This is a genomic window from Streptosporangium vulgare (assembly GCF_042428775.1).
GTDB classification, from domain to species: domain Bacteria; phylum Actinomycetota; class Actinomycetes; order Streptosporangiales; family Streptosporangiaceae; genus Streptosporangium; species Streptosporangium vulgare.
This window is the reverse complement of the sequence record NZ_JBHMBS010000005.1, coordinates 1-57147: the sequence shown is the minus strand read 5'-3', so window position 1 is coordinate 57147 and position 57147 is coordinate 1. Positions and strand designations below refer to the sequence as shown.

At 71.1% G+C, this 57147-nt stretch carries 50 protein-coding genes and 1 pseudogene (1 of these 51 only partly in view); 27 read left to right on the top strand and 24 right to left on the bottom strand.

Going from position 1 to position 57147, the window contains the following annotated elements:
- A protein-coding gene (locus ACFFRH_RS12330; RefSeq protein WP_386156275.1) for a DUF885 domain-containing protein crosses the window boundary here: on the top strand, positions 1-1009 show its 3' portion. The gene continues 632 nt to the left of window position 1, outside the view; only the last 1009 of its 1641 coding nucleotides appear in the window; the start codon falls outside the window, past its left edge; its stop codon occupies positions 1007-1009.
- A gap of 338 nt (positions 1010-1347) precedes the next feature.
- Here ACFFRH_RS12330 and ACFFRH_RS12325 read toward each other — a convergent pair whose 3' ends face one another.
- Both ACFFRH_RS12325 and ACFFRH_RS12320 read right to left on the bottom strand, forming a co-directional pair.
- Complete coding sequence (locus tag ACFFRH_RS12325; RefSeq protein ID WP_386156273.1) at positions 1348-4488, bottom strand: AfsR/SARP family transcriptional regulator; 3141 nt, start codon at positions 4486-4488, stop codon at positions 1348-1350.
- 360 nt (positions 4489-4848) lie between these two features.
- The gene (locus ACFFRH_RS12320) at positions 4849-4998 is read right to left on the bottom strand and encodes a hypothetical protein (RefSeq protein ID WP_344748400.1); all 150 of its coding nucleotides are present in this window, start codon (positions 4996-4998) and stop codon (positions 4849-4851) included.
- A 250-nt stretch (positions 4999-5248) separates the two neighbouring features.
- On the opposite strand from ACFFRH_RS12320, the gene ACFFRH_RS12315 reads away from it, so the two are divergent.
- The 3 genes from ACFFRH_RS12315 to ACFFRH_RS12305 are packed head-to-tail and all read left to right on the top strand — an operon-like array spanning position 5249 to position 7250.
- Positions 5249-5587, top strand: coding sequence for a hydroxyisourate hydrolase (locus ACFFRH_RS12315; protein ID WP_344748401.1), 339 nt, complete (start codon positions 5249-5251; stop codon positions 5585-5587).
- Between the two features lie 41 nt (positions 5588-5628).
- Complete coding sequence (locus ACFFRH_RS12310) at positions 5629-6468, top strand: AfsR/SARP family transcriptional regulator (protein ID WP_344748402.1); 840 nt, start codon at positions 5629-5631, stop codon at positions 6466-6468.
- Positions 6465-7250 carry a hypothetical protein gene (locus ACFFRH_RS12305; protein WP_344748403.1) on the top strand — a complete coding sequence of 262 codons (786 nt, stop codon included), beginning with the start codon at positions 6465-6467 and terminating at the stop codon, positions 7248-7250. Before ACFFRH_RS12310 ends, ACFFRH_RS12305 begins: the two co-directional genes overlap by 4 nt.
- Positions 7251-7573: 323 nt before the next feature.
- Here the strand turns inward: ACFFRH_RS12305 and ACFFRH_RS12300 are convergent, their stop codons facing one another.
- The 13 genes from ACFFRH_RS12300 to ACFFRH_RS12240 all read right to left on the bottom strand — a co-directional run bounded on the left by ACFFRH_RS12300 (position 7574) and on the right by ACFFRH_RS12240 (position 20780).
- On the bottom strand, positions 7574-8620 hold the full coding sequence (locus tag ACFFRH_RS12300; protein WP_386156270.1) for an FAD-dependent oxidoreductase: 1047 nt from the start codon (positions 8618-8620) through the stop codon (positions 7574-7576).
- Positions 8621-8633: 13 nt separating this feature from the next.
- Complete coding sequence (locus tag ACFFRH_RS12295; protein ID WP_344748404.1) at positions 8634-9926, bottom strand: MFS transporter; 1293 nt, start codon at positions 9924-9926, stop codon at positions 8634-8636.
- A complete protein-coding gene (locus tag ACFFRH_RS12290; protein WP_386156268.1) occupies positions 9923-11161 on the bottom strand; it encodes an ATP-grasp domain-containing protein in 1239 nt (412 codons plus the stop codon). The genes ACFFRH_RS12295 and ACFFRH_RS12290 overlap by 4 nt, the downstream gene beginning before the upstream one ends.
- A gap of 1 nt (position 11162) precedes the next feature.
- On the bottom strand, positions 11163-12533 hold the full coding sequence (locus ACFFRH_RS12285; protein WP_344748409.1) for a cation:proton antiporter: 1371 nt from the start codon (positions 12531-12533) through the stop codon (positions 11163-11165).
- Positions 12534-12539: 6 nt separating this feature from the next.
- Positions 12540-14345, bottom strand: coding sequence for an ABC transporter substrate-binding protein (locus tag ACFFRH_RS12280; protein WP_386156266.1), 1806 nt, complete (start codon positions 14343-14345; stop codon positions 12540-12542).
- Between the two features lie 2 nt (positions 14346-14347).
- Positions 14348-14719 (bottom strand): avidin-fold protein, encoded by a 372-nt coding sequence (locus ACFFRH_RS12275; protein WP_344748410.1) that lies wholly within the window; start codon positions 14717-14719, stop codon positions 14348-14350.
- Entirely contained in the window at positions 14716-15564 is an 849-nt protein-coding gene (gene ddaH / locus ACFFRH_RS12270; RefSeq protein ID WP_344748411.1) for a dimethylargininase, read from the bottom strand. The genes ACFFRH_RS12275 and ddaH overlap by 4 nt, the downstream gene beginning before the upstream one ends.
- The gene (locus tag ACFFRH_RS12265) at positions 15561-16805 is read right to left on the bottom strand and encodes an ATP-grasp domain-containing protein (RefSeq protein WP_386156263.1); all 1245 of its coding nucleotides are present in this window, start codon (positions 16803-16805) and stop codon (positions 15561-15563) included. The genes ddaH and ACFFRH_RS12265 overlap by 4 nt, the downstream gene beginning before the upstream one ends.
- An 11-nt stretch (positions 16806-16816) precedes the next feature.
- Positions 16817-18352 (bottom strand): class I tRNA ligase family protein, encoded by a 1536-nt coding sequence (locus tag ACFFRH_RS12260; RefSeq protein WP_344748413.1) that lies wholly within the window; start codon positions 18350-18352, stop codon positions 16817-16819.
- Positions 18349-18714 (bottom strand): cupin domain-containing protein, encoded by a 366-nt coding sequence (locus ACFFRH_RS12255; RefSeq protein WP_344748414.1) that lies wholly within the window; start codon positions 18712-18714, stop codon positions 18349-18351. The genes ACFFRH_RS12260 and ACFFRH_RS12255 overlap by 4 nt, the downstream gene beginning before the upstream one ends.
- Before the next feature lie 40 nt (positions 18715-18754).
- The gene (locus tag ACFFRH_RS12250) at positions 18755-20053 is read right to left on the bottom strand and encodes a SidA/IucD/PvdA family monooxygenase (protein ID WP_344748415.1); all 1299 of its coding nucleotides are present in this window, start codon (positions 20051-20053) and stop codon (positions 18755-18757) included.
- A gap of 73 nt (positions 20054-20126) precedes the next feature.
- Positions 20127-20261, bottom strand: coding sequence for a hypothetical protein (locus ACFFRH_RS12245; RefSeq protein WP_344748416.1), 135 nt, complete (start codon positions 20259-20261; stop codon positions 20127-20129).
- 150 nt (positions 20262-20411) lie between these two features.
- The gene (locus ACFFRH_RS12240; protein WP_344743193.1) at positions 20412-20780 is read right to left on the bottom strand and encodes a hypothetical protein; all 369 of its coding nucleotides are present in this window, start codon (positions 20778-20780) and stop codon (positions 20412-20414) included.
- Positions 20781-21145: 365 nt separating this feature from the next.
- Here ACFFRH_RS12240 and ACFFRH_RS12235 point away from each other — a divergent pair, with 365 nt between their 5' ends.
- Positions 21146-22135 (top strand): LuxR C-terminal-related transcriptional regulator, encoded by a 990-nt coding sequence (locus ACFFRH_RS12235; protein WP_344748420.1) that lies wholly within the window; start codon positions 21146-21148, stop codon positions 22133-22135.
- A 217-nt stretch (positions 22136-22352) separates the two neighbouring features.
- Here ACFFRH_RS12235 and ACFFRH_RS12230 read toward each other — a convergent pair whose 3' ends face one another.
- Complete coding sequence (locus ACFFRH_RS12230) at positions 22353-22865, bottom strand: hypothetical protein (RefSeq protein WP_344743192.1); 513 nt, start codon at positions 22863-22865, stop codon at positions 22353-22355.
- A gap of 296 nt (positions 22866-23161) precedes the next feature.
- On the opposite strand from ACFFRH_RS12230, the gene ACFFRH_RS12225 reads away from it, so the two are divergent.
- The 3 genes from ACFFRH_RS12225 to ACFFRH_RS12215 all read left to right on the top strand — a co-directional run bounded on the left by ACFFRH_RS12225 (position 23162) and on the right by ACFFRH_RS12215 (position 26483).
- Complete coding sequence (locus ACFFRH_RS12225) at positions 23162-24835, top strand: purple acid phosphatase family protein (RefSeq protein ID WP_344743191.1); 1674 nt, start codon at positions 23162-23164, stop codon at positions 24833-24835.
- A gap of 197 nt (positions 24836-25032) precedes the next feature.
- On the top strand, positions 25033-25698 hold the full coding sequence (locus tag ACFFRH_RS12220; RefSeq protein WP_344743190.1) for a hypothetical protein: 666 nt from the start codon (positions 25033-25035) through the stop codon (positions 25696-25698).
- On the top strand, positions 25695-26483 hold the full coding sequence (locus tag ACFFRH_RS12215) for a nickel/cobalt transporter (protein ID WP_386156258.1): 789 nt from the start codon (positions 25695-25697) through the stop codon (positions 26481-26483). Before ACFFRH_RS12220 ends, ACFFRH_RS12215 begins: the two co-directional genes overlap by 4 nt.
- Positions 26484-26735: 252 nt before the next feature.
- On the opposite strand, the gene ACFFRH_RS12210 is transcribed toward ACFFRH_RS12215, so the two are convergent.
- Positions 26736-27251, bottom strand: a complete 516-nt coding sequence (locus ACFFRH_RS12210; RefSeq protein WP_344743188.1) for a methyltransferase family protein — start codon at positions 27249-27251, stop codon at positions 26736-26738.
- A 349-nt stretch (positions 27252-27600) separates the two neighbouring features.
- Here ACFFRH_RS12210 and ACFFRH_RS12205 point away from each other — a divergent pair.
- The 4 genes and pseudogenes from ACFFRH_RS12205 to ACFFRH_RS12190 all read left to right on the top strand — a co-directional run.
- A pseudogene (locus tag ACFFRH_RS12205) lies at positions 27601-28801 on the top strand (RNA-guided endonuclease InsQ/TnpB family protein); the annotation flags it as partial.
- Positions 28775-33073 (top strand): Pls/PosA family non-ribosomal peptide synthetase, encoded by a 4299-nt coding sequence (locus ACFFRH_RS12200; protein ID WP_344743186.1) that lies wholly within the window; start codon positions 28775-28777, stop codon positions 33071-33073. The pseudogene ACFFRH_RS12205 and the gene ACFFRH_RS12200, both read left to right, overlap by 27 nt.
- Before the next feature lie 69 nt (positions 33074-33142).
- The gene (locus tag ACFFRH_RS12195) at positions 33143-34435 is read left to right on the top strand and encodes a M1 family metallopeptidase (RefSeq protein ID WP_344743185.1); all 1293 of its coding nucleotides are present in this window, start codon (positions 33143-33145) and stop codon (positions 34433-34435) included.
- A gap of 54 nt (positions 34436-34489) precedes the next feature.
- Complete coding sequence (locus ACFFRH_RS12190) at positions 34490-34804, top strand: L-rhamnose mutarotase (protein ID WP_344743184.1); 315 nt, start codon at positions 34490-34492, stop codon at positions 34802-34804.
- A gap of 173 nt (positions 34805-34977) precedes the next feature.
- Here ACFFRH_RS12190 and ACFFRH_RS12185 read toward each other — a convergent pair whose 3' ends face one another.
- Positions 34978-35409 carry an ester cyclase gene (locus tag ACFFRH_RS12185; protein WP_344743183.1) on the bottom strand — a complete coding sequence of 144 codons (432 nt, stop codon included), beginning with the start codon at positions 35407-35409 and terminating at the stop codon, positions 34978-34980.
- Between the two features lie 829 nt (positions 35410-36238).
- On the opposite strand from ACFFRH_RS12185, the gene ACFFRH_RS12180 reads away from it, so the two are divergent.
- From ACFFRH_RS12180 to ACFFRH_RS12165, 4 genes are all read left to right on the top strand, one after another.
- The gene (locus ACFFRH_RS12180; RefSeq protein WP_344743182.1) at positions 36239-37150 is read left to right on the top strand and encodes an SRPBCC family protein; all 912 of its coding nucleotides are present in this window, start codon (positions 36239-36241) and stop codon (positions 37148-37150) included.
- Between the two features lie 23 nt (positions 37151-37173).
- The gene (locus ACFFRH_RS12175; RefSeq protein WP_344743181.1) at positions 37174-38343 is read left to right on the top strand and encodes a zinc-dependent alcohol dehydrogenase; all 1170 of its coding nucleotides are present in this window, start codon (positions 37174-37176) and stop codon (positions 38341-38343) included.
- Between the two features lie 195 nt (positions 38344-38538).
- Positions 38539-38976 (top strand): ribosomal maturation YjgA family protein, encoded by a 438-nt coding sequence (locus tag ACFFRH_RS12170; RefSeq protein WP_344743180.1) that lies wholly within the window; start codon positions 38539-38541, stop codon positions 38974-38976.
- A gap of 33 nt (positions 38977-39009) precedes the next feature.
- The gene (locus tag ACFFRH_RS12165; RefSeq protein WP_344743179.1) at positions 39010-39819 is read left to right on the top strand and encodes an Fpg/Nei family DNA glycosylase; all 810 of its coding nucleotides are present in this window, start codon (positions 39010-39012) and stop codon (positions 39817-39819) included.
- Between the two features lie 76 nt (positions 39820-39895).
- Here the strand turns inward: ACFFRH_RS12165 and ACFFRH_RS12160 are convergent, their stop codons facing one another.
- A complete protein-coding gene (locus ACFFRH_RS12160) occupies positions 39896-40750 on the bottom strand; it encodes a tryptophan 2,3-dioxygenase (protein WP_344743178.1) in 855 nt (284 codons plus the stop codon).
- Between the two features lie 150 nt (positions 40751-40900).
- Between ACFFRH_RS12160 and ACFFRH_RS12155 the strand changes: the two genes are divergently transcribed.
- Positions 40901-41326 (top strand): Lrp/AsnC family transcriptional regulator, encoded by a 426-nt coding sequence (locus ACFFRH_RS12155; protein ID WP_344743195.1) that lies wholly within the window; start codon positions 40901-40903, stop codon positions 41324-41326.
- Positions 41327-41580: 254 nt separating this feature from the next.
- On the opposite strand, the gene ACFFRH_RS12150 is transcribed toward ACFFRH_RS12155, so the two are convergent.
- Positions 41581-43026 (bottom strand): alpha/beta hydrolase, encoded by a 1446-nt coding sequence (locus tag ACFFRH_RS12150; protein WP_344743177.1) that lies wholly within the window; start codon positions 43024-43026, stop codon positions 41581-41583.
- A gap of 28 nt (positions 43027-43054) precedes the next feature.
- Positions 43055-43741 carry a GntR family transcriptional regulator gene (locus tag ACFFRH_RS12145; RefSeq protein WP_344743176.1) on the bottom strand — a complete coding sequence of 229 codons (687 nt, stop codon included), beginning with the start codon at positions 43739-43741 and terminating at the stop codon, positions 43055-43057.
- A gap of 176 nt (positions 43742-43917) precedes the next feature.
- On the opposite strand from ACFFRH_RS12145, the gene ACFFRH_RS12140 reads away from it, so the two are divergent.
- From ACFFRH_RS12140 to ACFFRH_RS12120, 5 genes are all read left to right on the top strand, one after another.
- Positions 43918-45357 carry an MFS transporter gene (locus tag ACFFRH_RS12140; protein ID WP_386156250.1) on the top strand — a complete coding sequence of 480 codons (1440 nt, stop codon included), beginning with the start codon at positions 43918-43920 and terminating at the stop codon, positions 45355-45357.
- A 234-nt stretch (positions 45358-45591) separates the two neighbouring features.
- Positions 45592-46611, top strand: a complete 1020-nt coding sequence (locus ACFFRH_RS12135; protein ID WP_344743174.1) for an SPFH domain-containing protein — start codon at positions 45592-45594, stop codon at positions 46609-46611.
- Positions 46612-46848: 237 nt separating this feature from the next.
- A complete protein-coding gene (locus ACFFRH_RS12130; protein WP_344743173.1) occupies positions 46849-47406 on the top strand; it encodes a GNAT family N-acetyltransferase in 558 nt (185 codons plus the stop codon).
- Positions 47407-47762: 356 nt separating this feature from the next.
- A complete protein-coding gene (locus ACFFRH_RS12125) occupies positions 47763-48578 on the top strand; it encodes a sirohydrochlorin chelatase (RefSeq protein ID WP_386156247.1) in 816 nt (271 codons plus the stop codon).
- A gap of 66 nt (positions 48579-48644) precedes the next feature.
- Entirely contained in the window at positions 48645-49052 is a 408-nt protein-coding gene (locus ACFFRH_RS12120; RefSeq protein WP_344743171.1) for a nitroreductase family deazaflavin-dependent oxidoreductase, read from the top strand.
- Between the two features lie 90 nt (positions 49053-49142).
- Here ACFFRH_RS12120 and pgeF read toward each other — a convergent pair whose 3' ends face one another.
- Positions 49143-49829, bottom strand: a complete 687-nt coding sequence (gene pgeF / locus ACFFRH_RS12115) for a peptidoglycan editing factor PgeF (RefSeq protein ID WP_344743194.1) — start codon at positions 49827-49829, stop codon at positions 49143-49145.
- A 96-nt stretch (positions 49830-49925) separates the two neighbouring features.
- Here pgeF and ACFFRH_RS12110 point away from each other — a divergent pair, with 96 nt between their 5' ends.
- Complete coding sequence (locus ACFFRH_RS12110) at positions 49926-50291, top strand: PH domain-containing protein (protein ID WP_344743170.1); 366 nt, start codon at positions 49926-49928, stop codon at positions 50289-50291.
- Between the two features lie 38 nt (positions 50292-50329).
- Here the strand turns inward: ACFFRH_RS12110 and glgA are convergent, their stop codons facing one another.
- Positions 50330-51520: a glycogen synthase gene (gene glgA / locus ACFFRH_RS12105; RefSeq protein ID WP_386156245.1), complete on the bottom strand. Its 1191-nt coding sequence runs from the start codon at positions 51518-51520 to the stop codon at positions 50330-50332.
- Positions 51521-51568: 48 nt separating this feature from the next.
- Here glgA and glgC point away from each other — a divergent pair, with 48 nt between their 5' ends.
- From glgC to ACFFRH_RS12085, 4 genes are all read left to right on the top strand, one after another.
- Complete coding sequence (glgC, locus tag ACFFRH_RS12100) at positions 51569-52795, top strand: glucose-1-phosphate adenylyltransferase (protein ID WP_344743168.1); 1227 nt, start codon at positions 51569-51571, stop codon at positions 52793-52795.
- A gap of 324 nt (positions 52796-53119) precedes the next feature.
- Positions 53120-53767, top strand: a complete 648-nt coding sequence (locus tag ACFFRH_RS12095) for a TetR/AcrR family transcriptional regulator (protein ID WP_344743167.1) — start codon at positions 53120-53122, stop codon at positions 53765-53767.
- Positions 53764-54135 (top strand): VOC family protein, encoded by a 372-nt coding sequence (locus ACFFRH_RS12090; RefSeq protein ID WP_344743166.1) that lies wholly within the window; start codon positions 53764-53766, stop codon positions 54133-54135. The genes ACFFRH_RS12095 and ACFFRH_RS12090 overlap by 4 nt, the downstream gene beginning before the upstream one ends.
- Before the next feature lie 134 nt (positions 54136-54269).
- Positions 54270-55529, top strand: a complete 1260-nt coding sequence (locus tag ACFFRH_RS12085) for a DUF5685 family protein (RefSeq protein ID WP_386156242.1) — start codon at positions 54270-54272, stop codon at positions 55527-55529.
- A 233-nt stretch (positions 55530-55762) separates the two neighbouring features.
- On the opposite strand, the gene ACFFRH_RS12080 is transcribed toward ACFFRH_RS12085, so the two are convergent.
- Positions 55763-56914, bottom strand: coding sequence for a mechanosensitive ion channel family protein (locus ACFFRH_RS12080; protein ID WP_386156240.1), 1152 nt, complete (start codon positions 56912-56914; stop codon positions 55763-55765).
- Positions 56915-57147: the final 233 nt, after the last annotated feature.

The window sequence follows — 57147 nt, the reverse complement described above, 5'->3', positions numbered from 1 at the left end:
CGAGGAGTACGCGCCCCGGGCGAGCGAGATCGACGCGGTGGGCCCCGAGCGCTACGCGGTCGTCGCCAGGATCAGCCTGGGCGCCGACATCGACCTGCGCGAGGCGTACGAGTGGGGCTGGGCGGAGCTGGAGCGCATCGGGGCCGAGACGGCCGCCGAGGTCGAGCGGATCAAGCCGGGCGCGACCATCGAGGAGGCGACCGCGATCCTCAACGAGACCCAGGCGGTCGACTCCCTGGAGGAGTACCAGGCGTGGCTGCAGGAGCGTCACGACCGGGCGGTCGAACAGCTGAACGGCACGCACTTCGACATCCCCGAGCCGCTGCGGCGCATCGTGGCCGAGGTCGACGTGAGCTCCACTTCCGGCGCCGCCTCCTACAACGCGCCCAGTGAGGACCTGTCGCGGCCGGGCCGCACCCTGTGGCCGGTCGGGGGGCGGACCCGCTTCGCCACCTGGAGCGAGCTGACCACGATCTTCCACGAGGGCGTTCCCGGCCACCACCTGCAGTTCGGCGCGATGCGCATGGCCGGGGACACCCTGTCCAGGTTCTCCAAGGTCTCCTGGGTGGACGGCCACGGCGAGGGGTGGGGCCTGTACGCCGAGCGGCTCGCCGACGAGCTGGGCTGGTTCACCGACCCGGGCACCCGGCTGGGCATGCTCAACTGGTCGGCCCTGCGTGCCGCCCGGGTGGTCATCGACCTGGGCGTCCACCTCGACCTGCCGCTGCCCGACGGCTCGAAGTGGACCTTCGAGAAGGCCTGCGAGGTGCTGCGCGAGCAGGGCCGCTGCGAGCCGCACCGGGTCGAGGCCGAGGTGGTGCGCTACTTCGGCTGGCCCTCCCAGGCCATCTCCTACAAGCTGGGCGAGCGGGCGTGGGTGCAGGCCCGTGAGGAGGCCAGGCTGCGCCTGGGTGACGCCTTCGACCTCCGCGCCTGGCACACCGCCGCGCTGGAGCTGGGGCCGGTCGGCCTGTCCAGTCTCGCGGAGGCCCTGCGCCGCATCTGCTGAGCACCGGCGGCCTGCCTCTCCGCGGGGCGGTCACGTGCTCGTACCACCCGCCCACCCGCGCCGCGTCGCGTCGCTGAGCGCCGCCGGTCCCGCGACCGGCGGCGGACGCCCGGGGGGGGGCCGGCTCACGGACCTCTCCGGGCGGCTCACGGGCCTCCCTGGGCCGCTGACGGATCTCTCCGGGTGGCTCACAGACCTCTCCGGGCCGCTCGCCGCTCGGGACGCCGGAGCCACCTGACACTCCCGGGGACTCGGGGCACCGGAGCCCGTCTGTCCCGCCCCGGGACCGCCCGGCCCTCAGGACACTCCGGACCGTTCGACGCTCGAAGGCCCGGTGTTCAGGACGCCGGGACCCGCCCCACCTGTCCTCGTGGTTGTTCCGAGGCGGGCGCCGGAGGGCTCTCCAGCTGGGCGCGTATCCGGGCGGCGATCGCGGGGGGCATCGTGGCGGCGAGTTCGAGGGCCTCCTCCGAGACGCTCAGCGCCGCCTCCGCCTCGCCGACGGCGATGTACGCCGCGCTGAGCATGACCAGGACCCGCACCTGGTGGAGCGGTGCGTTGATCTTGTGGAACAGTCCGAGGGCCTGGTGGAAGCGGCCGATGGCCTGTTCGGTCTGGTCGACGGCGAGCGCCAGCTCGCCGAGCCCGAGCACGACCCTCGCCTCGGCGAGCCTCTCCCCCGCGGTGGTCGCCACCTCCAGGGCGTTCTGGAGGGTGGTCTCGGCCCCCTGGAGGTCACCCTGGCGCAGCCGCGTGATGCCCAGGCCGTGCAGGGCGTACGCCTCGCCGGTCGGGTCGCCGATGTTGCGCACGGTCGTGAGCGTCTGCTCGAAGACGTCGGCCGCCGACGCGAACTCCTCGGACCTGAGGTAGGTCTCGCCCAGCCGGTGCAGGACCTGCGCCTCCACCCGGCGGCTGCCACCGACCCTGCTGAGTTCCAGTGCCTCGCCCAGCAGGCGCTTGGCCTCGTCGAGCTCGTCGCAGTCGAGCCTGATCTGGGCCATGCTGTGGAGCACGTAGGCGGAGGCGACCTGGTCGCCGGTGCCGCGGAAGATGCCCAGCGCGCGGTCATAACGTTCCACCGCGTCGTCGAGCCGGCCGCTCACCCGGTCCAGGAAGGCGATGTTGCGGATGACGAGGGCCACCCCCAGGTCGTCCCCGGCCTCCTCGAACAGCTCGGCCGCCGACTCGAAGTCGCGCCGCGCGTCCCCGAAGCGCTGCTCGGCGATGTACAGCGAGCCGATCGAGTAGAGCATCGCCGCCTGTCCCCTGCGGTCGCCCGCCTGCCGGGCGGCGGCCAGGGCGACCTGGTGGGTCTCCCGCCAGTCGTCGAAGTAGATCCTCGACTCGAACAGGGTGACCGCGCTGATCGCGAGGTCCCAGCACAGCTCGACGAACCCGGCCTGCGCGGCCTGGCGGATGCCCGAGACCAGCGTGAGCCGCTCGCGCTCGTACCAGGGAAGGGGGGCCATGACCAGCTTCTCGACCAGCCGCGCGGGCAGCGGCCAGCGCGGCGCGTCGCTGTGGACCTGCACGTAGTCTCCGCCGTACTCGCGGCGGTGCGCCTCGCCGGTGAGGAAGAGCAGTCCGCCGAGCACCCTCTCCAGCGCGGCGTTGCGGTCGGCGATCGCCTCCTCGCCGGCGAGGCGCTCGCGGGCGAACACGTGGATCAGGTCGTGGAAGCGGTACTGGCTGTGCACGCCGTACCCGGCGTCGGTCGTCTCGACCAGCTGGCTGTCGGCCAGGTCGTCGAGCAGGTCCTGCGCGTCGGAGGGGTGGCAGTCGAGCAGCGCGGCGGCGACCCAGCCGGAGAAGTGCCGGGACTCCAGGATGGCCAGGCGCCGGAACAGGCGGCGCGCGTCCTCGCTGACGCTCTCGTACGTCAGGGAGATGCTCGCCCTGATGCCCAGGTCGCCGTGTTTGAGCTCGTCGAGCCTGCGGGTCTCGTCCTCCAGCCGTCCCACGAGCTGGTCGATCGTCCAGTGCGGGCGGGCGGCGAGCCTGGCGCCCGCGATGCGCAGCGCCAGCGGGAGGTGGCCGCACAGGTCCGCCAGTTCGGCCGCCGACTCCCGCTCGGCCTGCACCCGCTCGACGCCGGCGATGCGGGAGAGCAGGTCCACCGACTGCCTGGAGTCGAAGAGGCCGACGTCGAGATGGGCCGCGCCCGGCAGGCCCGCGAGCCGGCTGCGGCTGGTGATTATCACCGCGGCCTCGGGATTGCCGGGCAACAGCGGCAGCACCTGGCTCTCGCTCCTGGCGTCGTCCAGGACGATCAGCACCTTGCGCCCGGAGAGCAGCCCGCGGTACATCTCCGCCCGCTCGTCCACCCCGTCGGGTATCGCGTTGCCCGGCACGCCCAGCGCGCGCAGGAACCGTTCGAGCACCTGCCCGGAGCCGACCGGGTGGGACTCCCCGCCGTGCAGGTCGGCGAAGAGCTGGCCGTCCTCGTAGCGTCCGGCGACGCTGTGCGAGACGTGCACCGCGATCGTGGACTTGCCGATGCCCGGTTTGCCGACGATGGCGATGACGGGGACGGCGAGCCGCTGGCGGTCCTCCGCGGCGAACGTGAGCTGGCGGCGGATGGCCTCGACCAGCTTGATCCGGCCGGTGAAGTCGGCGATGTCGGTGGGGAGCAGGTGGGGAACCGTCCGGCGGGCGGCCGGCGCCTCCTGCGTCTCCCCATGACGCTGGGACTGCTGCTGTTGTTGCTGCTGTTGCTGCCGCCCCGGCGGGTCGAGGCTCTCGTCGGAGGTGAGGATGGCGTACTCGAGCTGCTGGAGGCTCTCGTTGGGTTCGATGCCCAGCTCGTCGATCATCGTCTGGCGGGCGCGGCGATAGACCGTGAGCGCCTCGGCCTGGCGTCCCGAGCGATAGAGCGCGAGCATCAGCTGGCCGCGCAGCCGCTCCCTGAGCGGATGCTCCTCGACGAGCTCGCTGAGCTCGCCCACCAGCTCGTGGTGCCTGCCCAGTTCCAGTTCGAGCTCGACGCAGTCCTCGTTCGCGTTGATCCGCCGCTCGCTCAGCCTGCCGACCGCCCCCTGCACGAGCCGGCTCTCCTGGCCGTCGAGGGCGGGACCCCGCCAGAGGGCGAGCGCCTCCCGATAGTGCCTGACGGCGTCCTCCAGGCGATGGCCCTCGCGGGCCTGGCGGGCCTGGTTCAGCAGGCCCTCGAAGTTCTGGGAGTCGAGCTCCCCCTCGGCGACCCGCAGCGTGTACCCCTGGGAGTGGGTCGCGATGACGTCGGGCCCGCCGTTGGCGGCGAACAGCCGCCGCAGCGAGGAGATGCAGATCTGCACCTGCGCGCGCGAGGTGCTGGGGAGGTCCTCACCGTAGATCGCGTCTGTCAGCCGCCCGATGGTGACCATCCGGTTGGCCTCCAGCAGGAGGCAGGAGAGGACGACCTGCTGCCGAGGCGCGCCCAGATCCAGTCGTCGGCCGTCGGCGATGACCTCCAGGGGGCCGAGGATCCGATACTCCACCGACTCTCCTTACAGAATCGCGGCCTGTCCCAGAAATTCACCGCACAGTTGGTGTAAGAGAGACATCAGGGATCTAACCACTGCCTTAAATCCAGGCAACAATCGACTCAACCCCACCCTCCATGATCTCCGGACATATAACCCAGCGATCACGACGGGTAATTTTATATGCATGAAACGCGCTCTGCCCGGGATCATACAACGTGGCTGGTTGGAGAACCAGGGGGGTTTGTAAAGGTCTGGCCCGATTTGCGACTAACGGGCGGGTTTGAGACGCGAAGAAGCGGCCGGGCCTTGGATGGCTCCGACCGCTTCGGCGGATCCCCGCCGCCGGCGACCTCGCCGGGCGGGGGGTGCAGTTCAGCCCCAAGGGGTGTTGCTGGCGAGCACGGTGGTCTTCGTGGCCCCGTCGGCGACCGAGGGGACGACGGCGGCGAGACCGAGGCACCCGAGGACCGCGATGGCGGAGACGATGATCCGGAGGGTGTTGAAGCTCGCGAATTCCCGCATTTTCTGTACCTCTTCTTCGTGTCTCGCAGGCCGTTCACTGCTGTCCGCCTGTCTGCTTCAAAACGTAAATAGCCCTCCTATCCACCCCTTATCCGATCCCTTCTGATCCGACATCCGAGCCATCCGGCACGAAAAAATAGGCTCCGGTAGCCGATGGATAGCGGACGGATAGCCCTCCCCTGGAACCTGATGGGACCGAGGCCGCGCGATAAGGGTCACGCGGCCCCGACCAGCAGATGGGTAACCTCACATGAGCATCGCCACGCAGGCACTTGACGGCGTATACGGCCGCTCCGCGGCCGGTGTCCGAGCTCGCCTGGAGCGCGCCTCGGGCACCGGCTGGGAGCCGGTCTCCGAGGGCGAGACCGACATCGACGGAAACGTCAAAGAATGGACGGACGAATTCATGGAGCGCGGGCTCTATCGTCTCGTCCTCGCCACCGACCACTATTTCGCCGGGCTCGGCATGACCACCTCCTACCCGGAGATCACGGTCATGTTCAGAATGCACGACGAGCGCATGCCCTATCACGTCCAGGTCGTGCTGGCACCACACTCGTACTCGACGTGCTTCGGCGTCCGCGGGTGAGCCCGCGAGCGGCGGAGTCAGTCCTCCCAAGGGAAGCGAACATGCCCGTTCAACAATTGGTGAAAGCCGGTCCCCACAACGCCGGGCAGGACGAGGGTACGCCCTCGGTCATCGCCCGATGCCTGAGCAACTTCCGCCTGGAGGTCGACGGGCAGGCCGTCTCACACTGGCGTGCCGGCAAGTCGAGAGCCCTGTTCCAGTACCTGCTGGTCAACCGCGAGCGGTTCGTCCACGGGGACCGGTTGCGCGAGGTGCTGTGGCCGGAGCGGGAGGACCACCGCTCCAGCTCGCTCAAGGTCGCGGTGCACGGCGTGCGGCGGGTGCTCAACGAGTTCGAGGACAGGGACGGTTTCACCCTGCTCCACCAGGATCACGGGTACGTGCTTCGGACGAACAGCGCGTGGGTGGACATCGAGGAGTTCCAGCGCGCCTTCGACCGGGGCCGGAACGCGTGGGTGGCCAAGGACCACGACACCGCTATCGCCTGGTTCCAGCGGACCGCCGACCTGTACGTCGGGGACTTCCTCTCCGGCGAGAGCGGCGACTGGATCAACGAGCAGCGGCAGTGGATGCGCGGGACCGCCCTGCGCGCCCTGACCGCGCTGCGCACCGAGGCGCTGGAGCGCGAGGACTGGCCGGCCGCGATGCACTGGTGCCGCAGGGCCCTCGACGTCGACCCCCACCACGAGACCACGTACCAGACCCTGATGATGATGCACGGCGAGCTCGGCGAGCTCGGCCGCGTCCTGAGCTGGTACGAGGTGTGCCGCCACCGGCTGCGCACCGATCTCGACGTGGAGCCGAGCGAGCGCACCGAGCGGCTGCTGGCCACGCTCATGCGAGGCCGGAGCCGGCCGCCCCTGACCGGGCAGCGCCCGTGACGGCGCCCGCGACGGGACTCGGCACGGTGCCCGTGACGCCCCTCGACCGGGGAACCGGCCAGGAACGCCCGCGCGATCCAGGCGACCGGCCGGAGGCCGCGCCTGACCGTGGGCCTGACCGTGGGCCTGGCCAGGGGCCCGACCGGGGTCCCGACCTGGAGCGCCTGCGCGCGGCGGTCGGCGAGTTCGCCCGCTACGGTGCGGCCGACAGGTCGTGGGAGCGGCTGCTGCTGGCGACCGGGCCGCGGGTCGACCCCGCGCTCGCGGCCCATCGCCGGGCACTGCTGGCCTGGCTGAACGCGTGGGGATGCCGGCTGCGCTATCCGCGCGACGGCGAGCCCGACGTCTTCGGCACGGAGACCGCGGCCTGGTGGGACCGCTGGAAGGAGCGCCTCCCCGGCCGGGACACCACGCTCGCGACGCTGGGCGACGCGCAGATCGACGTGCTGGGCGCGTGCTACGCGGACCTGTCGGCGATGCGGGCGGCCCCCGGGGCCAGGCCCCGCTCCCTGGGACCGACCGCCGCGACCAAGATGCTGCACGCCCTGCGCCCGGAGGCGCTGATGCCCTGGGACGCGGCCATCGCCGACGCCCTGCACGGGTCCCGTACGGCGGACGCCTACCGCGCGCACCTGCGGCTGGGCCGGGAGTGGGCACGGCGCCTGCTCGCGGAGGCGGGTCTCGGCGAGCGGGAGCTCGCGGTGCGGCTGGGCCGCCCCGGGCGCCCGCTGGCGAAGATGCTGGACGACTACTGCTATCTGTCGTTCACCGCGGCGACCTGACCGGTCGTCGCGACGGCGTCCACGCCCGGCCCCGCCGGGCCGGGTGGACAGACCAGGTGAACCTCATCGGATCAGGCCCGTACCGCGAACACCGCGGGCCGGGACCGAGGGCGTTCCGCCGCTCGTCAACGGCATGAGCCCGGCCGGGGCCGCCCCTCCTTCGGGGCGGGGCCCGGCCGGGCTCCGTCTTCACGGTATTCACGGTCTCCGGGACGCGACCCGGACGGGCTGTGTCCCCGGCGTCCCCGGCGTCCCCTGCGTCTCCGGTGTTCCCGGCATCTCCGGCGTTCCCGGTGCTCCAGGTTTCCCCGGCGCCCCGGCGCTCACCGCAGCGACCTGACCAGGCTTCGCGCGGCCGTGCGGCTCGCGGCGAGCACGGTCTTGCCCGCGCCGCCGCTCCCCCCGGTGAAGGTGTAGACGCCCTTGGCCAGAGGCCGCAGCGACAGCCCTCCCGTGGGGTGGTAGCACTCGACCGCGGTGACGGCCTTGACCTTCCTTCCCGGTGGCCGGTACCCGATCCTGGCCTCGGCGACGTCGAGGATCCTGTTGGTGAGAACGGGGTCGGTCGGCGTCGGTCCAGGGGTGATGTCCCATCTGTCGGTGGGCAGTCCGAGCAGGACCCTTCCCTCGGCGTAGGACCTGCCGTACAGCCCGGACGTCTCGTCGACGAACGCGTCGGGATTCTTCCCCGCCGAGGGCCCGAGCACGTACTGGATCACCTTCGTGCGCAGCCCCGCGTCCGTCAGGCCCGTACGGGCGAGAAGGCCCTGGGTCCACGCCCCGGCGGCCACCACGACGGCGTCGAACCTGGCCGGGCTGCCCTCGGCCGGGCGGACCTCGGCCTCGGCGGTGATGCCGTCCACCTGCCCGTCGGTGACGAAGGCACCCGATCGGGCGAGCTCGACGAGGAGCCGGTCGCGGAAGGCGTTCGGGGAGAGGTACCCGGCGCGCTTCTCGACGACGGCCACACTCCCCTCCGGCAGCTCGCGGAACGTGCCACGGGTGCTTAGCTCCGCACCGCTGATCAGGGAGATCGAGCCTGGCAGGCGGCTGCGCACCAGCTCGACCAGGCCCTCGGTGCCCGGTCCGAGACCGGGCAGCAGGTACACCGAGCCGGTCTCCCGGTAGGAGGCCCACTCGCGCAGCTCCCGGTTCGAGTGGAGCTCGGCCAGGCTGTCGGCGGCCTCCAGGCACAGTGCGGCGTCGGGCTCGAAGGCCCTGGTCAGCCCCCCGGAGGCGGCGCTGGCGTCGGCCCTCCTGTGCGGCTCTCCGGTGTACAGGTGGACGGCGCTCCCCCTGACGACCTCGCACAGCCGCCAGGCCAGCATGGCCCCGGCGATCCCGCCGCCCACGACAGCGATTCTGATCATGGCACTCCTCCGTTCATGTCGCCGAGGCGGTCGCGGTCGTCCGCGACTCGTCGGTCTTGTTCGGGTCCCGCATGCCGATCAGGCCCGCCACGGTCGCGATCGCGGAGACCAGGGCCGCCCACAGCCACACCGAGCGCCCCACCTGGAACCACACCAGGGTTCCGACGACCGGCCCGATCGCGGTGCCGAGCCCGAAGACGCTCTGCATGGCGCCGATGTAGCGCCCGCGCAGCCGCTCGGGACCCGCCAGCGCGGGGTAGGCGAACGTGGTGGGCCCGCCGATGATCTCCGAGAGCGTCCAGACCAGGGTGCCGACCATGAACCAGATCGGCAGGGGCGAGATCGCGTAGATGGCGTAGCCGACCGAGACGAGGCCGAGGCCGAGCAGCGCGGTGAGCCGGATCGGCCACTTCTGCACGACCTTCGTCATCGCCAGCTCGCAGGTGATGACGATGAGGCCGTTCAGCGAGACGGCCGCGCCGTACCACCACAGGCTGATGCCGGCGGCGGAGATGTCCAGCGGGAGGGTCGCCGTGTACTGGCAGTAGACGATGGAGGTGAGGAACATCGCGAGCAGGTAGACGCTGTAGCGCCAGTCGGCGAGGACCGCGAGGTAGCCGGAGCGGCCCTCCGAGGGAGTCTCCTCCACCACCTCCGCCACGGCGGCCGCGGCGCGCGGGGCGCGCCGGGGCAGCGCGAACATCACGATCCCGCCGAAGATCAGTGCCGCGGCGGCCTCGCCCCAGAAGAGCGCGTTGTAGGAGACGGAGAGCAGCGCGGCGCCGATCAGCGGGGCGGCGGTCATGCCGAGGTTCAGGCCGAGCCGGTACATCGCCGTGATCATCACGACCCGGTGTCTCGGTGTCAGCTCGGTGAGCATCGTCTGGGCCGCCGGCCGGTAGAACTGGCCGACCGTGCTGACCATGAAGACGGCGGCCAGGATCATGGCGTAGGACGGGGCGTAGAGGATGGACACGATCAGGAGGGCCGAGCCGCCCATGCTGATCAGGGTGACCGTCCGGGCACCGAGCCGGTCGGAGAGCGAGCCTCCGGCCAGCGAGCCCACCACCGCGCCGGCCCCGTACACCCCCAGCGCGAGCCCCGCCTGGGTGGCGGAGAAGCCCCGGTCGGTCAGGAACAGCACCAGGTAGATCTGGATGAACGCGGCCAGCCTGCTGATGAAGCCTCCGAAGAGCAGCGCCTTGACGGCGCGCGGGGACTCGCGCAGGGTGGCGAACACCCCGTCGTCCGGCTTGCCCGGGGGTGTCGAGGACACGGTGTTCTCGTTCTCGATAACGGCGGTCATGTGGCTGCCTTCACCTTCAGCTGCGCCTCGGCCGCGTCCAGCGCGGCCCGGCATTCGTCGACGGTCGGGGATAGCGCGGTGGCGTAGGCGATACGCCCCCACAGGGTGCCCTTGGGCGGTGGTGAGACGGTCGCGCCCGCGGCGACCACCGGGACGACCCGGTCGATCTCCGGGGGCAGGCCGGTCTCGTCGAACGCGATCGACTCGATCGTGGTGTCGTCCTCGGCGACGTAGAAGAAGCGCACGCCGCCGACGAGCTTGCGCTCGGGGGCGAGGTCGGGGGTACGGCCGCAGGCCACCGCCGCGGCGGCCAGGCCGGGGTCGATCCCGGTGGTGAGCAGCCCGAGGTAGGGGATCATGTCCCCGCCCAGGCGCGCGTTCACCTCGATGACACGCAGTCCCCTGGAGGAGAGCTTGACCTCGGTGTGGGTGACGCCGTCGGTGAACCCGAGCGCGGTGTGCGTGTCCTGCAGGACGCGGCAGAACTCGGGGTCCTGCAGGAGCTCGTCCTGGGCGTCGACGAAGTGGCCCACCTCCTCGCAGTAGGGCTCGTAGCCGAGGACCTTCCTGCCGAGGAAGATCGGGGTCACCACGCCGCCCTGGACGACGGCGTCGACGCTGACCTCGGGGCCGTCGGCGAACTCCTCGACCAGGACGGGGACCTCGAACGTCGCCCCGCCGGGGACGTGCAGGTCGTGGACGAAGGCGAACCGCTCGGCCAGTTCCTCGGGGTCCTCGACCTTGATGACGCCCAGGCTGCCGCCGAGGCCGCGCGGCTTGAGGATGGCCGGGTAGCCGACCGTCTCGGCGGCGCTCAGGGCCTCGTCGAGCGTGGAGACGGCGAGCGACCTGGGCTGGGGGACGCCGAGCGCGTCGAGCGCGACGCGGGTGAGGTGCTTGTCGCGGCAGCGGCGCACCATCTCGGTGTCGCCGCCCGGCAGGCCGAGGGCCTGGGAGACGTGCGAGGCCGCCAGGATCGTGGCCTCGTCCCAGCACAGCACCCCGTGCACGGGCTCGCGGGCGGCGAGCTCCAGGGCGGTGGCGGCCAGGGCGGGGCCGTCGCCCAGGTCGGCGACGACGGTCCAGCCGGTGACGTACTCCCGCTCCCAGCCGGGCTCGGCGGCCACCAGGAGGTGGACGCGGTACTCGGTGGCGATGGAGCGCAACAGGTATTCGCGGTAGTGCCGCATCCCCGTCGCGACCACCAGGATCAACGGCCTGGTGTCGGTGGTCATGTCACGCCTCCTTGGCGGTGGTCACGAGCGGCTTGTCGGTGCTGTCGGTGCCGTCGGTGCCCTGCAGGGTGTCGAAGAACTCCTCGCGGACGACCTCGTCCTCGGTCGGGGCGATCCTGGCGGCCGCGTAGCGCAGCAGGGGCGGCGCCATCATCGAGGTCACGACCGCGACCAGGACGATGACCGTGTAGGACGCCGTGGTGAGCACGCCCAGCCGCAGGCCCACCATCGCGATGATCACTTCGATCACCCCGCGGGAGTTGAGGCCGGCGCCCAGCGCGAGGGCCTCCCAGCGGGTACGGCGGGCGATGCGGGCCCCGAGGTAGGCTCCGGCGAACTTGGCCGCGATGGCGACGGTGAGCACCACGATCCCGGCGACGAGCACGGGCGGCTTGGCCAGCTCGGTCAGGTCCATGCGCAGGCCGGCCGTCGCGAAGAAGATCGGCGCGAGCACCGCGGCGACGAGCGTCTGCAGGGGGGCCAGCCTGGCGACCTTCAGGTCGGGCGAGGAGCCGACGAGCGCTCCGCAGACGAAGGCGCCGAGGATGGCCTCGAAGCCCATCGACTGGGTGGCGGCGGCCGAGAGCAGGATCATGACGACCACCGCGGCGATCGTGGTGGTGCTTCCGCCGCGGTCGGCGAGGCGCAGCACCCTGGCGACCACCCTGCGGCCGAGCAGGATCGACACGGCCACGAGGCCGACGAGCAGCGCGATCGCGGTGAGCGCGGCCTGCCCGGTGCGTGCCCCGGCGGTGGCGAGCGCGGAGACCACCGAGAGCAGGAACCAGCCGACCACGTCGTCGATGACGGCGCTGCTCAGGATGAGCTGGCCGATGTCACGGTGGAGCAGGCGCATCTCCATGAGCACCTTGGCGATGACGGGGATGGCGCTGACGCAGAGCGCGACGCCCATGAAGAGCGCGAAGACGGTGTGGTCGACGCCTTCGGCGATCATCTCGGAGGGGGCGAGGAACCCGATCCCGACGCCGAGGGCGAGCGGGACGACCAGCCCGGCGCCGCTGATCCAGGCGGCGCTCCTGCCCTGGCGGCGGATGAAGCCCAGGTCGAGGTGCATGCCGGTCAGGCCGACCAGCAGCAGGACGCCGAGCTGGCCGACGGCGTCGATCATGTGGAATCTGGCCGGGTCGGTGGGCAGCACCCAGGCGGAGAAGTCGGGGGCGACGTTGGCGAGCAGCGAGGGACCGATCAGGATGCCCGCGCTGAGCTCACCGAGCAGGGCCGGCAGCCCGAACCTGACGGAGAGGCGGCCCAGGACGGTGGCCAGGCCCAGGAGCAGGCCGAGCTGCAGCAGGAGGATCATCAGGTTCTGGGCGGGGATGACGGCGACGGGGGCCGCGGCGATCGTGTTCACGAGGGGTCACTCGCCGTTCTCGACGTAATACCAGTTCTCCGGGCTGATCATCCCGAAGGGGTTGATCGGCTCGAATCCACGGATGTTGTTGGCGACCTCGAACAACCGCAGGGAGAAGTTCGGGATGAAGATGACGGGGACCTGCTCGGCGATGTAGTCCTGGTACTCGTAGAGCGCGGCGGGGTCGTCGCTGGTCAGGGTGCGGTCGATGAGCTCGTCGGCCTTCGGGTCGGTGTAGTGGCCGAAGTTGCCCCCGGCGTCGGTCCGGAAGAGGATCTCGCCGCTCGGGTAGTGGTAGACCCAGCCGCCGCCCCAGGTGCTCAGCTCCCACAGGCAGGGGCTGTCGGGCCCGACGACGCAGGGGGCGTCCTCGGCCACCAGGACCGAGCCGTAGACCTCCTGCAGCCGCAGCTCGATGCCGGCCTTGGCCGCGTCGTCACGGAACTGCTCCATCAGGCGGGTGAGCGCGGGGCGTCCCTCGGCGTACCTGAGGGAGAAGCTGAGTTTGGTCCCGCCGGGGATGTCCGCGCCGGCCTGGCCGGGGCCGGTGCCGGGGTTGACGCAGACCGCCGGTGTCGTGCTGGTGTCCCAGCCGTTCGCCTCCAGCAGCTCGCGGGCCCGCTCGGCGTCGAAGGGCAGGATCGGCGAACCCTGCAGGGTGGGCGAGACGAGGTCGCTCACCGGGTAGCGGGGCACCGGCCCGTCCTGCCGGTAGGCGTAGCCGTGGTAGATGTCGCGGGCCGCCCGGTCCTGGTCGAGCGCGTGCTGCATCGCCTGCCGGATGTAGGTCTGGGCGAGCATCTTGCCGGCGATGGTCGGGTTGTTGTAGTTGAGCGGGATGTAGCGGATGCAGAAGGCCGCCTGCGGGACCAGCGTGTAGTCGTCGCCCAGCGGGTTGGGGCCGCCCTTGGTGGGGTCGTCGGTCGGCTCGGTGCTGAAGCTCAGCGGGAGATAGCCGACCTGGATGCCGTCGGGCGCGTCCGGTCCCTCCAGCAGTTTCTGATACTCCTCTCCGTCGGACATGAAGGGGATCTGCCGGAACTCGTCCAGGTGCGGTTTGTTGGGCCCGGAGTAGTGCTCGTTGGGGACGAAGGTGACGACGCCCTCCATGGTGTAGCTCTTCAGCCGCCACGGGCCGCTCACCACGCTCCACACCGGGCTCGTCGCCCAGTGCACCCGGTCGGAGTTGTCCTCCTCGATGACGCCGCCGTTCTCGCCCATCAGGAAGTCGTAGACGGCGGCGACGTTCTCCAGGCCGTACGAGGCGTCGGACGGCCCGTCGGCGGTGCGGTCCCAGGCCTTGGGCATCGGGGTGATGGTGCTGAGCTGGTTCATCAGCACCCAGCGCTTGGAGTAGACCTTGTCGAAGGTGAAGTAGACCTTGTCCTCGGCGAGCTTGCCGTAGGAGACCAGGTTGTCGGGGAAGCAGCCCGGGACGTACTCGCCGTAGCGCTCGCCCTTGACGGCCATCATGTTCACCCAGAACAGCACGTTGTCCGCGCAGATCGTCTCGCCGTTGGACCACTTCCAGGGCTTGACGGTGACCGTGACGGTGAGGCCGTCCTCGCTCCACTGCGGGGGCTCGCCGATGCTGAGGTCGTAGTCGACCTCGGGGGTGCCGTGCGTGCCGAAGAAGTAGAGGGGCCGGTACATCAGGATCTGGAACTCGAGCAGGTTGCGGGTGCCGAAGCGCTCGGGCGGGGTGAAGGGGAAGATGATGGACGGGGGGAATCCGGGGGCGCAGGCCCAGGTCACCGTGCCGCCCTTGACGGGCTTCTCCACGTTCGGGCGGGCGATGGTGTTCAGGGTCATGGTCAGCTCTCAGTCCTCTGGTGCGGAAGCGTGAAGGTGTCGGGGTCGATCTCTTCGAGGAGGGAGACGCCGCTGCTCGCGTGGGCGCCGTAGCGCTCCCACGTCTCGTGGAGCAGGACGCGTCCGTCGGGGAGCAGTTCGGGGGTGCTGCGGCAGTGGCCCGACACGACGGCGCCGTTGTCGAGGACCATCGTGTAGGCGAAGTCGAGGGTGCCGTCGGGGGCGCAGAGCCCGGTGAGGGTCCCCCGGCGGGCGTGGCCGCCGGAGAACTCGCCCCACAGCAGGTCGCCCTCCTGGCGGTACAGGGCGATCGGGTGCTTCTCCCCGGAGGGGACGCCGCCGGTGGTGAAGCGGCGCCCGTTGTAGTCGATCATGAGCGGGCCGCCCTGAGTTCGAGGGTGCAGCACTTGGCGCTGCCGCCGGACTTCAGCAGCTCGGAGAGCTCGACGCCGATGGGTTCGTAGCCGCGCTCGCGCAGCTCGCCCATGAGGTGGGTGGCCGCGGGCGGCAGCAGGACGTGGCGTCCGTCGGAGACGGCGTTCAGCCCGAACACCTCGGCGTCGGCCTCGTTGGCGATGATCGCGTCGGGGTACAGGACGCGCAGCACGCCCTGGCTCTCCCTGGAGAAGGCCCCCGGGTAGTACATGATCTGGTCGCGGTCGAGCACGGCCAGCGCGGTGTCGAGGTGGTAGAAGCGCGGGTCGACCAGCCTCAGCCCGGCCACGGGCATCCCGAAGAACTTCTCCGCCTCGCGGTGGGAGCGGATGTCGGTACGGAAGCCGGTGCCGGCGAGCAGGTACCTTCCCGCGTGCAGGTAGTCGCCCTCGCCCTCGTTGACGAAGACCGCCTCACGGGTCTGGTAGCCGCGGGCGCGGAACCACTCCAGGTAGGCGGGGCCCTCGGCGACCCGCTCCTCGTGGCGGAACCTCGCCGACAGCACCCTGCCGTTGATCACCGTCGCGCCGTTGGCGGCGAAGACCATGTCGGGGTAGCCGGGCAGCGGCTCGATGAACTCCACCTGGTGGCCCAGGGCGCGGAAGGCGCGCAGCAGGCCGTCCCACTGGAGCCTGGCCAGCGCGCCGTCGACCGGCTTGCCGGGGTCCATCCAGGGGTTGATGGAGTAGACGACGTCGAAGTGGGTGGGCGGGCACATCAGGTAGCGACGGGTGCGGGCGACCCGCAGGGTGCGCTGCGGCGCCTCCTCGGCCAGCTGTGTCATGACAGTTCTCCGTCCTGGACGAGGGTGACCTTGATCTTGGAGGCGTAGTCGAGCATCGTCTCCCTGGCGTCCTCCAGGGAGGTGCCGGTGGTGCCCAGGAAGCCGAGGATGCTGTTGCCCTCCGGCGGGCGCCGGACGACGTCCCCGGGGCTGGCGGTGATCTTGAGGAAGAACACCTTCTCGGACTCGGAGACCTCGGCCGGCACGTCGATCGCGGTGATCCGGCCCGCGTCGCACATCAGGCACATCGCGGTGATGTGGACGCCGGTCGGCCGGTAGTGGCGCACCCTCGGCGCCGCGCCGCGGGCCACGTCCATCACGGCGCGGATCGGGTTGTGCGCGGCGGTGATCCCGGCGATGAGGTCCAGCCCACCGCCGCCGGGCCTGATCGCGATCTCCAGCAGGTACGGCTCGCCCCGGTGGAAGCGCACCTCGGCGTGCAGCACGCTGCGCCGCAGCCCCTGGGAGTGCGCGCCGGCCCTGACCACGCGGTGCACCGCCTCCACCTGCTCGGTGGTGAGCGCGGTCGGCCCGTGGTGCACGTCGTCGTCGAAGGTGCCTCCCTCGACGGTGATGCGGTCCACGATGGAGCCGAGGTAGACCTCGCCGTCCCAGGCCACGGCCTCGATGAGGAACTCGTCCCCGTCGAGGAAGGCCTCGACCAGCAGGCCGTGCGGGCCGAGGTCGAGGCCGTGGGCCTCCATCTCGAACCACGACATCCCCTCGATGCCGGCCAGCGCCTGGGGGAACAGCTCCGCCATCTCCTCCGCGTCGTCGATCTTGAACACGAAGTTGCTCGCGGCGCCCAGGGTGGGCTTGAGGATGACCGGGTAGCCGAAGTCGTCGGCGGCGCCGAGCGCCGCGTCCAGCTCGGTGACGAAGCGGAAGTCCGGGTGCGGCGCGTCGTACCTGCGGTGCGCCTCGCGCATCAGCAGCTTGTTGCGGCTGGTCCTGGCCGCCTCGACGCCCACACCCGGCAGCCCGAGCGCCTCGGCGACGGCCGCGACCGTGGTCACGCCCGACTCGGAGAAGGTGATGATCCCGTCGAAGCGCTCCTGCTCGTGCCACTCCTTGGCCTCGGTGATGAGGTCGTCGATGTTCTGCGAGCCCACGACGCGGTAGCGGTCGGCGGGCCAGAAGTCCGGGGTGCCGATGCCGTTGAGCACGTAGAGCTCGGCGCCGTAGTCCTGGACCTGCTGGTAGCGGGAGCGGTAGTAGGTGGCGTTCTGTCGGGCTTCCATGGCGAGGAGTTTCATCGGGGGCTCCCGGGCAGTCGCGGTAGCAGGAAGGCGTCGATCGTCTCGGCGGAGGTGTCGAGGGTGAGCTCGACACCGGCCGCCTCGGCCTCGGCCGCGACGTCGATGAGGATGGGGGCGGCGCAGGAGAGGAAGGCGCGCACCTCCATCAGGAGGTCGCCGGGCTCGTCGCGCTCGGCGGTGAGCAGCCTCCCGAGCTGGGTGACGATGCCGTCCGCCGCCCTGGTCAGGCTGAACGAGGTGAGGTCGTAGCAGAGGCGGAACCTCTCGACGACCACCGCGGCCCGGCGGCGCCCGGCGTCGGTGACCTTGAGCTCCTCCCCCGGGTCGGTGACGAGGGTGTCGAGGCGGTCGGCGAGCGCGTTCCACGGCTCGCGCAGCCTGCGGGCGGTGACCTTGTCGAGCCCCTCCCGGGTGAAGTTGGCCCGCTGGTCCTCCGGGCAGGTCAGGGCGAGGTAGAAGCGGACCAGGTCGCGCGGCACCTCGGCGACCAGGTCGGCGCCGCGGATGAGGTGGCCCCGGCTGGTGGAGAACTTCTCGTTCTCCAGCTCGTAGAACTCGTTGCAGACGTTGGCGTCGGGGGTGATGTAGCGGTCGCCGTGGGCGAGCAGCATGACCAGGTCGACCATGCCCCAGAAGTAGACGTTGTCGAACCCGTGGAAGTAGACGAGGCTGTTGCCGCTCTCCGCGCGCCAGGCCTGGTCGACGGGGCCCTCGGGCTCGCCGGCCGCCTTCCAGGTGCTGTAGATCGAGGCGGGCATCGCCTCGACCCACGGGTAGAGGATCTGGCCGGGCGTCTCGGCGAACGGGGCGTCGATCCCCCAGCCGGGCGACGGCACCGTGATCGGGATCTCCGGGAGCGGCCGGGCCAGGATCTCGCGGATGAGCTGCCTGCTGTGTCCCCTCCAGGTGTTCTCGCGGGCGGCGTAGTAGGCGGTGAGCTCCTCCCGGTAGTTCTCGATGGGCAGGACCAGGACGGTGACCTCGCGCGAGGTCACCGGGTCGGCGGGGTCGAGGACCGAGCGCGGGTCGCCCAGGTCGTCGAAGTGGTTGGGGTGGCCGCAGCCCTCGCACGACCCGCCGCAGCTCTCGGTCAGGCAGGCCGGGCACTCGCCCTTGACCAGCCCGTCGAACAGGTAGGTGCCCGCGTTCTCCGCGTACGGCATGCGCACGGTCCGCGTCTCGAACCGGCCCTGCTCGTGGAGGGCGGTGACGAAGTCGAGCACGGTCTTGCGGTAGGTGTCGTCGATGGGCGGCATCGGGGCCAGGGAGATGCCCATCGCCTCGACCGACCGCTGGATGGCGGCGGTGGAGGCCGAGCACAGCTCGGCGGGCGTGGTGCCCTGCCTGCGGGCGGTCGAGATCATGTACGACTGGCTGTCGTCGGTGCAGGTGTTGTAGTTGACGGGGCGGCCGTCGGCCCGCAGGTAGCGGGCGTAGACGTCGCCGGCGACGTAGGGGCCCGCCATGTGACCGACGTGCAGGTCTCCGTTGGGCGTCGGCGTCGCGGCGATGACGATCGTCTCCGTCATTTCTCCTCCTGGTGACGGCTCTCGAACACGCGGGTCATGTCGTGGTCCCACCAGATGCCGTACATCTCGAAGATCTCGGTGCCGTCGTTGACGACCTGGTGGTCGGTGCCGGGCGGGAAGTAGGCGACGTCCCCGGCGGAGAAGGGGGCGCGCTCGCCCTCGCTCTCCAGGACCGCCTCGCCGGAGACGGCGATGAAGATCTCGTACTCGTGGTGGGCGTGCCGGGTCGAGGCGGTGCCGGGTGCGATGACGCACCAGGCACCCTCGAACGGCGCGTTCAGCGTCTCCCAGGGCATCAGCCGCTTGGCGAGCAGGCCGTTGTCCTGGCGCAGGTGGGCGGGGTCATAGGAACGGAGGTCCACGGGGGTTCTCCTCGGAGGATTCGGCGGGGGTCAGAAGAGATCAGGAGGCGATCGGGAGGGCGAACGGCGCCAGGAGCTCGGCGGCGGCGTTGCTGCCCTGGATGTCGGAGACGATCTCCTCCGCCCGGTTGGCCAGCGTGCTGAGCAGGGAGTCGGCGATGCCGTGCGTGTCCTCGTTCACGCCCTGCAGGTAGCAGGAGGCGCCCGAGCCGGCGGGCAGGGAGAGCTTGTAGAAGCGGTCGACGCCGATCTCGCCGAGGCCGGCCCTGGCGGCGAGGTCGCGGATCAGCCCGGGCATCCGGCGGTCGAAGCCGGTGCCGAGCAGCAGGACGTCGCAGGGCAGCTCGTCGTAGCCGCCGCTCTTCCTGTCCTGGAGGGTGAGGACGATCTCGTCGCCCTCCAGCCTGGCCCCGGCGATCTCGGCCATCGTGATCATCCGGATCCTCTCCTGACCGGTGAGGCGCTCCAGGTAGATCTGCCGGTAGAGGTTCTCCAGCAGGCCCGGGGACAGTCCCGCGTAGTTGGTGCGGTGCATCTCACCGAGGAGCTGGCGCCGCGCGTCGGGGCGCGACCGGTGGAACTCGTCGACGAAGGAGGCGTAGAAGAGCTCGTTGGTGAACTTGCTGCTCTCGTAGCCGTTGAGGCCGATGGAGCGCATCACCATCGTGCACTGGGCGTTGGGCATGTTCTGGTGGGTGGCCCACAGCATCTCGGCCGCGCTCTGCGCGCCGCCGATGACCGCGACCCGGTGCGGGGCGTCGTGGTCGAGCCCGGCGATCCCCTGGCTGTACTGGGTGCTGTGGATGATCCGCTCGCGGGGAAGCGTGCCGAACACCTCGGGGATGTGCGCGTCGCGGCCGGCGCCGACCACCAGGGTGCGGCAGCCGATGGTCGAGCCGTCGGCGAGCTGGACGACCCAGCGCTCGACGCCGCCGTCCTCGGTCAGGACCGGCTCGACGGCCACGCAGCGCCGGTCGTACTCGATGCGCACCTGGGCGAGCGACTCCGCCACCCAGAGCAGGTAGTTCGAGATCTCCATTCTGTACGGGGTGAAACTGCCCAGATTGACGAATTCACTGAGCCTTCCCACGGAGTGCAGGTGGTTCACGAAGGAGAATCTGCTCTGCGGATTTCTCAGCGTGACCAGGTCCTTGAGAAAGGAGACCTGGCTCTGGGTCCAGGGCAGCAGCATTCCCCGCTGCCAGACCACGTTCTCGTGCTGCTCTATGATCAGCGTTCTGGTGGCCAGTTCCGGAGCGAGCTCTTCGAGGGCCACGGCGAGGGCGAGGTTGGACGGCCCTGCGCCGAGGGCGAGTAACTCGACTTCCTGGTGCTTCACGGTGGTCGCCTCCCGGACGACTTCTCGGGCGCGGTGCCCGTGACGAATGGTTTCTGGGTTTCTCCTGGTCGGCTCACTGCCAGCCGGCTCCGCCGGCCGGGACGAGGGCCGCGGTGGCCGCGAGGCCGGCCCTCGTCCCGGGAACGGGAGTGGCGGTGAGCGGGTGGGCGCCGAGGGTGGGGGCGATGGAACGGAATGTGGTGCTCATGGTTCTTCTTTCCTTTCGGCCGGCGATTCTCGGCGCCCTTTTCCTGTTTCACGGGAGCTCTCCGGATTAGCTTTTCCGGATATTTCCCGCTTCGTTCTGACACTTCGATTCTTGGCCGATCCGAGTGGGTTCCGGAAGTACCGGAGCCTGTCAGCGCGCTGCAATGGCAGGACGCTGACAGGCCTCCTCGTCGAACGCCTCAAGGCGCCCGAGCGCGAGGTCGAGATCGGTGCCGCAGGCCACCAGCGACCAGCCGGAGAGCGCGGGCACGACGCCGAGGGCGCGCAGGCACAACCGGGCCGCCGCGCTCTCGGCCTCGTCGAGGGTGGGCCTGCGGATGAAGAGACCGAGGTGGATTCCGGCGGGATGCTCCTCGCCGTAGATGTGCTCTATCCCGTCGGCGGGCTCCGCCAGCACCAGGAGCAGATGCCGGAGCTCACGCGCGGGTATCCGCCCGCCGGCCGGGGCCGGACGGCCTTCGATCTCGGGGGCGCGCAGGCGCGCGTTGATGAGATACATGAATCGACCGTGGTTCGCGCGCGGCGAATCCACCAGGTGTTTCCCCTGGCAGGTCCGTGGCGTGGCAGGATCATGCCATCGCGCGGCGCCCCCGCGTCCCGGCTCCGGAGGCCCCCGGACGGTGCCTCGCGAACCTCCGGGATCCCCGCTTTCCGAGGGTCCTCGGCGGGCGGCGCGCACGCCTCCGTTCACGGCGCGGAGCAGGCCCTGAAGGGTCTTGGGGGGTCGGCGTGTTTCGGGAGAAACCAGGGCGATCGCGTAACCCGGTCATCACTGCCCCCGGCTAGTTTCAGACTGTGATCGTCGTGGGCCCCGCCCATCGGATCGCGTCTCGGTCATGCTCGAACCGTGGAGGGGTCGTGCTCATGCTGCTTGGCATCGGGTCCGCCGAGGAAACCGTCTACCGCACCATCCTGGAGAACCCCTCGTACGGGGTGACCGAGCTGAGCCTGGAGCTGGGATGGCCGGTCCACCGGATCCGCGCCACCCTGGACGAGCTGGCCAAGCTCTCGCTCCTGCGCCCCTCGTGGGAGGAGCCGGACGTGCTGCGCCTGGTCCGCCCCGAGGTGGGGCTGGCCGCGCTGCTGGCCCGGGAGGAGGCCGCGCTGCTGGCGAAGCAGCAGGAGATCGAGCGGAGCCGTACGGCCGTCGCCCAGATGATCGCGGCCTACGGCGACCACAACCCGGCGCGCCCGGGTGACGGCTCCGAGTCGCTCGTCGGCATCGACACGATCCGCAACCGGATCGAGGAGCTGGTCTCCGAGTGCCGTCAGGAGCTGCTCGGGTTCGAACCCAAGAGCGCCCAGACCGCGGAGAACCTCGCGGCGAGCCGCCCGCTGGACGAGTCCCTGCTCGACCGCGGCGTGGCGATCCGCATCGTCTACCCCGACAGCGTCCGCAACGACCAGGCCACCACCGGGTACGCGACCTGGCTCACCGGGAACGGCGGCCAGGTCCGCACCACCCCCGGCCTGCCGCTTCGGATGCTCATCTTCGACCGGCGGGCGGCCCTGCTGCCGACGGACCCCGCCGACAGCAGCGTCGGGGCGGTCCTGCTGCACGGGGCGGGCGTCGTCGCCGCCCTGATCGCCCTGTTCGAGCAGACCTGGGGTGCCGCCAGCCCTCTCGGCGAGGAGCGCAGGCGCGACGAGAAGGGCCTCAGCGGCCAGGAGCGCGAGGTGCTCCGCCTGCTCTCGACGGGACTGACCGACGAGGCGGTGGCCCGCAGGCTCGACGTCTCGGTGCGCACCCTGCGGCGCGTCACCGCCGAGCTGATGGAACGGCTCGACGCCCGCAGCCGCTTCCAGGCCGGATACCTCGCGGCCGCCAGGGGATGGCTGCCGTCCTGCCTGTGACCACGCTCACGAGCCGCCCGGGTCCTCCGTCGCCCGGCGGCGACGCGGCACACGGAACCGGCCCCGGCCCTGCCCTCGGCTCCGGTTCCGGCTCCGCCCCTGGTTCCGGTCCTGGTTCCGGTCCCGGCCTTGACCTCGGCTCCGGTTCCGGTTCCCGCTTCGGCCCCGGCCCTGCTTCCGGCCCCGGCTCCGGTCCCGGCTCCGGCGTGAACGAGGTTCATCTCGCCGCGGGGAGCGCCGAGCCGTCCATCGGGCCGCCGGGACTGTAGACCACGCACATGACGTCGCGGTCGCCCCCGGCCCAGGTCTCCCTGGTCGGCAGGATCGGGTAGAAGTTCAGCCCCGAGGCCGCCTCGCCCCTCCAGTGGCTGTCGAACCCCCGCCGGCAGCTCCGCCACGCGAACGCGCTCAGCGCGGCCTGATCCCACCCGCCCTCGGGAGCGTGCACGAAGCCGTACGACTGGTTGGCCGCCCGCTCGTGGCAGGGCGTGTACAACACGACGACCTCGCCCTCCTCCTCGGAGTAGGCCGGGTCGGTGAAGCACTCCCCCGCCTCGATGTGCAGGATGCCGCTCGTCCGCGCGGTGACGAAGGTCTCGTCCTTGATCGTCGGTCCGGCCGCCCCCGTCGCGGTCGGCGGCGGGACCAGTGTCCCGAGCGCCACGAGGCCGAGGAGCAGGGTCCGGCGACGGGCGGGCCGACGGGGGCCGGCCTGGCGGGTGACGGTCAACGGGACATCCTGTTCCTCGTGAAGCGGCTCCTCACCCGGGGAGCGACTCCGCTGTTCGACGGCTGGTCGGCCACACCATAGGCGTGGTCCGCGGAACGGGCGGGCAACGGCGGGTGGCGGGCGCGCGGACTTCCGGCGACATCGGCGGTACGGCCGGGGCCACAGGTTCCAGAGGGAACATGTTCATTCAGACGCAAGCCTCCATACAGGCATTTGACGATCTTTTCTGGATCAATACGGACGTCCGCCGCACTCCCTCGGCGGACAGTGATTCCTCCCCCGGAAAAGAGCTCATGATGGGCGAAGTCAACATGCCCCGGCCCACCGGATCCCGGCGAACGAAGCTGTCGGCCGCGGGCGCGGGCGTGCTGCTCCTCGGCGGCCTCGCGTTCGGCCCGGTGGCGTTCGGCGCCGCCGCGCCGCCGAAATATCCCGCCGCCGACATCCACAAGCCCTCCCCCATGCCCGACCGCGTCATCCTCACCCCGACCACCACTCCGTCGACCAGCCAGAAGGTCACCTGGCGGGCCGTGGCCGACGCCGAGTCCGCGCAGGCGGAGATCCTCGAGGCCCCGCGCGCGCTCGGCTCGGTGGCACCGGCCGCGGGCGCGGTGGCCAACGTCAGGGCGACCAGCACCACCCCGGTCAACACCACCCTCGGGTACGCCTCCATCTACCACACGGTGGAGTTCACCGGCCTGAAGCCGAACACCCGGTACACCTACCGGGTCGGCGACGGCACCAACTGGGCCGAGTGGAGCGACTTCACCACCGCGGCGGCCGTCCTCCAGCCGTTCTCGTTCATCTACTACGGCGACGCGCAGAACTACATCGACTCGGCGGTGCCGCGCGTCTTCCGCCAGGCGTTCGCCGACCGCCCGCAGGCGAAGATGATCGTCAACGCCGGTGACCTCATCGACTCCGCGAACAGCGAGGAGCAGTGGGGCCAGTGGTACAAGGCCGCCGGCTTCATCGACGGCCAGGTCAACAACCTCTCGATCCCCGGCAACCACGAGTACAGCGGCGGGCTGTCCGCCTTCTGGCGGCCGCAGTTCCCCTATCCGGACAACGGGCCGGGCAACCCCGAGCTGAAGCAGACCGCCTACACCGTCGACTACCAGGGCGTGCGCTTCATCGGCCTGGACTCCAACGTGCAGGGCACCCCGGCCCTGATGGCCGCGCAGTCCACCTGGCTGGAGGGCCTGCTCAAGAACAACCCGAACAAGTGGACGGTGGTGACCCTCCACCACCCCGTCTACTCCACCACCGGCACCCGCAACAACCCCGCCGTACGTGACCAGTGGGGCCCGCTGTTCGAGAAGTACGGTGTGGACCTGGTCCTGCAGGGCCACGACCACTCCTACGGCCGCGGCAACGTGGCGACCGCCCGCAAGTCGGTCACGGTCAACAACGGCGTCGCCTACGTCGTGTCGGTCTCCGGCGGCAAGATGTACGCCCTCAACAACGGCGAGAACTGGACCGGCAACGGCGCCGAGGTCGTCAGCAAGAGCCAGAACACCCAGCTCTACCAGCTGATCGACGTCGAGGCCGACCGCATCACGTTCGAGGCCCGCTACGCCAACGGCGAGCACCACGACGGCTTCGTCATCCGCAAGAACAAGGCGGGCGAGCGCACGGTCAACGAGCTCCGCACCCCGGAGAACACCGTCGGCGAGCAGGTCACCGTCGACAGGACCACCGTCGGGACGCGCGGCGAGCTCAAGATCTCCGCGTACGGCTACGACCCGGGCGAGCGCGTGTCCGTCTACCTGCGCAAGGCCGATGACCGCGACAGGGGACACGGGCACGACAGGGACGACTCGATCGGCGTCCGGACCGCCGACGAGCTGGGCCGCCTGACCTACACCTTCAGGCTGCCGGGCAAGGCGAAGAAGGGCGACACCTACGTGGTGTACCTGGACAGCGCCAACCAGAAGATCACCAGCCCGGTCGTCACGGTCACCAGGTAGTGGCCTCCCCGGGCGCGGGGCGGCCGTGACGGCGGCCCCGCGCCCGGGGGTACCGGCGCGCCACGCCCGGGTCATGCCGGAGTCGCGCAGGAGCCGGAGTCATGCCGGAGCCGTGCCGAAACCAGCGACGCGCCGGAGCCGTACCGGAGCCGTGCCGAAATCCGCGACGCGCCGGAGTCGTGCGAACAGGAGATCCGTTGAGAATCCACACCCGCGTGCTGGCGGGCACGCTGCTCGTCTGTGTCCTGGGCGGCTGGGCGTCCCCCGCCATGTCCGCCGCCGCCCACCCCTTCGGGCCACCGTCCACCGCCCGGATCGGGGCAGACGGCTCGCGCGTGACCATCTCGTGGTTCGCGGCCGAGGACGACTGGGTCGCGCTCGGCCAGTCGATCGGGGCGTTCGAGGACCCGGCCACCGGCACCGTGACGACGGAGCTGACCGGTGAGCAGAAACTGGAGCGGTCGCCGGCCCTGCGTACCTACCTGCTGGACCGGGTCACGGTCGCCCAGGGCGGCCGGCGGTGTGAGAGCCGGCTGGAGGAGCTCCGGGAGCTGGTCACCGCCGGCGCCCGGTTCGTCTTCGACTGTCAGAGCCCGGTCACGCAGCTGGACGTCACCGTCGCCGCCCTGACCGACCTCAACAAGGCGTACCGGACGATGCTCGTCGCGGAGACGCCCGCGACTCCCGGGCGGACGCTTCTCACCGAGGCCGAGAGCACCCGGCGCCTGACCTTCTCCGGCGCGGGCGGGAGCGGCCCGCCCCCGGGGACGACGAGCGTCGTCGTCGGAGCCGCCGTACTGCTGGCCGGAGCGGGGGTGTTCGCCGCGTTGTGGAGGCGGCGCGGGACGGGCGGGCGGTCGTGACGGAGTTCGGCGGCTTCGAGAGCCGGTTCGTCTCGCTCTTCGACGACAGGGGTGTCTTCTGGGCGGCCCTCGCCGTCGCGCTCGTCGCCGGAGCCCTGCACGCGGTCGCCCCCGGCCACGGCAAGAGCGTCACGGCGGCCTACCTGGTCGGCACCCGGGGCGGTTACCGCGACGCGCTGCGCCTGGGAGTCATCGTGGCGCTGATGCACACCTTCTCGGTGCTGATGCTGGCGTTCGCCTGGGTGGGACTGAGCGGCGCCGCGAGTTTCGGCACGAAGGACGTCACCGCCTGGATGCAGGTCGCGGCCGGACTGGTCACGATCGGCGTGGGAGCCCACCTCACCTACCGCCACCTGCGGGAACGGAACCGGCACCAGCCGCGAACCCACCACGAGCACGGGCATGGGCACGGCCACGGCCACGGGCATGGGCATCAGGTCGAGGACGGGACGGATCCCTGGTCGCGCCGGGGCCTCGTCGCGCTCGCCCTCTCCGGCGGGTTGCTGCCCTCGCCGTCGGCCTTCGTCGTCCTGATGAGCGGGCTGCTCACCGGCCGGGCCTTCGACGCCGTCGTGCTCGTCGCCGCCTTCGGCCTGGGGATGGCCCTCACCCTGACCGGCGTGGGCGTCGTGACGATCCGTGGGTACGCGCTGCTGGCCCGGGGAGCCCGCGGGTGGTCACGGGCCTCCGCCGCACTGGCCTGGGCTCCGGCCGCCGCCGGAGTCGTGGTCTCCTTCGCCGGTGGTCTCTATCTCGTCGCGGCGATAAGCGCCGTGACCGGCTGAACGGCGCGTCGGGAGGACCGCGAGCGGCGCCGCCGGACGACACCGGCGTGCCGCGGCGGGAATCCGGTCGGGCCCGTCCCACCTCCGTCCCACAACGAGATGATCACCGCACGTCAACAGCATGATCATCTCTCATCGCCCCAACCGCTCCACCGTGATTGCGAGACGGGTTCGCGCGTAGAGGTCCCCGCACGCCCCCGCACGAACGGCCACCGACGACATCGCCGGCGGCCGTCGGCGCGCGGCGGCCGGTCAGGGTTCGTAGGCGCGCGAGCGGGGCCACCAGCCGGGCACCGCCGCGCGGTACCTCTCGTACTCGGCGCCGAACGCGCGGCGCAGGACCGGCTCCTCGTACCAGCGGACGAACGCGACGACCGGCACGGCCGCGACGGCGGCGTACAGCAGGAGGACCGGGCGGCCCAGGAGCAGCGCCTGCCCGATGATGATCGCGAAGACCGCCACGTACATCGGGTTGCGGACGTGCCCGTAGAGTCCGCCGACGACCAGGTGCTCGGTGGGGGCGATCGGGGCGGGGGTGCCGAGGCCCTCCACGACGAACCGGACGAACGCCCCGACCAGCACCGCGGTCCCGGCGAGGACGAGTGCCGCGCCGGCGAGACGCAGGGGCAGCGCGATCCAGGACGGCGCCGCGGACAGGAAGTCCCCCACCTCCCAGTGGGTGATCCACCAGGGCAGCAGCCCGGCGACAGTGCCCGGTGCCAGCGCGAAGAAGATCGTGGTCCCGACGGCGGCGGGCGTCCTGCGCATCGCGCCACACTCCCGTGACAGGCCGCCGGAGGCGTACGACCGTCGCCGGCGGCGATTAATTCATTGTGTGTTGACTTTAAGATCGAACCGGAAGAGGCGTCAAGGGTCAGCACGCCCTCACGGCCATCTGGGTGAAATATGCCTGAAAGGGAAGATTCATATGAGGTACGGCCTCACGGAGGAAATGCGTTAACCCCGTGCACGTAGGCTGTCCCGGGCCCGCAGGGCACGTACACATGGGGGAAGACATTGATCTCGTCCGCAAAGGCCGCAGGCTCCGCCGTTCGGGGCGAAGATAGGCCGGAACCGGCCAGCATGCCTAACATGATCACGCAGGATCATGTTAGGCATGTCCCAGATCGTGAAGCGGGCCTTCAAATACCGCTTCCACCCGACCCCCGAGCAAGCGGATCTACTGGTCCGCACGTTCGGGTGTGTCCGGCTGATCTGGAACAAGGCGCTGGCCGAACGCAACCGCCGCTACACAGACGAGCGCGTCTCGACCTCGTACGTGGAAACCTCCAAATGGCTGACCGCGTGGAAGCAGGACCCGCACCTGGAGTTCCTGCGCGAGGTGTCGAACGTGCCGCTCCAGCAGGCGCTTCGGCAACAGCAGGTGGCGTTCAACAACTTCTTCGCCAAGCGTGCCCGCTATCCGCGTTTCAAGTCCAAGCGCACGTCGCGGGCATCGGCGACGTTCCAGAACAACGCCTTCTCGTTTCGGGAAGGCGTGCTGAAGCTGGCGAAGATGGACGCGCCACTGGCCATCGTGTGGTCGCGTCCTCTGCCGGCGGGGGCGCAGCCGTCCACGGTGACGGTCTCTCGCGACGCGGCCGGGCGCTGGTTTGTGTCACTGCTGGTCGAAGAGAAGACCAGCCCGCTCGCGCCCGTCGAGCAGACGGTCGGGATCGACGCCGGGCTGAATCATCTACTCACATTCTCCACCGGAGAGAAGATCTCCAACCCGCGCCACGAGCGGGCCGACCGCGAACGGCTGGCCAAGGCGCAGCGCGAGTTGTCGCGCAAGACGAAGGGCAGCGCGAACCGGGTCAAGGCAAAGGTGAAGGTGGCCCGCGCCCATGCCCGGATCGCCGATCGGTGGCGGGACTTCCTGCACAAGGTCACCACTCGATTGGTGCGCGAGAACCAAACGCTCGCGATCGAGGACCTGACCGTCCGCAACATGGTGCGCAACCACTCTTTGGCGCGCGCCATCTCCGACGCCTCATGGCGGGAGTTCCGCTCGATGCTGGAGTACGAGGCCCAGTGGTACGGGCGCGAACTCGTGGTCGTGGACCGGTGGTTCCCGTCCTCGAAACTGTGCTCTGCGCGCGGTTGTGGCCACGTCAACGAGTCGATGCCGTTGAGCGTCCGGTCGTGGACCTGTCCCGCTTGCGGGACATCTCACGACCGGGACGTGAACGCGGCCAGAAACATTCTCGCGGCCGGGCTGGTCGAGAGGTAAAACGCCTGCGGAGGGCTGGTAAGACCGGTCCCGGAGGCTTCCGGGGAGGCACGGCCCGATGAAACAGGAAACCCCTGGGGCGACCCTGGGAATCCCCTCCCTTCAGGGAGGGGAGAAGGTCAATCCGTTACCGGCCGACACCGGCGTGCCGCCGCGAGCGCTCCTGCCCGGAGGGACCGCGCCGCAGGCCAGGACGTTGCTGGACATCCTCGACCAGACCACGCGACGTCACCCTCACGCGCTCGCCCTGGACGACGGGCGGACCCGTCTCGACTACACCGGGCTGCGCGCCGAGGCGGGCCGGATGGCCCTGGAGCTCCGGGCGGCCGGGGTCGGGCGCGGCGACCGCGTCGGGGTGCGGATCCCCTCCGGCACCGTCGGCCTGTACGTCGCGATCGTCGCCGTGCTCACCGCCGGGGCCGCCTACGTCCCGGTGGACGCCGACGACCCCGACGAGCGGGCTGAGCTGGTCTTCGGCGAGGCGCGGGTCCGCGCCGTCATCGGCGACGGCGGGAAGATCACCCCCTACGGCGACCCGTTCGAGCACCTGGACGCCCCCTCCCCCGGCGACGCCACGGCACGCGGGACCGACCGTGACGGGCACGTCGGCGGGAAAGCCGCCGAGCACGGCGCCGACTGTGAGATTGGCCACTCCGAAGGACTCACCAAGGGACACTCCGAGGGGCACGCCGGGGAACACACCGGAGGACGCGCCCTCACCTCGGTCCCCCGCCCCGAGCGCCTCGCGCCGGAGCCCCTGCGCACCGGCGGATCGGAGCTCGACTACGCGGCGGAGCTGCACGGCATCGGTCGCGATGCCGCCCGCGCCACCGGAAGCACCGGGAGCACCGGGAGCACCGGGAGCACTGTCCCGGCGTCCCGGCGCAAGGACACGGTCACCGCGCGAGGCGGGGATTCCGTGACGTACGGGAGCCGGGACAGGGAGCGGGAGCGGAGCCGGGGCAGCGGGCGGCCGGGTCCCGAGGACGACGCGTGGATCATCTTCACCTCCGGGTCCACCGGCAGGCCCAAGGGCGTCGCGGTGACCCACCGCAACGCGGCGGCGTTCGTGGACGCCGAGGCGCGGCTCTTCCTCACCGGGGAGCCCATCGGGCCCGGCGACCGGGTGCTCGCGGGGCTGTCGGTGGCGTTCGACGCCTCCTGCGAGGAGATGTGGCTCGCCTGGCGCTACGGCGGCTGCCTGGTGGCGGCGCCGCGCGCGCTGGTGCGCACCGGCATGGACCTGGGGCCGTGGCTGCTGGACATGGGCATCACGGTCGTGTCGACCGTGCCGACCCTGGCGGCGCTCTGGCCGGTCGAGACGCTCGACGACGTACGGCTGCTGATCTTCGGCGGCGAGGCGTGCCCGCCGGAGCTGGCCGAGCGGCTCGCCGTGCCGGGACGCGAGGTGTGGAACACCTACGGCCCGACCGAGGCGACGGTGGTGGCGTGCGCGGCGCCGCTGACCGGGGAGGGCCCGGTGCGGATCGGGCTGCCGCTGGCGGGCTGGGACCTCGCCGTCGTCGGCAAGGACGGCGAGCCGGTGGCGATGGGCGAGACCGGCGAGCTGGTCATCGGCGGGGTCGGGCTCGCCAGGTACCTGGACCCGGCCAAGGACGCGGAGAAGTACGCGCCGCTCGCGTCGCTCGGCTGGGAGCGCGCCTACCGCAGCGGCGACCTGGTGCGGGCGGAACCCGAAGGGTTGATCTTCGTCGGGCGGGCCGACGAGCAGATCAAGCTCGGCGGGCGCAGGATCGAGCTGGGCGAGGTGGACGCGGCGCTGCAGGCGCTGCCCGGGGTCGCCGGGGCGGCCTCGGCGGTCCGCACGACCGGCGGGGGCCACCAGCTGCTCGTCGGCTACGTCGTGCCCGGCGAGGAGTTCGACCAGGAGGACGCCAGGGACCGCCTCCGCCACTCCCTGCCCGCCGCGCTGGTCCCCAGGATCGCCCTGGTGGACGAGCTCCCGACGCGCACCTCCGGGAAGATCGACAGGGACGCCCTGCCCTGGCCGCTGCCCAAGAAGGCCGGGACGCCCGAGGCGGGGGTGCCGGACGTCGACCCGTGGGTGGCCGAGTGCTGGCTGGACATCCTGGGCGGCGTCGAGGGCGACTTCTTCGCCGAGGGCGGCACCAGCCTCGCGGCGGCGCGGCTGGTCTCCACGCTGCGGACCCGCTACCCGGCGGTCACGGTCGGCGACGTCTACGACAACCCGACGCTGTCCCGGCTCGGCAGGCACCTGTCGGCGCTCGACGCGCCGGAGATCGTGACCACCGACCGGATCGTCACGCCGATGCCGCGCCGTGCCGCGATCGCGCAGGCGGCGCTCACCGTGCCGCTGCTCAGCGTCGGCGCGCTGCGCTGGGTGGTGGCGCTGGCCGCGCTGAACAACCTGGTGGCCCTGCCCTGGGCCCCGGTCGTCTCGTGGTGGTGGGTGCTCGCGGGCGCGCTGCTGTTCGTCAGCCCCGCGGGGCGGATCGCGCTCGCCGCGGGCGGCGCCCGGCTGCTGCTGCGCGACCTCAAGCCCGGCACGTACCCCAGGGGCGGCGGCACGCACCTGCGGCTGTGGTTCGCCGAGCGGCTCTCCGAGCGGCTCGGGGTGGGCGAGGTGTCCACCGCCCCCTGGCTCACCCACTACGCGCGGGCGCTCGGCGCCCAGGTCGGCGACGACGCGGACCTGCACTCGATGCCGCCGATCACCGGGATGCTCAAGCTGGGCAGGTACGCGGCCGTCGAGCCCGAGGTCGACCTGAACGGCTACTGGATCGACGGCGACCAGGTGCACGTCGGCGAGATCAAGATCGGCGCCTCCGCCACGGTCGGCGCCAGGACGACCCTCTTCCCCGGGGCGAAGATCGGCAAGAACGCGCAGGTCGCGCCCGGTTCGGCGGTGGCGGGCCCGGTGCCGTCCGGGGAACGCTGGGCGGGCGTGCCCGCGAGCCGGATGGGCAAGGCCCGCCCGCCGTCCGCCGCCCGCCCGCCGCGCTCGTGGCACTGGGCGACGGTCTACGGGCTGTCCGCGCTGGTCCTGGGCGTCCTCCCGGTGATCGCCGCGCTGCCGGGCCTCGCCGTCCTGCTGCGCGACGGCGCTCCCACCCTGGCCTCCGTCCTGTACGGGGTGCCCCTGGCCACCGTCGTCTCGATGGCCGCCTTCGCCCTGCTGACCGTGGTATCGGTGCGGCTGCTGTCCGTCGGCCTGCACGCCGGGCAGCACCCGGTGCACAGCCGTCAGGCCTGGCAGGCGTGGGCGACGGGCCTGCTGATGTCGATGGCGCGGGTCTGGCTGTTCCCGCTGTACGCGAGCATGGTCACCCCCGCCTGGCTGCGCGCCCTGGGCATGAAGGTCGGCCGGGACGTGGAGCTGTCGACCGTGCTGGCGCTGCCCTCGATGACCTCGGTGGGCGACGGCGCCTTCCTCGCCGACGACACGATGGTCGCGCCGTACGAGCTGGAGGGCGGGCGGCTGCGGGTCGACCACGTGCGGATCGGCAAGCGCGCGTTCCTCGGCAACTCGGGCATGACCGCGCCGGGGCGCAAGGTGCCCAAGGACGGGCTGGTCGCGGTGCTGTCGGCGGCGCCGAAGAAGGCCAAGGCGGGCTCGTCGTACCTGGGGATGCCCCCGGTGGAGCTGCGCAGGGCCGCGGAGGAGGGCGACCGCAGCCGCACCTACGACCCGCCGCCGAGGCTGAGGTTCGCCCGCGCCGCGGTGGAGGTGTGCCGCGTGGTGCCGGTGATGTGCACGGTCGCGGTGGCCGTGCTCGTCGCGGCGGCCCTGGAGTGGCTCGCGGGGGCGTACGGCTTCGCGGCGGCGGCGGCCCTGTCGGGCGTGGCGGTGCTGGGCGGCGGGGTGCTCGCCGCGGCGACGGCGACCGTGGCCAAGTGGGTCCTGGTGGGCCGGATCGCGGTGGGCGACCGGCCGCTGTGGAGCTCGTTCGTGTGGCGCAACGAGCTGGCCGACACCTTCGTGGAGGTGCTGGCCGCGCCCTGGTTCGCCCAGCGCTGGCTGGGGACGGCGCCGCTGAACCTGTGGCTGCGCTCCCTGGGCGCCCGCGTGGGCCGGGGGGTGTGGTGCGAGACCTACTGGCTGCCGGAGGTCGACCTGGTCGGTTTGGGTGACGGGGTGACGGTGAACCGGGGATGCGTGTTGCAGACCCACCTGTTCCACGACCGGGTGATGAGCATCGATACTGTCCTCATGCGGGACGGCTCCACCCTCGGACCCCACGGGGTGGTCCTGCCCGCGGCGACGATCGGGGAGAACACCACGGTGGGACCGGCGTCCCTGGTGATGCGCGGCGAGTCCGTGCCCGCCGGGACCCGCTGGTTCGGCAACCCGATCGCGGCGTGGGCCCGGCGATAGCGCACGAGTGACACTCGATCGCGACGTGGGCCCGGTGAGGATGGCGCGCGAAGAACAGAGGAAGCCGGTGTGACCCTGAGCACGACCTCCATCCCTCAGCTGTACTTCCCCATGCACGGCGACGACGGCTACCGGGTGGAGCACTACGACCTGACCCTCGACTACCGGGTGACCCCCAACCGTCTGGGCGGGGTGGCCCGGATCACCGCGGTGGCGCTGCGGCGGCTCACCCGGGTCGCCTTCGACCTCGGCGCCCTGCGGGTGAGCGGCGTGCTGGTCGACGGCGCTCCGGTGCGTTTCACCCATCGCGGGGGCAAGCTCCACCTGTCGCCGCCCGGGCTGCGGCCCGGCCGGTTCACCGTCGAGATCCGCTACTCGGGCACCCCCCGGCCGGTGACCAGCCACTGGGGCGGGCTCGGCTGGGAGCAGCTCACCGACGGCGTGATCGTGGCCAGCCAGCCGATCGGGGCGCCCTCGTGGTTCCCGTGCAACGACCGGCCCGACGACAAGGCCACCTACCGGATCTCGGTCACCACCGCCTCCGCGTACCACGTGGTCGCCAACGGGGAGCTGACCTCCAGGCGGCGGGCGGCCTCGACGACCACCTGGGTGTACGAGCAGGCCGAGCCGATGGCCTCCTACCTGGCGAGCGTACAGATCGGCCGCTACCAGCAGATCGAGCCGAGCCCGGGGACGCGGCTGGTCTTCCCCGCCAGGCTCGCCTCGCGGGTGCGCCACGACTTCGAGCGCCAGGGCCGGATGATGGAGGTCTTCCGCGAGCGGTTCGGCCCCTACCCGTTCGGCTCCTACACGGCGGTGGTCGTGGACGACGAGCTGGAGATCCCGGTCGAGGCGCAGGGCATGTCGATCTTCGGGGTGAACCACGTGGACGGCAGGCGGGGCGAGGAGCGGCTGGTCGCCCACGAGCTGGCCCACCAGTGGTTCGGCAACAGCCTGACGGTGGCCGACTGGAGCGGCATCTGGCTGCACGAGGGGTTCGCCTCGTACGCGGAGTGGATCTGGTCGGAGAGCTCCGGTGGCCTTTCATCCGATGATCACGCGCAGCGCTGGCACCGCCGCCTCTCCGCGCTCCCCCAGGACTTCGTGCTGGCCGACCCGGGCCCACGACGGCTGTTCGACGACCGGGTCTACAGGCGCGGCGCGCTCACCCTGCACGCGCTCCGCCGCACCGTCGGCGACGAGCCCTTCTTCGCTCTGCTCAGGGAGTGGACGGCCGGGCACCGCCACGGGACCGTCACCACCGGCGCGTTCACCGCGCTGGCCGCGCAGCGCACCACGCGGCCGCTGGACAAGCTGTTCGCCGACTGGCTGCAGGACCGCCGCCTCCCCGCCCTCCCCTGACCCTTATACATCGGATGGCTGCTATAACGGTCTACAACTTCACGGAGGTACGGCATGCGCATCGCGTTGCACACCCGGGTCAAGCCGGGCAGGGAGTCCGAGTACGACCAAGCGCACCGGGAGGTGCCCGCCGAGCTGACCGAGGCCATCAGGCGGGGCGGCGCGCACGAGTGGACGATCTGGCGCAGCGGCCAGGACCTGTTCCACGTGATCGACTGTGACGACTACGAGGCACTGCTGGCGTCGCTGGCGGACCTGCCGGTGAACATCGCCTGGCAGGCCCGGATGGCCGAGCTGCTGGAGGTCGTGCACGACTACTCCGAGGGGGGCGCGGACAAGGGCCTCCCCGCGGTGTGGCGGCTGCCCTGACGTCTTCTCCGGAAAGCCCGGGGCCGCCCGCCGGAAGGCCTGAGGAACCCCGGCAGGCCCTGGGCCCTCCCGGCCCCCGGATCCCCGGGAAGACCTGAGGCCCGTCCGGGAAAGAGACCGCATTCCCGGAAAACCCGGAAAAGCCGGGGAAGCCGAGGAAGCCGGGAAGAAAGTCACGCCGGCTCTGTCACGAGACAGAAACCCAGCTGGTTGTACAGCTCCAGCTGATCGTAGTAATCCCGGCGAGTGATGATCTTGTCGCCCTCGATCGTGCACAGGCCGCAGCCCCGGAAGATGATCTTTCGGCCGGTCCCCTCCGCCACGTGACCGTCGGGCATGAGGAAGGACCCGGTGTGAGTGCCCATGAACGTCCACTCGGTCACGGCGGGGTCGTCGCAGCACACCTTGTACCAGGGGGTGACATGCATGTCCGGGAAACCGTCCAGCAAGTGCTGGTAATACCAGAAGATCTGCTCACGACCTTCGGCGATGCCCACCGGCGTGACGAAGACGGCGTCCTCGCTGTAGAACTCCATCAATTTGTCGGTGTCACGCTCATTGAGCGCGTCGAACAGTCTGTCTTTGATATCGCGAGCATCGGGCATGACATACCTCCCTGGCCGTCAGGACCACGGTATAACCAATGTTTTGGCAGCGGAAGGGTAGCTGCGGCATCCGCCGAGAAACCACGACAGGCGCGCTGAGCAGTAACGACGCGGAGCACACCCGGGAGATCGCGGCGGGCCACGATACCCCCGAACCCCGAAAGCCTTCAAGGCACGATAACTCGCGAATTGGCAAACACATACCCGCAGGCCTGCCGCGAACATTCAAAGGGGCTCCCGTCGGCGACACAGGACGGGCGGTCACGTCGGCCTTTTGTGGAACTCACCGAAGCGATCACAAAATGATGTTCTTGAGATTATTGCCGACCGGTGACCCGGTCTGCGCCGGCTGCACGGAACTTGAACAGATATTTCCCCCCGGCTCTTTTCCGTGACCGGCATTGATGACAACCTGAAAAAGCGGGGTTCCTCACCGCACACTGTCGCGGCGGACCGAACGTCGGTACGGCCCTGGGTGGCAGGACGGCCGGGGATTCCCGTAAATCACGGGTTCCACCTCCGGCCGCGCGGGACGGCGGCGCGCACCGGCCCGGAGCCGTCACCCCGGCGGGGAATGAGAAATCACCGCTTCCGGCGACCACCGGCCGCCGGCGGTGCTCACCTCCGGTCTCCGTACCCGGCCTGACCTTCGTCCCCTCGGCCCGCCCACGGCCGAGCACGGTGAATCCCCGGCCACGAGGGCCGAGGAGCCGGGGACGGCTCACCTCGCGGGACGCCGTCCGCGACGTGGGCACGCTCCCGGCATCCGGCGGAGCGGCCGGGCCACCGGCGGAACGGCACCGAAAGCGACCGACCATACGGAGGCGAAATGAACGAAGAACACGACCGCACGACCGACCGGCTCGCCCGCGCCCTGGGCTGGGCCAGCCTGGGGCTGAGCGTGGCACCACTCGCCGCGCCGGGCGCCGTCAGCCGGCTCTGCGGCGTCGACGACTCGATCCAGGCCCGTGGCGCGGTGATGCTGGTGGGCGTGCGGGAGCTGTTGCACGCGGCGACCCTGCTGGGCTCCCGTACCCCCGCCCCCCTGGTGTGGACCCGCGCCGCGGGTGACGTCATCGACCTGGCGACGCTGAGCCGGGCGCTGTCACACCGCACCGGCCGGCGCCGCCGCCGCGTCACGGCCGTCACGGCGGTGGTCGCCGGGATCACGGCGATCGACCTGTACACCGCGCTGCGGGCGAACCGGCGCCGCCCGCACAAGGGCCCGATGAGCCTGCACGCGGCCATCACGATCAACCGCCCTCGCCAGGAGGTGTACCGGTACTGGCACGACTTCGAGAACCTTCCCAGCTTCATGACACACCTGGAGGCGGTGGAGACGACCGGCGACGGGCACTCGCACTGGAAGGCGCGAGGCCCCGTGAAGACCGTCGAGTGGGACGCGGAGATCGTCGAAGACCGGTCCGACGAGCTGATCGCCTGGCGTTCCATGCCGGGCGCCCTGGTCGGCAACAGCGGTTCCGTGCGCTTCCGCGACGCTCCCGGGGGACGCGGCACGGAGGTGCGGGTGAACCTCGCGTACGTCCCGCCCGGCGGCAAAGCCGGCCTGGCCTTCGCCAGGCTGCTGGGCGAGCATCCCGAGCAGCAGGTCCGCGACGACCTGCGCCGGTTCAAGCAGGTCCTGGAGACCGGTGAGGTGGTCCGCTCGGAAGGCAGCCCGGAGGGCACCCGCGCGTTGCGGCAGGCCATGCAGCGTCCCGCCCAGCCCGTACCGCTATGAAGTCGTGACGCAAGGAGAATTCCATGAAGGCCAACTGCTGGATGGGCCGCAACACCGTCGAGGTCCGGGAGGTTCCCGACCCCAGGATCCTGAACTCCCGCGACGCCGTCGTCCGTATCACCTCGACCGCGATCTGCGGCTCCGACCTGCACCTCTACGACGGCTACATCCCGACCATGAAGAAGGGCGACATCCTCGGCCACGAGTTCATGGGCGAGGTGGTGGAGGTGGGCCCGAAGGTGTCGACCCTGAAGGTCGGCGACCGGGTGGTCGTGCCCTTCCCGATCGCCTGCGGCGCCTGCACCTCTTGCCAGCACGGCATGTACTCGGTGTGCGAGAACTCCAACCCCAACGCGGGCATGGCCGAGAAGCTCATGGGCCACGCCCCCTCGGGCATCTTCGGCTACTCCCACATGCTCGGCGGCTATCCGGGGGGCCAGGCCCAGTACGCGCGCGTGCCCTTCGCCGACGTGGGGCCGATCAAGATCGAGGATGATCTACCGGACGAGAAGGTGCTGTTCCTGTCCGACATCCTGCCCACCGGCTGGATGGGCGCCGAGATGTGCGACATCAAGCCCGGCGACACGATCGCCGTGTGGGGGGCCGGCCCGGTGGGCCAGTTCGCGGTCGCCAGCGCCTACCTGATGGGCGCCGACCGGGTCATCTGCATCGACCGCTTCCCCTACCGGCTGAGGAACGCCGAACGCGCGGGCGCGGAGACGCTCAACTACGAGGAGGTCGACGTCCTCGACGCGCTGCGGGACATGACCGCCGGTCGCGGCCCGGACGCGTGCATCGACGCCGTGGGCATGGAGGCCCACCACCCCGTGCCCGCCATGTACGCCTACGACCGGGCCAAGCAGGCGGCCCGGCTGGAGACCGAACGCCCGTACGTCCTGCGTGAGGCGATCATGGCCTGCCGCAACGGCGGGATCGTGTCCGTGATCGGCGTCTACGGCGGCATGCTCGACAAGTTCCCGATGGGCTCCCTGATGAACCGGTCGCTGACGCTCAGAAGCGGTCAGTGCCACGTCCAGCGATACCTGAAGCCCCTGCTGAACAAGATCCGCAAGGGCGACATCGATCCCAGCTTCGTCATCAGCCACCGCATGCGGCTCGAGGACGCCCCGCGCGGCTTCGAGATGTTCAAGAACAAGGTGGACGACTGCAACAAGATCGTCCTGACCCCGTAGCCGGGGCACTCCGTCCCCCGGCCGCCGGCAGGCCGGGGGTAGGGGGACGGAACCGGCGGCGACGAGAGCGGGGCGGCGTCCGGGAGCACGGCTCGCGGATCGGCGTGCGAACGGCCGGAGGCACGGCTCACGACCCTGCGCGAAGGCGGCCGGAAGCGTGGGCTCGCGGATCGGCGTGATCGCTATCGTGGGCGGGTGCCTCCCGCCCACGATGACCACCCGCCCCGCTTCCCCCGCACCCGCCTGCTCGCCGCGCTCGCCGCCCTCGCGACCGTCGCCGCCGGGCTGACCGTCCGCGCGGTCACCGGCGGCTGGTTCGGCAAGTACGCGGGCGACGCCCTCTACACCGTGCTCGTCTACGCGCTGGTGGTGTTCGTATGGCCCCGGGTCACCCCGGTGCGGGCCGCGATCGGCGCGCTGGCGTTCAGCTGGGCGGTCGAGCTGGCCCAGCTGACGCCCGTCCCCGCCGCGCTCTCCGAGGCGAGCGTCGTGGCCAGGCTGGTGCTCGGCAGCACGTTCGGCGCGGCCGACCTCGTGGCGTACGCGGCCGGGGCCCTCCTCGCCGCGTCGGCCCACACCCTGCTGGAGCGCCGTTCCCTGCGGCGCCGGGAGCGGGCGACCACGGTGCCCTGAGCATTGCCGGGCGGATCGTATGATTCTCAGGTCATGCCTGAAGGACACACCATTCACCGCCTGGCCGGAGAGCACCGGCGGGCGTTCGGCGGGCGGGCCGTGCGCGCGGAGAGCCCGCAGGGGCGCTTCGCCGCCGGGGCCCTGCGGATCGACGGCCGGGTGCTCACCGAGGCCGACGCCCACGGCAAGCACCTGCTGCTGGGCTTCGACGACGAGCGGTGGCTCCACGTCCACCTCGGCATCTACGGCAAGTACGCCTTCGGCCAGGCCCCCGTGCCCGCGCCGACGGGGATGGTGCGCCTGCGCCTGAGCAACGCGGGCCGGTACGCCGACCTGCGCGGCCCCAACACCTGCGAGCTGCTCGACCCGGCGGGGAAGGCGGCGCTGCACGCCAGGCTCGGGCCCGACCCGCTACGGGCGGACGCCGACCCCGAGGCCGCCTGGCGGCGGATCAGCCGCAGCCGCGTCTCGGTCGGGATCCTGCTGATGGACCAGTCGGTCGTCGCGGGCGTGGGCAACATCTACCGGGCCGAGGCGCTGTTCCGGCAGGGGATCGACCCGTCACGGCCCGGCCGCGACCTCACCCACGGGCAGTGGGAGGCGATCTGGGCGGATCTGGTGCTCCTGATGGCCGAGGGCGTCCGGGTGGGCCACATCGACACGGTCAGGCCCGAGCACACACCGGAGGCGATGGGCCGCCCGCCCCGCGTCGACGGCCACGGCGGCGAGGTATACGTCTACCGGCGCTCCACCATGCCCTGCTTCCTGTGCGGCACCGAGATCCGCACGGAGGTGCTCGCCGGGCGCAACCTCTTCTGGTGCCCGGCCTGTCAGGTCGGCTGACCGCCGCACCGGACCGGGAAGGCGCCGAGCGGGCCGTCCCCGGCCGCGGGCACCGGGACCCGAACCCGGGAGTGCCTCACATCAACGTCCGGGCCGTCCAGAGTTCGGGGAAGATCTCCCGCCGCATGCTCCGCTCCAGCCAGGTCAGGCCGCTCGAACCCCCGGAGCCCGGCTTGGCGCCCATCGAGCGCCGTACCGCCATCAGGTGCCGGTAGCGCCAGTCGGAGAACTGCTCGGCCAGGTCGGTCAGCGCCTCGGCCAGCGGCGCGAGCGGGCCGCCGTAGACCTCGACCCAGACCGCCTCGACCTCGGGGTCGGGCCCGTACTCGGCGGCGAGGTCGCGATCGAGCACCGAGCGGGGGACGGCGTGGCCCGCGCGGGCGAGGAAGGCGAGGACCGAGTCGTAGAGGCTCGGCCGGTGCAGCGCCTCCACGAGCTCCTCGTACGCCTCGGGGTTGCGGCGGTGCGGCCGGATGAGCGCCTCGGACTTGTTGCCGAGCAGGAACTCCACGTGGCGGTAGAGGGCCGACTGGAAGCCGGACCCCTCGCCCAGGGCGTCGCGGAAGGAGTTGAACTGCGCGGGGGTGAGCCAGCTCAGCGCGGCCCACGCGGCGTTGAGCGCCTCGAAGTGCCGTACGGTGCGCCTGATCGTCAGGGTCGCGGCGGTGACGTCGTCCGCGTCGAGCTGCCGCTGGGCGAGGCGCCACTCGGTGCGGAGCAGGCCGAAGTAGAGCTCCATCACCTGGGTGGTGACCAGGAACGGCAGCTCCTCCGGGGCATCGGTGATCGTGCGCTGGAGCCCGTGCAGGGTGGCGGTGCCCACGTAGTCGTCGTAGGGCGTACCGGATTCGAAGCCCAGCGTCGGCAGCCCCTCGTTGGCCTCGGCACGCGCCTTACGGTCCTGCTCCGTGAGCTGCTTGATGCCGGTCATCACTCCTCCTTCGTCGGTATAACCTCCATGGTGGTCTGTATCGGTCTGTACGGAAATAATGGAAGAAAGGCGATTATTGGATTGGGCCTTCGGAACGGAAGGCATCGAGCGGATCAAGTTACGATGTGACGGAGCGTGACCGTGGACGCGATGGATTGGGCGTTGCTCGCCGAACTTCAGGGCGATGCGCGGCTGTCGTACAGCGAGCTCTCGCGCCGGGTGCACCTGTCGGCTCCGGCGGTGGCGGAGCGGGTGCGGCGGCTGGAGGAGACCGGGGTGATCACCGGCTATCACGCCCGGGTCGACGCGGCGATGGCCGGGCGCGGGGTGGCCGCCCTGATCAGGATGTCGTGTTACGGGCCCCGCTGCGTGCTCCGCGACGAGCAGGCGCTGGCCTGGCCGGAGATCCTGGAGGTGCACCGGGTGACCGGTGACGCGTGCTGCCTGCTGCGGGTGGCCGCCTCCTCGATGACGGCCTTCGAGGAGATGATCGACCGGCTCGCCCCGTACGGCCACCCGTCGAGCATGATGGTGCTCTCCAGCCCCGTCCCCTGGCGTCCGCTCTCCTCCACCTGAAAGCCCGCCCAGGGCCTTCCGGGGACCCCGCAGAAAGGTCCCGCAGAAAGGCCCTGCCGAAGGGCCCCGCTGTGAAAGGCCCTCTGGAAGACCCTCGCCCGGTGAGCCCGTCACCACCGGCAGGGGCCCGCCGCCGGGAGCGAGGCGGAAGCGAGGCGGAAGCGGACAAGGGGCCTTCCGAAAGCTTTGCGAAAGGGTCTTCGCCCGGCGAGCCCGTCACCGCCCGAGAAGACCCTCTGGCCGAGGCGGGTCGGTCAGGAGGGCCTGCGGTGCTCGGCGACGGCCCCGGCGGTGGCTCGCCAGATCGGTGACGCGGGGTCGATGACGTCGAAATGATCGCCCGACATTTCGAGATATGTCACCTGATCACCTGACTCCTGAGCGGCTCGCGCGTAGCGGCGCCCGAAGTCGACCAGGTCAAGATCGTCCCCGCCCCCCTGCACGATGAGCTGGGGCACCCCCAGGGGAAGCCGTTCCAAAGGCCCCGAGCTCCGGTAGGCGGCGGGCGCCTCGGCGGCGGATCCGCCGAGCGCGACGGCGATCGCGCCGGAGCTCATGTGCCTGCGGTCCCCCTCGGCCAGGTCGAGCACCCCCGCCAGGGAGACGGCCAGGGTGATCCGGTGGTCGTCGGCGGCGGCGCGGAGGGCGAGCTGCCCGCCCGCCGAGTGGCCGATCACCACGAGCGGGCCCCGGGCGCTCTCCGCCGCGAGGGCGACACCCCGGGCGACGTCCGCGGTGGTCGCGTCCCAGCCGTGCAGGTCGGGGCGGCGGTATTCGAGGTTCCAGGCGGCGAACCCGCGCTCGGCGAGGTCGATGGCGAGCGCGTCCATCAGGTCCGCTCCCCAGATGGACCGCCAGAAACCACCGTGCAGCAGCACCACGGTGGGCGCCTGGTCCCCGCCCCCGTTCCCGCGCGTCGCCGCGGGTGCATGCTCCTCGGCCTCGCGCACCGCCGCGGGTGCCCGCTCTCCGGCCTCGCGCGCCGCCGTGGGGTCCTGCCCGCCGTTCTCGTACGACGGCGACGCGGCGGGTACCCCGGCCGGCGGAACCTCGGCGGGCGCCTCACCGGCGACCTCGTACGGAAGGCGCACCTCCACCCACTGGTCGGGGTGGTCGCCGTAGGGGATCCGCTGCGCGGGCCGGCGCAGGCGGTGGACGGCGTGCCTGATCGCCCAGGTCAGCCCCCAGATCCCCCGCCCGTGTATGTGCGTCCCCGCCGTGACCTTCGCGCCTCCCGGACCGCCCGGTTCCTCCGGTCCTCCCGGTCTCCCCGTGCCACCCGCGCCAACCGTGAACGCCGCACCGCCCGGTTCCCCAGCACCGCCCGCGAACGCCGCGCCGCCCGGTCCACCCGCGCCGCCCGAAGCCCCCATCACACCCGAAGACCCCGCACCGCCCGTGAACCCCGGGTCACCCGCTGGGGCGGGAAGCGGGGCGTCGGCCTTCGTCAGGTCGAGCCAGACCGCGTCGGGACGCTCGGCGAACAGGCTCCGGGCCTCCGGATCCGGGCCGGGCAGGACGACCAGGACGTCGGGCGACTCCAGCGCCGTCCGGAAAGCCGGCAGGTCCGAGGCCGCCGACACCGTACCGCCGACACCGAGGGCCGCGAACTCGCGGTCGGCCACCTCGGTGAGCAGGCGAAGGTCCGCGACCAGACCGGGACCGGCGAGCACCAGCACATGCGGATTCGGGGTAAACATCCGTTTATTCTGCCCCATTAACGTGTGTTTACGGCTCGGGGATATATGCCTGCATCAGCAGTTTCTCGGCGTCGTCCAGGTAGCTCTCCAGGGCCCGCTCGGCCTCGGCCGCGCGTCCGGCCTCCATGAGCTCGACCAGCTCCAGGTTGCGGGCCACGAAGGGCTCGTGGAAGGCGCGGGGGTTCTTCATGACGTGGAAGACCAGGCGGAGCTCGGCCAGCAGCTGGCGCATCGCCTCGTCCAGGCGGGGGCTGCCGTTCAGGGCGGCGAGGCCCTGGTGGAAACGGATGTTGGCCGTGCCGACGTCCTGCCAGCGTCCCTCTCCGGCGGCGCGGGACGCCTCGGTGACGGCCTCCTTGAGGGCGGCCAGGGCGTCACGGGAGGCGTGCGCGCCGTTCCGCACCGCGGCGCCCTCGATCACCCTGCGCACCCGGTAGAGGTCGGCCACGTCCTCGGCCGAGAGCACGCGCACGAACACGCCCCGGTTGAGCCGATGCTCCAGCAGGCGTTCGTGACCGAGCAGCCGGAACGCCTCGCGCAGGGTGTTGCGGGAGACCTCCAGCGCCGCGCCGATGCTCTCCTCGGAAAGGCGCTGACCTGGGACGAAGAGCCCCTCGGCGATCCGTTCCCTGAGGATGTCGGCGACCACCTCGGCCGCGCTGCTGCGCCCGAGGCGGCCGCGGTCGCGCTGTAGCGCCGCGGTGACGTTTTCCACGCTCCCAAGAAATCATCAAACAAATCTATTGTCGAATTGTTGAACGATTCTTATGTTGATGGGACCACGTCAAGAAGCCGCCTCATGGGACTTCCCCCGCGAGACGGGATCCCCTACAAGACAGGACTTCCCTACGAGACGGGACATCCCCCACGAGAAGGTAAGGAGCACACGCGATGGCAAGCTCCCAGACCAGGCGGGTCATTGTGGCCGGGCTGGTCGGCACCTCCCTGGAGTGGTACGACTTCTTCCTCTACGGTTCGGCCGCCGCGCTGGTCTTCAACAAGCTCTTCTTCCCCACCTTCGAACCGCTGACCGGCACGCTGCTGGCGTTCCTCACCTACGCGATCGGGTTCGTCGCGCGACCGCTCGGCGGGATCGTGTTCGGCCACTTCGGCGACCGGGTCGGCCGCAAGAACGTGCTGGTGGTGACGCTGCTGCTGATGGGTGTCGCCACCTTCCTGATCGGCCTGCTGCCCGGCTACGCCACCGTCGGCGTGGCCGCCCCGCTGCTGCTCGTCACCCTGCGCTTCGTGCAGGGGCTCGGCCTGGGCGGCGAGTGGGGCGGGGCCGTGCTGATGTCCATCGAGCACGGCGACCCCCGGCGGCGCGGGTTCAACGCGAGCTGGCCGCAGGTCGGGGTGCCCGCGGGAAACCTGCTGGCGGCGGCCGTGCTCGGGATCATGTCGGCGGCGCTCCCCGAGGAGGCGTTCCTGTCGTGGGGATGGCGGGTGCCGTTCCTGCTGTCGGGCGCGCTGGTGGTCGTGGGCCTGTGGATCCGCCTGCGGATCGTGGAGTCGCCGCTGTTCGCCCAGGTCGAACGGGCGGGCGCGAAGGCCCGGATGCCGTTGCTTGAGGTGCTGCGCACGCACCCGCGGGCGCTGGTCTCCGCGGGCCTCGCCCGCATCGGCGTGGACGTCGCCTTCTACATCTTCGTGACCTACATCCTGGCCTACGTCACCGGCCCCCTCGGGCTCGAACGCGGGGTCGCGCTGAACGCGGTGCTGATCGGCTCCGCCTTCCAGCTCTTCCTGATCCCGCTGTTCGGCGCGCTGTCGGACAGGGCCGGCCGCCGCAGGGTCTACCTGGCGGGCGTGATCGGGGCCGCGGTCTGGGTGTTCGCCTTCTTCCCGCTGCTCGACACCGGGTCCTTCCCGCTGATCGCGCTGGCCTCGGTCGTCGCCCTCGCCTGCCACGCCGCGATGTACGGGCCCCAGGCGGCCTTCATCGCCGAGCTGTTCAGCACCCGCCTGCGCTACAGCGGCGCCTCGATGGGCTACCAGGTCGCCGGGATCTTCGGGGGCGCCCTCGCCCCGATCGTCGCGCTGTGGCTGTTCGACCGGTTCGGCGGCACCCTCGCCGTCTCGCTCTACGTGGTCGCCGCCCTGGCCGTCACCGCGGCGGGCCTCGCCCTCGCCCCCCGGACGCATGACGACGTACCCGGTCCCGGCGGCACTCTCGACGGCACCTCCACCGAAGACCACGGAGACACCCGCGACGGCACCTTCACCAAAGCCCCCGGAGACAGCCACGACGGCGCCTCCACCGAAGACTCAGCAGGCACCGGCGACGGCGACCTGGGAACGCGCACGGGGACCGCTTCCCGGGACGCCTGACCTCCCCTGCCGCGGCCACCGGCCCTCCCCGGTGGCCGCGGTTCTTCCCGAAGTTCGGAACAGCCCGGTTTCCGGACAGCTCACCGAACTCACCGGCCCACCAGCTCGTCAAACCCGGTTGGAGCACGTGAGGAACCGCCAGAAGCCCGCCACGAGGGAAGCCGGCCGGGCCGGTGACCGGGGACGGCCATCCCCGGTCACCGCCCTCCGGTGCCCGCCCAGAGGAGGATCGACATGCCCATCGGAAAAAGCGTCGCCGCCGTGGTGTTCGCGGTCATCGCGGTGATCGTCCTGATCGGCGTCGGAGGCGGCTTCGAACGCACCGAACCCGGCCAGGTGGCCGTCGTCAGGGACGGCGGCCCGCTGGACGACACCGGGATCCGGCAGGTCATCCCGCCCGACTCCGGGCTCACCTGGGTCGGCCTGTGGTCGTCGGTGCACTCCTACCCGGCCCAGCAGCGGATCTACACCATCACCACCGACGCCAAGCGGGCCAGCTCCAGCGGCGTGGACGAGGTGACCGTGCCGAGCTCCGACGGGGTGAACCTCGGCATCGAGGGCACCCTCTACTTCACGCTCAACCTCGACCAGGAGACGCTCAAGCGCTTCGACGACCGGTACGGCACCCGCACCTACCTGGGCCAGGACGGCGAGCTGCGCTCCGCCTGGGACGGGGACGAGGGATGGAACGCGTTCTTCATCCAGTCCGTGCGACCGGTGATCTACAACGCCCTGCGCAGCCAGATCGGCGCCGCCGAGTGCGCCGAGCTGCTCTCCTCCTGCTCGCTGGTGCAGACGACCTCGAACAAGAAGGCCCTCCCCGCCGTCATCGACAGCAACGCCTCCATCATCCGCGCCCAGAACGGCATCAACCAGCTCCTGGAGCGCGACCTGGAGCAGCTGCTCGGCGGCCGTTTCTTCACCGGCCTGCGGTTCACGCTGGTCCGGGTGACGCTGCCGCCCGAGATCCAGGCCGCGGTGAACAAGACCCAGGTCGCCCAGGCGGGGATCGCCGAGGCGAAGGCGAAGGCGTCGCAGGCCGACGTCGAGGCCGAGGCGAAGATCAGGCAGGCCGAGGCGGACGCGAAGGCGTCGGTCGCGCTGGCCAAGGGCGAGGCCGAGGCGAACAAGCAGCTGCAGGAGAGCTACCGGAAGTGCCGTGCCTGCGTCGAGATCGACAAGCTGAACGCCCTCCCTGAGGGCATCACCGTCTACGCCCCGGGCAACTCCGACATCGTCGTCCCGGCGAAGTGACCCCTTCCCCCGACGCCGTTTTCCCCGCGGATCTCCGGCTCCGGGACGACCGGTACGTCCCGGACTCGGGTGACCCCGGCTCCCGCACGCGGGACCGGGTTCGCCTGAGTCCGGGCACAGGCATCTCCACGCCTGGGCACATCCGGAGTCGTACATATAAGATCACTAAAATGATGGTATGTCCGCTTACCGGAAAGATCTCTAGCCGTAGAACCTCCGAGACGTTAACGTCTGCGCATGCGCCACGTTGAGTTCTCGGGCAAGAGGCTCCGGCTCAGGGAGATCACCATCGACGACGTGGACGCCCTGCATGCCGTCTACGGTGATCCGACGGCCACCGAGCACCTGCCGTTCGACCCCCGCACCCGCGAGGAGGTCGAAGAGATGGTCATCGAGGCGATCAAGAGCTCGGAGGCCGAGCCCCGGCGTCTCTACGTGCTGGCGGTGACCGACCTCGACGGCGGCGAGGCCTTCGGCGTCGCCCGGCTGCACATCGAGGCCGACCACCCGCACAGCGCCGAGATCGGCCTCGGGCTCCGTCCCGACCACTGGGGCCGGGGCATCGGCACCGACCTGATCCGGCTGATCCTCACGTTCGGCTTCCGCGATCTGCGCCTGCACCGCATCTGGGGCGCCCGCTCCCCCGCCAACACCGCCGCGCAACTGGCGATGCTGGTCGCCGGAATGGTCGAGGAGGGCAGGATCAGGCATCACGTACGGGCCCGCGGGGCCTGGCGCGACTCCGTCGTGCACTCGGCGCTGGAAGACGAGTGGGAGGGCCACCGTGACGTCTGACCGGGGAGGTCTCCCGGCCCCGGACCGGCCGTGAACCGGCCGCACGCCGCCGCGTTCCCGCCATGGACCGACCGCGCCCCTCGCACACCGACCATGGACCGGCCGCGCGCCCTCCCGCACACCCGCCGTGAACCGGCCGCACGCGCCTCGCACACCCGCCGCGTACCTGCCATGGACCGGCCGCGCGCCCCTCGCGCACCGGCCGTGAACCCGTCGCGCATCTGCCGCGTACCTGTCGTGAACCGGTCGCGGACAAGGGAGAACCCGCCCCCGCGTCCCCCTTTTCAGAATGTTGTGACGGGAATGCTGCCGTTTCCGGTCACGGGAAGTGTCAAATGGCCCTAGAGTCCGCGCATGTGAGCGAAAGTCCCATCCTCCCCGTACGAGGGCGCCCGGTGCGGCCCTCCGGAAGACACCGCAGGCCGGTGCCCGCCCAGCTCCCGCCCGAGGCGCCCGCGCTGGTGCTGGCCGCGCTCGGCGACGCCTCCGGCACGGCCGCGGAGCTCGCGGCCCTCATACGGGGGGACAACCCACAGATCCAGGTTCGCCTGGCCGCGCTCGGCGAGGACGGCAAGGAGCTGACCTCCGAGCTGGAAGCCGCGGCCAGGGAACGTCCGGAGGACGCCACGGCCGCCGTCGTGGTGCCGCTGCTGACCGGCCCGCACCCGGTCGCGGACCGGCTGATCGCCGAGGCCGTCGCCTCCAGCAGGGTCTCGGTGACGGTCACCGAACCCCTGGGGCCGCACCCGCTGCTCGCCGAGGCGCTGCACATCCGGCTGTCGGAGAGAAGCCTGGCGCGGGCCGACCGGATGCGGCTGCTCAACGTCTCCAGCCCGGTCGACGCGGTCATCCTCGCCACCGTCGGCGGCGAGAAAGCGGCGGCCGAGGCCCAGCCGACGGCGGTGTTGCTGGCCTCGCGGCTCACCCTGCCCGTCCTGGTCGCCTCCCTCGACAGCGCGCCCGCCGTGGCCGACGCGGCCGAGCGGCTGCGCGGCATCGGCGCCCAGCGCATCGCCCTGTCCCCCTGCGTCCTGGGCCCCGAGGCGCCCCCCGGGCTCGCGAGCGCGGCGGCCGAGGAGATCGGGGCCGAGTGCGCCGATTTCCTCGGGGCGCACGATCTGATCGCGGACCTGGCCGCCCGCGCCTACGGGAGCATCCTGTCGGCGGATTGAGCGCCCCCGTGTGATCTATCTCCTCTGACGGGTAATGACTCGCGTAGCTGTCAGAGGAGATAGATCATGCTGTTCGGAAAAGAGCACGTCGACCGATACATAGCGACCAACGGCGCCGAGGGACACGAGTGGCAGGGCACCACCGCCCTGCTCCTCACCACCATCGGCCGCAAGTCCGGCGAGCCGCGGACCACCCCGCTCATCTACCAGCGCCACGGCGACGACCTTCTCGTCGTGGCCTCCAAGGGGGGCTCCGACCAGCCGCCGCTGTGGTACCTCAACCTGCGGGAGAACCCCGAGGTCGAGGTGCAGGTGCTGGGTGACCGCTTCAGGGCGAGGGCCCGCACCGCCACGCCCGAGGAGAAGCCGGAGCTGTGGTCGATCATGACCGCGGCCTGGCCCGCCTACGACGAGTACACCAAGAAGACCGACCGGGAGATCCCCGTGGTCGTGCTGGAGCGGATCACGTCGTGACCGGCGCCGCACCGACCGGCGGGCTCCCGCCGTGACCGGGAACCGGCGCGGCCGGGCCCGGCGAGGGGCGGGGACAGGGACAGGGGCGGCTCAGGGCTCCAGCCAGACGTAGCCCGCGAACCTGCCGGTCGTCCCCTCCCCGCGGTGGGAGAACAGGTCGGCGCTCTCGATGGTGCAGCGGGTGTCGTGGGTGATCTCCCCGACGCCCGCCTTGCCCAGCTGCGAGGTGATCGCGGCCCGCAGGTCGAGGGCCGGGGTGTCCTGGCGGGTGATCGACCACGCCTCGGGAAGCAGCACCGCGACCTCGTCGCGCATCTCGGCGGGGACCTCGTAGCAGGTGCCGCAGGCCATCGGGCCGATCAGGGCGGTCATCCTCGCCGGGTCCGCGCCGCGCCCGGCCATCTCCTCGACCAGGGCCGTGACCACGCCGGACATGGTGCCGACCCGCCCCGAGTGCGCGGCACCGACCAGTCCGGCCTCCGGCTCGGCCAGCAGGACCGGCGCGCAGTCGGCGCAGAGCGCGGCCAGGCCGAGACCGGGCACGTCGGTGCAGACCCCGTCCAGCGGCGGCGGGTCGTCGCCGAACGGCTCCCTGACGTATCGGACGTCGGCGCTGTGGACCTGCCGCATGAACACGACCTGCTCCAGGCCGAACTCGGCGGCCGTCCTGGCCCTGTTCGCCGCGACCGCGTCCGGCTCGTCGCCGCACATGCCCCCCAGGTTGCGGCTGCCGTACGGATCGGCGCTGACCCCACCGTGACGATCGGTGATCCTCATCTGAAAGTTCACGGGCCGACCTTACCCGCCCAGGAACCCGGCCTCCCGGACGTTCGTTTTACAAGGACACAGAACCCCATAGAGATTGCGAGCGTCATGGCGCAGGTTGTGTACGACCGCAAGGAGCAGTACCAGCAGATCGAGAGCGGTCTGATGCCCGGCGAGCAGATCATCGCCGTCTACGACGCCATCGGCACGGGCACCGGCTTCCTGGGACTCACCGACAGGCGTGTGATCGTGCAGGACAAGTCGTTCGTCGGCAAGAAGATCGCCATCACGAGCATCCCCTACAACAAGGTCTCGGCGGTGAGCGTGGTGAGCAACAAGTCGATCGCGGGATCGTTCTTCTCCTCGGGCGCCATCGCCATCCACGTGGGCACCCACACCTACGAGGTGGAGTTCCGGGGCGACAACAAGGCGCACCACGTGCACAACGTGATCCTGCACTTCATCACCGCCTAGGAACCCCCTCTCGGAGAGATCCGCGGAAGCCGAAACCGTCAGGAGACCGGCGCCTCCCCGGCGGCGACCCGCCGATAGAGATCCATCGTCCGCTCGGCGATGCGCTCCCAGGAGAAGTGCTCCACCGCGCGGATCCGTCCGGCCTCGCCCATCCGGGTCGCGAGCGCGGGGTCGGCCAGCAACCGGTTGACCCGCCCGGCGAGGCCGGCGGCGAAGGCGTCGGGGTCGTGCGGGGTGCCGTCGGCGGCCTGCTCGATCGGGACCAGCAGGCCGGTCGAGCCGTCGGCGACGACCTCGGGGATGCCGCCGGTCGCGGTGGCCACGACGGCGGTCTCGCAGGCCATCGCCTCCAGGTTGACGATGCCCATCGGCTCGTAGACGGAGGGGCAGACGAACACGGTCGCGTGGGTGAGGATCTGGATCACCTCGGGGCGGGGAAGCATCTCCGAGATCCAGACGACGCCCTCGCGGTCGAGCCCGCGCACGAGCGCGGTCACCTCGGCGGCGATCTCGGGCGTGTCGGGCGCGCCCGCGCAGAGCACCAGCTGGGCGTCGGGGTGGAAGTCTCGGGCCGCGTGGAGCAGGTGGACGAGACCCTTCTGACGGGTGATGCGGCCCACGAAGACGACGTACGGCCTGCTCGGGTCGATGCCGTGCCGCTCCAGGACGTCGGTGTCCCGGTCGGGGGCGTACTCGCCGGTGTCGATCCCGTTGTGGATCACTGTGACCCTCTCCGGCGAGATCTCCGGATAGCTCGCCAGCACGTCGCGGCGCATCCCCTCGGAGACCGCGATGATCGCGTCGGCGGTGGCCAGCGCGCCGCGCTCGGCCCACGACGACAGCGTGTAACCGCCGCCCAGCTGCTCGGCCTTCCACGGCCGCAGCGGCTCCAGGCTGTGCGTGGTCACCACGTGGGGCGTCCCGTACAGCATCTTGGCGACGTGGCCGGCGAAGTTGGCGTACCAGGTGTGGCTGTGGACCAGGTCGGCGCCCTCGCATCCGGCGGCCATCTCCAGGTCGACCCCGAGCACCTGGAGCGCGGCGTTGGCCGTCTCCAGGCCGCCGGGCACCCGGTAGGCCGCGACGCCCTCCTCCGGCCGTGACGCTCCGAAACAACGGACCCGGGTGTCGGCGAGCCTGCGCAGCTCCCGGGCGAGGTATTCGACGTGAACTCCCGCCCCTCCGTAGACGTCGGGGGGATATTCACGGGTCAGCAGATCCACTCGCATGCGATCAGCCTAGTGTTTCATCCCTGTTCATCAGGTTAAGGTCCACCTATGAGAGTCCTCGCGATCGTGCTCGCCGGTGGAGAAGGTAAGAGGCTGATGCCTCTGACAGCTGATCGAGCGAAGCCTGCGGTGCCTTTCGGGGGGATATACCGGCTCGTCGACTTCGTACTGTCCAATCTCGCCAACGGTCACTACCTCCAGATCGTCGTGCTGACGCAGTACAAGAACCACAGTCTCGACCGGCACATCTCCCGGACATGGCGCCTGTCGGCGATGCTCGGCAACTACGTCACGCCGGTTCCCGCCCAGCAGCGCCTCGGGCCGCACTGGTTCTCCGGCTCGGCCGACGCGCTGTTCCAGAACCTGAACCTGATCTACGACGAGATGCCCGACCACGTCATCGTGTTCGGCGCCGACCACATCTACCGGATGGACCCCCGGCAGATGGTCGAGCAGCACATAGAGTCCGGGGCGGAGGTGACGGTGGCCGCGATCCGGCAGCCGCTCTCGCTCGCCGACCAGTTCGGGGTCATCGAGGCCGACCCGGCCGGGCGGCGGATCGTCGCCTTCCGCGAGAAGCCGAAGGACGCGGTGGGCCTGCCTGACGCGCCCGACCAGGTGTACGCGTCGATGGGCAACTACGTCTTCAAGACCCAGTCGATGATCGACGCGCTCAGGGAGGACGCGCTCGACCCGACGAGCAAGCACGACCTGGGCGGCAACATCATCCCGATGATGGTGAAGTCGGGCAGCGCGGAGGTCTACGACTTCGCCGACAACATCGTGCCCGGCTCCACCGAGCGCGACCGGGGCTACTGGAGGGACGTCGGGACGCTCGACGCCTACTACGAGGCCCATATGGACCTCATCTCGGCGCACCCGGTCTTCAACCTCTACAACAGCCGGTGGCCCATCTACACCGGTCACGACCCGCTTCCCCCGGCCAAGTTCGTGCACAACGACGGCGACCGGGTGGGCAGGGCGATCGACTCCCTCGTCTCGGCGGGCGCGATCGTCTCCGGCGGGCTGGCGGAGCGCTCCATCCTCTCCCCCGGCGTGGTGCTGCACTCCCACTCCCAGGTCGAGGACTCGGTCCTGATGGGCAACGTGAAGGTGGGCCGGGGCGCGATCGTCCGCAAGGCCATCGTCGACAAGAACGTGATCATCCCGGACGGCGCCAGGATCGGCTTCGACCTGGAGTACGACCGCAGCCGCTTCGCGGTGACCAGCGGCGGCATCGTCGTCATCGGCAAGAACGAGATCGTCGAACGCTGACCCTGGCCTGACCTCCGAATGCCGACCCGGGTCTGATCGCCGAACACCGGAGGGACCCGCGTCGCCGAACGCCACCCCGGTCCCGCGCCGGTTCCCCCGGTTCCGCCCCGGCTTCGCCCCCGCCGGTTTCCGGCCCCGCCGTCACGGCGGGGCCGGAACACTCCCTCCCGGGCGGCCGGGCCCGAGCGCGGGGCCCCGGATCTCCCCCGAACGCACCGAACGCACCGGAGAAACGTTCGGCCGAGCGCGCCCCGCCCCCTCGCGGAGGCCGTGGGTCACAAAAACGCGTTGACGGAGTGAGTACTCACTCCGCAGAATGAGCGCATGGAAACCCCACCCGCCCGGCGACGCGCGCCGGGCATGAGTCCTGAGCGGCGCCGCCAGATGATCGTGGCGGCCGCCCTCCCCCTGGTCGCCGAGAACGGTGCCGCCGTGACGACCGGCCAGATCGCCAGGGCCGCCGGCATCGGCGAGGCCACGATCTTCCGGGTGTTCGCCGACAAGGACGAGTTGCTCGACGCCTGCATGGCCGAGGCACTCCGCCCCGACCACGTGCTGGAACAACTCGCGGCGATCCCGCTCGACCAGCCGCTGATCGATCGCCTCGTCGAGGCCGCCGAGGGCATGCGGGCGCACATGGCGCGGATCGGCACCGTCATCTCCGCGCTGCACGCCTCCGGCCGCCCCCTCGAACGCCCCGCCGTGAGATCTCCCGGGCGCGGCGCGGAGGGGGCGCCCCGGCTTGATCGGGAGTCCTCGTTCAAGGACACCCGCACGGCGCTGGCCGAGCTGTTCGAGCCCGAGCGCGACTCCCTGCGGCTGCCTCCGGACCGTCTCGCCGCGCTCTTCCTCGCGATGGTGTTCTCCTCCGCCCGGCGGCCGGAGGGCGAGCCCGAGCCGAGCGCCGACCTCGTCGACGTGTTCGTGCACGGCGCCCTGACCCGTCCCCCATCGGAAGAAGACCCGTCGTGACCGTCACGCTGAACCACACCATCGTGCCCGCGCTCGACAGACGGCGGGCGGCCGACTTCTTCGCCGGCGTCATGGGCCTGGAGTGCCTGCCCCCGGCCGGGGCGCACGGCCACTTCGCCCCGGTCCGGGTGAACGAATCCCTCACCCTCGACTTCATGACCGTGGAGGCGTCCGAGGGCCACCACCTGGCCTTCGACGTCGACCCGGCCACCTTCGACGGCATCCTCGCCCGGCTCAGGGAGCGCGAGGTGCCCTACGGCAACCACCCCGCCCAGCGCGACAACGGGAGAATCGACCACCCGCTCCGCCCGCGTGGCCTGTTCTTCGCGGACGAGACGGGAAACCTCTACGAGGTCATGTCCGACTGACCGCGAGCGTCGTTCGGGGATGACGGTGACCGCACCGCGCGACTTCTTGATCTGTAGGGGATAGATTCTCCCGGTACGTCGCACGACTCACCCTCCCCGGTCTCCCGGGCAGACCCCCGAGTATGAGAGATCGCATGTTCGGCATCATCCGCCCCTGTGGCGAGCACTCCTGCCCGACGCTGCACCGGGCCTGGATGGCGCATCTGTGCGGGCTGTGCCTGACCCTCAGGGACGGGCAGGGGCACGCGGCCCGGCTGGCCACCAACTACGACGGTCTGATCATCTCGGTGCTCGCCGAGGCGCAGGGCCCGGCGGGCTCCCCGCACCGGACCGCCGGACCCTGCGCGCTGCGCGGGTTCCGGCCGGCGGACGTGGTGGACACGCGGGCCGCGGGCGTACGGCTCGCGGCCACGGTGTCGCTCGTCCTCGCGGCGGGCAAGCTGCGCGACCACGTGGCCGACGGCGACTCCGCTCCGGGCACCGGCGCGGCGCGCAGGATGCTGGCGGCCCGCTGGGAGGCCGCGGGGGCCCGGATGGGGGCCGGGATCGGGTTCGACACCGCCTCGCTGGCCTCGACGGCCGAACGCCAGATCGAGCTGGAGCGCGGCCGGGGAGTGACGCTGCTGGAGCTGACCGGTCCCACCGAGGAGGCCGTCGCCGCCGCGTTCGCGTACACCGCGACGCTCGCGGGCATCCCGGACAACGCGGCGGCGCTGGCCGAGGCGGGCCGGTTCTTCGGCCGGATCGCCCACCTGCTGGACGCCGTGGAGGACCGGGAGGAGGACGCCGCCCGGGGGGCGTTCAACCCGCTGACCGCCACCGGCACCTCCACGCGGGAGGCGCGGCGGCTGTGCGACGACGCCGCGCACGGCCTGGAGCTCGCGCTGCTGGAGCTGGAACTGGCCGACCGGCACCTGGTGGACGTGCTGCTGGGCACCGAGGTGCGGCGGGCGGTGGACAGGACGTTCCGCCACGCCCCCGGCCAGGATCACGGTCCCGCCCGTGAGGCGTGCGCGCGCTCGCACGGGGAGCGGCGCGGGGAGCGGGACCACCTCCCGGCGGGACACGACCACGCCCCCGGAGAGCACTCTCCCGGATCTCCCGAAGAGCACTACCCCGGAGGACACGACCACGAGACGCCGTCCCGTCCCGGGGAGGCGGGCCACTCCTACGAGCGGCCCGGATTCGTCCGCAAGTCCGCCGCCGGGGTGGGGACCCTGCTGACCTGCGGACTCTGGCGGCCCCGGTGGAGCTCCCGGAGGCACGGCGCCTGGGACGAGCGCTGCTACCTGAGAGGGTGCGACAGCTGCGGCTGCGACGGGTGTGACGGGTGCTGCGACTGCTGCAAGTGCTGCGGCAAGTGCGACGGGTGTGGCTGCGACTGCGGGGCCTGAGACTCCGGGGAGCGGCCCGCCGAACGCCGCGGACGGCCCCGGACGCGCCTTGCGAACGGGCGCGCTTCCCGAGCGGACGGGCGTGCCTCACGAACGGGCAGACGGGCCTCCGAGCCGCACGGATCCCGCGAACCGGCGTGCCCCGCGAACCGAGCGGATCCCCCGCACCTGGCGAGCGAGCCCGTCACCTCAACCCGCCGCCTCAGCCAGTCGCCTCAATCTCGGCTTCGGCCTCAGACCGGTTCCGGCCGGTCGTCGCCCCGCTCGCGGACACCGTCCTTCTCGCCGGAGTCGCCACCCAGCCCCCGCGACATCAGGCCCGCGCCCATGAGCCCGGTGAGCGTCCCGGGGACGGTCGCGGACGGGGGCGGGGTCTCGACCCGGAAGCGGGGCAGCGCCTCGGGATACTTGTCGCGGACGAAGGCCACCATGTGCTCGCGCATGTCGCACTTGAGATCCCAGGCGCTGGCGGAGTCGGCGGCGCTCATCAGGGCGCGCAGTTCCAGCAGCCCGTTGGGAAGGGTGTCGGTGATCTGGAGGGTCCAGTCCTTCTGGTCCCAGAGCGGGTGCTCGCGCAGGGCCCGGTAGAGCTCGGCGCGCAGCTCGTCCACCGGCACCGACCAGTCGACCCGGAACATTACGTGGCCGATCACCCGGCTGCTGTGCCGGGTCCAGTTCTCGAACGGGTTGGCCGTGAAGTAGGAGACCGGCAGGACGAGCCGCCGCTCGTCCCACAGCCGCAGCACCACGTAGGTCAGGCTGAGCTCCTCGATCCGGCCCCACTCGCCCTTCACCACGACGACGTCGTCCAGGCGGAGCGCGTCACTGAAGGCCAGCTGGAGCCCGGCGAGCATGTTGCCCAGGGTCGACTGGGCGGCGATACCGACGACGACCCCGGCGATCCCGGCCGAGGCCAGCAGCCCGGCGCCGAGCGCCCGCACCTGCGGGAAGGTGAAGAGCATCGCGCCCAGCGCGACCACGATGATCACTGCGGAGGCGACCCGGCGGACCAGGGTGATCTGGGTGCGGATGCGCCGGGCCCTGCGGTTGCCCTCGCCCTCGACGGTGATCAGACGGTCCAGTACCACGTCGGTGACCGCGTAGGCGGCCTGGATGACGAGCCAGGTGGCGCACCCGATCATCGCCAGGCTGAGGCCGCGATCGATCCCCTGACCGACCGAGACCGTCGCCATGTTCGGCTCGTAGATGGTGTGGGCCGTCGCCACGGCGGCCGTGGCGAACCCAGGCCAGGTGCAGCGGCGCACGAGCGGACCGGCGAGAACCCATTTCTCGCCGATCAGCCGCGAGCGCAGCACCCGTCGTACCACCTCCACCGCCACGACGGCGGCGGCCACCGAAACGATCATGATGATCCAGCTGGACACTTGAGGCGTCCCCCTCGACGTCTTTCATCCTCGTCGTTCTCTTACCTGGTTGACCTTCTCCTCTCCCTGCAGGGAGGGGATTCCCGGGGTCGCCCCAGGGGTTTCCTGTTTCATCGGGCCGTGCCTCCCCGGAAGCCTCCGGGGCCGGTCTTACCGGCCCTCCGCAGGCGTTTTACCTCTCGACCAGCCCGGCCGCGAGAATGTTTCTGGCCGCGTTCACGTCCCGGTCGTGA

Coding starts and splice junctions, on each gene's coding strand:
- ACFFRH_RS12320 (WP_344748400.1), bottom strand. CDS start 4,998: ATGCGGGAATTCGCGAGCTTCAACACCCTCCGGATCATCGTCTCCGCC.
- ACFFRH_RS12315 (WP_344748401.1), top strand. CDS start 5,249: ATGAGCATCGCCACGCAGGCACTTGACGGCGTATACGGCCGCTCCGCG.
- ACFFRH_RS12310 (WP_344748402.1), top strand. CDS start 5,629: ATGCCCGTTCAACAATTGGTGAAAGCCGGTCCCCACAACGCCGGGCAG.
- ACFFRH_RS12300 (WP_386156270.1), bottom strand. CDS start 8,620: ATGATCAGAATCGCTGTCGTGGGCGGCGGGATCGCCGGGGCCATGCTG.
- ACFFRH_RS12295 (WP_344748404.1), bottom strand. CDS start 9,926: ATGACCGCCGTTATCGAGAACGAGAACACCGTGTCCTCGACACCCCCG.
- ACFFRH_RS12290 (WP_386156268.1), bottom strand. CDS start 11,161: ATGACCACCGACACCAGGCCGTTGATCCTGGTGGTCGCGACGGGGATG.
- ACFFRH_RS12280 (WP_386156266.1), bottom strand. CDS start 14,345: ATGACCCTGAACACCATCGCCCGCCCGAACGTGGAGAAGCCCGTCAAG.
- ACFFRH_RS12275 (WP_344748410.1), bottom strand. CDS start 14,719: ATGATCGACTACAACGGGCGCCGCTTCACCACCGGCGGCGTCCCCTCC.
- ddaH (WP_344748411.1), bottom strand. CDS start 15,564: ATGACACAGCTGGCCGAGGAGGCGCCGCAGCGCACCCTGCGGGTCGCC.
- ACFFRH_RS12265 (WP_386156263.1), bottom strand. CDS start 16,805: ATGGAAGCCCGACAGAACGCCACCTACTACCGCTCCCGCTACCAGCAG.
- ACFFRH_RS12260 (WP_344748413.1), bottom strand. CDS start 18,352: ATGACGGAGACGATCGTCATCGCCGCGACGCCGACGCCCAACGGAGAC.
- ACFFRH_RS12245 (WP_344748416.1), bottom strand. CDS start 20,261: ATGAGCACCACATTCCGTTCCATCGCCCCCACCCTCGGCGCCCACCCG.
- ACFFRH_RS12240 (WP_344743193.1), bottom strand. CDS start 20,780: ATGTATCTCATCAACGCGCGCCTGCGCGCCCCCGAGATCGAAGGCCGT.
- ACFFRH_RS12235 (WP_344748420.1), top strand. CDS start 21,146: ATGCTGCTTGGCATCGGGTCCGCCGAGGAAACCGTCTACCGCACCATC.
- ACFFRH_RS12225 (WP_344743191.1), top strand. CDS start 23,162: ATGGGCGAAGTCAACATGCCCCGGCCCACCGGATCCCGGCGAACGAAG.
- ACFFRH_RS12210 (WP_344743188.1), bottom strand. CDS start 27,251: ATGCGCAGGACGCCCGCCGCCGTCGGGACCACGATCTTCTTCGCGCTG.
- ACFFRH_RS12200 (WP_344743186.1), top strand. CDS start 28,775: ATGAAACAGGAAACCCCTGGGGCGACCCTGGGAATCCCCTCCCTTCAG.
- ACFFRH_RS12190 (WP_344743184.1), top strand. CDS start 34,490: ATGCGCATCGCGTTGCACACCCGGGTCAAGCCGGGCAGGGAGTCCGAG.
- ACFFRH_RS12185 (WP_344743183.1), bottom strand. CDS start 35,409: ATGCCCGATGCTCGCGATATCAAAGACAGACTGTTCGACGCGCTCAAT.
- ACFFRH_RS12180 (WP_344743182.1), top strand. CDS start 36,239: ATGAACGAAGAACACGACCGCACGACCGACCGGCTCGCCCGCGCCCTG.
- ACFFRH_RS12175 (WP_344743181.1), top strand. CDS start 37,174: ATGAAGGCCAACTGCTGGATGGGCCGCAACACCGTCGAGGTCCGGGAG.
- ACFFRH_RS12165 (WP_344743179.1), top strand. CDS start 39,010: ATGCCTGAAGGACACACCATTCACCGCCTGGCCGGAGAGCACCGGCGG.
- ACFFRH_RS12160 (WP_344743178.1), bottom strand. CDS start 40,750: ATGACCGGCATCAAGCAGCTCACGGAGCAGGACCGTAAGGCGCGTGCC.
- ACFFRH_RS12155 (WP_344743195.1), top strand. CDS start 40,901: ATGGATTGGGCGTTGCTCGCCGAACTTCAGGGCGATGCGCGGCTGTCG.
- ACFFRH_RS12150 (WP_344743177.1), bottom strand. CDS start 43,026: ATGTTTACCCCGAATCCGCATGTGCTGGTGCTCGCCGGTCCCGGTCTG.
- ACFFRH_RS12140 (WP_386156250.1), top strand. CDS start 43,918: ATGGCAAGCTCCCAGACCAGGCGGGTCATTGTGGCCGGGCTGGTCGGC.
- ACFFRH_RS12135 (WP_344743174.1), top strand. CDS start 45,592: ATGCCCATCGGAAAAAGCGTCGCCGCCGTGGTGTTCGCGGTCATCGCG.
- ACFFRH_RS12130 (WP_344743173.1), top strand. CDS start 46,849: ATGCGCCACGTTGAGTTCTCGGGCAAGAGGCTCCGGCTCAGGGAGATC.
- ACFFRH_RS12120 (WP_344743171.1), top strand. CDS start 48,645: ATGCTGTTCGGAAAAGAGCACGTCGACCGATACATAGCGACCAACGGC.
- pgeF (WP_344743194.1), bottom strand. CDS start 49,829: ATGAGGATCACCGATCGTCACGGTGGGGTCAGCGCCGATCCGTACGGC.
- ACFFRH_RS12110 (WP_344743170.1), top strand. CDS start 49,926: ATGGCGCAGGTTGTGTACGACCGCAAGGAGCAGTACCAGCAGATCGAG.
- glgA (WP_386156245.1), bottom strand. CDS start 51,520: ATGCGAGTGGATCTGCTGACCCGTGAATATCCCCCCGACGTCTACGGA.
- glgC (WP_344743168.1), top strand. CDS start 51,569: ATGAGAGTCCTCGCGATCGTGCTCGCCGGTGGAGAAGGTAAGAGGCTG.
- ACFFRH_RS12095 (WP_344743167.1), top strand. CDS start 53,120: ATGGAAACCCCACCCGCCCGGCGACGCGCGCCGGGCATGAGTCCTGAG.
- ACFFRH_RS12085 (WP_386156242.1), top strand. CDS start 54,270: ATGTTCGGCATCATCCGCCCCTGTGGCGAGCACTCCTGCCCGACGCTG.